This is a genomic window from Streptococcus sp. SCPM-O-B-15277 (M60) (assembly GCF_058200335.1).
Genome location: NZ_JBYQGR010000006.1, coordinates 1 through 57,671, shown reverse-complemented (window position 1 = coordinate 57,671; position 57,671 = coordinate 1). Strand labels below are relative to the sequence as shown.

Genomic DNA, 57,671 nt, shown 5'->3' with positions numbered 1-57,671 from the left:
TATATGGGGATGGGACGCGGATCCGCAGTTGGAAGTTTAGTAGCCTACGCCCTAGATATCACTGGAATTGATCCTGTAGCTAAGAATCTTATCTTTGAACGCTTCTTGAATCGTGAACGCTACACCATGCCAGATATCGATATTGATATTCCAGATATCTATCGTCCAGAGTTTATTCGCTATGTTCGTGATCGTTATGGTAGTATCCATGCTGCGCAGATTGTCACTTACTCGACCTTTGGAGCCAAGCAAGCCATCCGAGATGTCTTCAAACGTTATGGCGTGCCTGAGTATGAGTTGACAGCTATTACAAAAAAAATAGGTTCTAAAGATACTCTAACGACAGCCTATGAAGGGAATCTAGGTTTTAGACAACTCATTCAAAGTAAGATTGAGTACCAAAAGGCCTTCTCTATTGCTAAAAAGATAGAAGGCTATCCACGACAAACTTCTATCCATGCTGCTGGAGTCGTTATTAGTGACAAAAATCTAACAGATTACATTCCTCTCAAGTATGGGGAAGATATGCTCATTACCCAGTATGATGCTCATGGCGTTGAAGGAAATGGCCTGCTCAAGATGGATTTCTTGGGTCTACGCAACTTAACCTTTGCTCAAAAAATGCAAGAGCTCTTATTTGAAACTCAAGGGATTTCACTAAAAATTGAGGATATTGATCTTGAGGATAAGGCAACCTTAGCCCTCTTCGCAGCTGGTAAGACCAAGGGGATCTTTCAGTTTGAGCAGCCTGGAGCTATACGCTTATTGAAACGAGTGAAGCCACAAAATTTTGAAGAAGTAGTGGCGACGACCTCCTTGAACCGACCAGGTGCGAGCGATTATATCGATAACTTTGTAGCCAGAAAACACGGCAAAGAAAAAGTGACAGTTCTTGACCCAGTCTTAGAAGATATCTTAGCCCCAACTTATGGTATCATGCTTTATCAAGAACAGGTGATGCAGGTAGCTCAGCGTTATGCTGGCTTTAGCCTTGGGAAAGCCGATATTTTGCGTCGTGCCATGGGGAAAAAGAATGCTGCAGAGATGCATCGGATGGAGGAGAGTTTTATCCAAGGTGCACTCGAAAAAGGGTATGGAAAAGAACAGGCTCAAGAAGTCTTTGCTGTCATGGAGAAATTTGCTGGTTATGGTTTTAACCGTTCGCATGCTTATGCTTATGCAGCTTTAGCTTTTCAGCTTGCTTATTTCAAAACACATTACCCATCAATTTTCTACCAAGTGATGTTGAACTATGCGAGTGGAGATTATATTTTCGATGCGCTTGAAATGGGCTTTGAATTAGCCCCGCTTTCTATCAATACGATTCCATTTCAAGATAAGTTAGCAGATAAGACAATTCATTTAGGTCTTAAGAGCATTAAGGGAATGCCTCGTGATTTTGCCTATTGGATTATAGAGAATCGTCCATTTTCTAGTGTTGAAGATTTTATCACCCGATTGCCCAAAAATTATCAAAAGGAGAGTTTATTAAATCCTCTGGTAGAAGTTGGTTTGTTTGATAACTTTGAGAAAAATCGTCAAAAAATCTTAACCAACCTACTAACTCTATTTATCTTTGTAGAAGAGTTAGGTAGCCTCTTTGCAGATTCTAGCTATAGTTGGACAGATACAGAGGATTTTTCAAATATTGAGAAATTTCAAAAAGAGCAGGAATGGTTAGGAGTTGGAATCAGCCAACACCCATTGATATCCCTAGCAAAGAATCCTTTGTATCCAATTGTGAGTCTATCTGAACTTTCCGAAGGTCAGACAGCTACAGTGCTCGTTGAGATACAATCCATTCGTGTGATCCGAACTAAAAAAGGTGAAAACATGGCCTTTTTGAAAGTCAGTGATAGTAAAACAAATCTGGAGGTTACTGTTTTTTCGAATCAGTATCGCCAATTTAAAAATCTCTTACACGAAGGTAGTTTCTATTATCTAAACGGAAAAGTTCAGGCTAGGGACGGACGTCTTCAATTAGTTTTGAATAATCTAAAAGAGGCAGTGAGTGAACGTTTTTGGATTCAAGTTGCCAATCATGATCACGACTCTGAAATTTATCATATTTTAGAACAATATAAGGGACAAATCCCTGTTGTCATTCGATATGAAAATGAACAAAAAAATGTTCTTTTGCCTGGTTATATGGTTACAAAAGATACGAGCTTACAAGAATCTTTAAAACAAATTGTCATGAAAACGATTTATCGTTAAAAATCAATGAAAATAAAAGAATTTTAACTTTAAATATGGTATAATCAGTTAGAATGTTAAAAGAAAAAGGAGCAAAACCAAATGAAACGTATTGCTGTTTTGACTAGTGGTGGGGACGCCCCCGGTATGAATGCTGCCATTCGTGCAGTTGTTCGTCAAGCAATCTCAGAAGGAATGGAAGTTTTTGGTATCTATGATGGATATGCTGGTATGGTTGCTGGTGAAATTTATCCACTTGATGCTGCTTCAGTAGGAGACATCATTTCACGTGGTGGTACTTTCCTTCACTCTGCTCGTTACCCTGAGTTTGCGAAACTCGAAGGTCAACTTAAAGGGATTGAGCAATTGAAAAAACACGGTATCGAAGGTGTCGTAGTTATTGGTGGTGATGGTTCTTATCATGGAGCTATGCGCTTGACTGAGCATGGATTCCCTGCTATTGGACTTCCTGGAACAATCGATAACGATATCGTAGGTACTGACTTTACAATCGGATTTGATACTGCAGTAACAACTGCTATGGATGCAATCGATAAGATTCGTGATACATCATCAAGTCACCGTCGTACTTTTGTTGTTGAAGTAATGGGACGTAACGCTGGTGATATTGCTCTTTGGGCAGGTATCGCAACAGGTGCTGACGAAATCATCATTCCTGAAGAAGGCTTCAAGATGGAAGACATCGTAGCAAGTATCAAAGCTGGATATGAACACGGTAAAAAACACAACATTATCGTTTTAGCAGAAGGTGTTATGTCAGCGGCTGAATTTGGTCAAAAACTAAAAGAAGCTGGAGATACAAGCGACCTTCGTGTAACCGAACTTGGTCATATCCAACGTGGTGGCTCACCAACTGCTCGTGACCGTGTATTGGCTTCACGCATGGGTGCACACGCTGTTAAACTCCTTAAGCAAGGAATCGGTGGTGTCGCTGTGGGTATCCGAAACGAAAAAATGGTTGAAAATCCAATTCTTGGTACAGCAGAAGAGGGAGCTTTGTTTAGCCTAACAGCTGACGGTAAGATTGTTGTCAACAATCCTCACAAGGCTGACTTAGAACTAGCCAAATTGAATAAGAGCTTGTCCTAATTTACTTTCATTAACTTAGTTAATCAGACCTAAAAGGTCTAAAAAATAAAGGAGTTTCATAATCATGAACAAACGTGTAAAAATCGTTGCAACTTTAGGTCCTGCGGTTGAAATCCGCGGTGGTAAAAAATTCGGTGAAGACGGATATTGGGGTGAAAAGCTTGATGTTGAAGCATCAGCAAAAAACATTGCTCAATTGATTGAAGCAGGAGCTAACACTTTCCGTTTCAACTTCTCACACGGTGACCACCAAGAACAAGGTGAACGTATGGCAACTGTAAAACTTGCTGAAAAACTTGCAGGTAAAAAAGTTGGTTTCCTTCTTGATACAAAGGGACCAGAAATTCGTACTGAATTGTTTGAAGGTGAAGCTAAAGAATATTCATACAAAACTGGTGAAACAATCCGTGTTGCAACTAAACAAGGTATCAAATCAACTCGTGATGTCATTGCATTGAACGTAGCTGGTGCACTTGATATTTTTGATGATGTTGAAGTTGGTCATCAAGTATTGGTTGATGATGGTAAGCTTGGTCTTCGCGTTGTTGAAAAAGATGCTGCTAACCGTGAATTTGTTGTTAAAGTTGAAAACGATGGTATCATTGCTAAACAAAAAGGTGTTAACATCCCTAACACTAAAATTCCTTTCCCAGCCCTTGCTGAACGCGATAACGATGATATTCGTTTTGGTCTTGAACAAGGTATCAACTTCATCGCGATCTCATTCGTACGTACTGCTAAAGACGTGAACGAAGTTCGTGCAATCTGTGAAGAAACTGGTAACGGTCACGTTCAATTGTTCGCTAAAATCGAAAACCAACAAGGTATCGATAACTTGGATGAAATCATTGAAGCTGCTGACGGTATCATGATCGCTCGTGGTGACATGGGTATCGAAGTACCATTCGAAATGGTTCCAGTTTACCAAAAAATGATCATCACAAAAGTGAATGCTGCTGGTAAAGTTGTTATCACTGCAACAAACATGCTTGAAACAATGACTGAAAAACCACGTGCAACTCGTTCAGAAGTATCAGACGTATTTAACGCTGTTATCGACGGAACTGACGCGACTATGCTTTCAGGTGAGTCAGCAAACGGTAAATACCCACTTGAGTCTGTCCGTACAATGGCAACAATCGACAAGAACGCTCAAACTCTTCTTAATGAATACGGACGTTTGAACTCAGATTCATTTGAACGTAACTCTAAAACAGAAGTTATGGCTTCAGCAGTTAAAGACGCTACAAACTCAATGGATATTAAATTGGTTGTAACGTTGACTAAGACTGGTCATACAGCACGTTTGATCTCTAAATACCGTCCAAATGCTGACATCTTGGCATTGACATTTGACGAATTGACAGAACGTGGTTTGATGTTGAACTGGGGTGTTATCCCAATGTTGACAGAAGCTCCATCATCAACTGATGACATGTTTGAAATTGCTGAACGTAAAGCAGTTGAAGCAGGCCTTGTACAATCTGGTGACGACATCGTTATCGTTGCAGGTGTGCCACTTGGAGAAGCAGTTCGTACTAACACAATGCGTATCCGCACAGTACGTTAATCTGACATTAAAAACCTATCATATCAAGCTTTCCAGCTTGTGTGATAGGTCTTTTTTTGTTTCATAAGGTCCAGAACCCCATTCGTTTAGGACAAGAAAAAACTCTCTGGAAAACCAGAGAGTGTGAGAGGCATCTCCATGAGAGAAACTGGTTCACACAATTTCTCAAGGTCCGCTCCTGCGTTATGACCTCCTTTGCGCAATTGTAGCTTTCGCTACATATCGACTCATCGCAGCCTTTATTTTACTATAGAGACCAATACTTTGTCAAGAAAAAAACAGCTCCTTAAATAGGAACTGATGAATGATGCTAATTGCCGGGATCGAACCGGCGACCTCATCCTTACCATGGATGCGCTCTGCCTACTGAGCTAAATCAGCTTACTTTGAAAGTATACTATAGATTGAAGCTTTTGTCAATATGCTAATTAGTAGCTTAACTCATTGGAAAAGCCCAAGTAAGAAACTTGAGCTTGTGGAGATTCGATTATTGTAATTGCTCTCTCTTTTTATCTGGATTCCAAACAAAACTTGCAACAAAGGTAAAGAGGATTGTCAGAATTCCGATTACAATTGCGAGGATCAAGGCCGGGATACGGATGAGCCACCACAGTGGGTTTGGTTTTTTATTGTTGTGCCACTCTTTTGTTTCCTCATCCAGGCGTTGAAACTCAGATTGGATGCGATCTGCAACCATCTCAATTCCCTCATCATTCATCTTTTTAATGTCTGAGATATCAATAGGATTTCCAAAATTCATATCAATTCGCTCGCGGCTGATGAGTCCTTTTAGAGTCATAGGTCCAGTATAAGTAACTGGCACAATACGAACCTTAGCCATTTTCGCAATCAGAGCAACACCACCCTTAACATCGTTGGAATGGCGACTACCACTTGGGAACATAATCAGTGAGCGATTGCTCTTTTTAAGGACATTGATTGGATATTTGATGGCAGAAGAACTTGGATTTTCACGATCGATAGGGAAGGCACCGCACATACGAATCCACCACCCAAAGATACGATTTGCAAAGAGTTCTTTTTTTGCCATAAAAACAAATTGTTTTGGTTTGGTTGCAAAAGCCATGTAGACGGGGTCCCACCAAGTACGATGAGGGGCAACAAGGATATAATTCTCATCCATACTTGGAATTTTATCAGTATTGTGAAAGTGAGCATTTCCATTGATTGACCATAGAATCAACATAACCAACCCACGTAGATAAGTATAAAACATGGTGTCTCCTTCAGTTTTCTTTCTTTTATTATACCTTATCATAGTAGGACAGGCAAATGTTTTTTGTAAAGGCTGAAAAGCTCTTTATTTGAAATTAGAATTATTCACAAAAAAATGATATGATAGAATTTATGGATAAAAATAAAATTATGGGCTTAAGCCAATCAGAAGTTAAAGATCGTCAGAAACAGGGACAGGTCAATGATTTCAAAGCTTCAGCTAGTACCAGTACCTGGCAGATAGTGAAGAGAAATGTCTTTACTTTATTTAATGCTTTAAATTTTGCCATTGCCCTAGCTCTCGCCTTTGTTCAAGCTTGGAGCAACCTAGTTTTCTTTGCAGTTATCTGTTTTAATGCTTTTTCAGGAATTGTGACTGAGCTACGTGCGAAACATATGGTTGACAAACTCAACCTCTTGAATATAGAAAAGATTACGACAATTCGTGATGGACAAGAGATAGCTTTGGATCCCGAAGAACTTGTTTTAGACGATGTGATTCGTTTATCAGCAGGAGATCAGATCCCAAGTGATGCCATTGTCTTAGAAGGTTTTGCCGAAGTCAACGAAGCCATGCTAACGGGTGAAAGTGACTTGGTTCAAAAGGAAGTTGAAGACTTAATGATGTCAGGTAGCTTTCTTGTCAGTGGTTCCGTCTTTGCCAAGGTCAAACATGTGGGGGCGGACAACTACGCAGCTAAGCTCATGCTTGAAGCCAAAACGGTGAAGCCAATCAACTCACGTATCATGAAATCGCTAGACCAACTAGCTGGCTTTACTGGGAAAATCATTATTCCTTTTGGAATTGCTCTCTTGCTTGAAGCCTTGGTCTTAAAAGGTTTGCCACTGAAATCTTCTGTAGTCAATTCATCTACAGCTCTTTTGGGGATGTTGCCTAAAGGAATTGCGCTCTTGACTATCACCTCTCTCTTAACCGCTGTTATCAAGCTTGGTTTGAAGAAGGTTTTAGTACAAGAAATGTATTCTGTTGAAACCTTGGCGCGCGTGGATATGCTCTGTCTGGATAAGACAGGGACCATCACTCAAGGGAAGATGCAGCTTGAGACTGTCCTTCCTCTTACTCAAACTTACGATAAGGATGCCATTGCCAAAATACTAACTAGTTATATGGCACACAGTGGGGATAAAAATCCAACAGCTCAAGCTATCCGAACGCGTTTTGTGGGAGAGGTAGCTTATCCGATGATTTCAAGTCTTCCATTTTCTAGTGATCGAAAATGGGGAGCAATGGAATTGGAAGGTCTTGGAACTGTTTTCCTAGGAGCACCTGAAATGTTGTTAGAGGTTGAAGTTCCTGAAGCTAGAGAAGCTCTTGAACGAGGATCTCGTGTTCTGGTTCTGGCCCTCAGTCAAGAAAAACTTGACCATCAAAAACCGCATAAGCCATCTGATATTCAAGCCTTGGCTCTACTTGAGATTCTAGATCCAATCCGAGAAGGGGCTGCTGAAACTTTAGACTATCTTCGTTCTCAAGAAGTGGGATTGAAAATTATCTCTGGTGATAATCCAGTCACTGTTTCAAGTATCGCTCAAAAAGCAGGTTTTGCAGACTATCACAGCTATGTAGATTGCTCGAAGATTACCGATGAAGAATTGATAGCCATGACTGAGGAAACAGCTATTTTCGGACGTGTTTCCCCTCATCAAAAGAAACTGATTATCCAAACTCTGAAAAAAGCAGGTCATACCACTGCAATGACAGGGGATGGTGTCAATGATATTCTAGCTCTCCGTGAGGCAGATTGTTCCATTGTGATGGCTGAAGGAGACCCAGCGACTCGTCAGATTGCAAATCTGGTCCTCTTGAATTCAGATTTCAATGATGTTCCTGAGATTCTCTTTGAAGGTCGTCGTGTGGTCAATAACATTGCCCACATTGCTCCGATTTTCTTGATCAAGACCATCTATTCCTTCTTGCTAGCAGTCATCTGTATTGCCAGTGCTTTGTTGGGTCGTACTGAATGGATTTTGATTTTCCCATTCATTCCTATTCAGATTACCATGATTGACCAGTTTGTGGAAGGATTCCCACCGTTTGTATTGACTTTTGAGAGAAATATCAAACCTGTAGAACATAACTTCCTCAGAAAATCCATGCTTCGTGCTTTACCAAGCGCCTTGATGGTAGTCTTTAGCGTTTTGTTTATTAAAATTTTTGGAACCATTCAAGGCTGGACAGCCATTGAAATTTCGACACTTTTGTATTATCTATTGGCATCAATTGGTTTCATGTCTGTAGTGAGAGCTTGCTTGCCATTTACCCTTTGGCGGGTTCTCTTGATTGTTTGGTCAGTTGGGGGCTTCCTTGGAACAGCTCTATTTCCAAGAATTCAAAAACTGCTTGAAATTTCAACCCTTACGGCACAAACGCTACCTGTCTATGTCGTCATGATGTTCATTTTTATTGTGATTTTCATCCTGACAAGTCGTTATCAAATGAGAAAATAAAGAAAGACTGCAATCGATGGTTGCAGTCTTTTTTAGGTGCAGGATTGCTAGATAAAATATGGTATAATAAAGGGAAATAGAGTTTTTGAAAGTGAGAGAATATGATTTCAAAGAGATTAGAAACGGTAGCTTCCTTTGTACCACAAGGAGCCGTTTTGCTAGATGTGGGGAGTGACCATGCTTATCTACCGATTGAATTAGTTGAAAAAGGTCACATCGAGCGTGCCATTGCAGGTGAAGTTGTAGTAGGTCCCTACCAATCTGCGGTAAAAAACGTTGAAAGTCACGGATTGTCTGATAAAATCCAGGTTCGCTTGGCTAATGGCTTGGCAGCTTTCGAAGAAAGTGATCAGGTCTCTGTTATCACTATTGCAGGAATGGGTGGTCGTTTGATCGCTTCTATTTTAGAAGAGGGATTTGACAAACTAGCTCATGTTGAGCGTTTGATTCTCCAACCCAATAATCGTGAGGACGACTTGCGTAGTTGGCTACAAGACCACGGTTTTCAAATTATCGCAGAAAGCATCCTAGAAGAAGCTGGCAAATTTTATGAGATTCTAGTAGTGGAAGCGGGACAAATGAACTTGTCAGCAAGAGACACCCGTTTTGGTCCTTTCTTATCCAAAGAAGTCAGTCCAGTATTTGTTCAGAAATGGCAAAAAGAAGCTTCTAAGCTCGAGTTTGCCCTAGGCCAAATTCCAGAAAAAAATCAGGAGGAACGTCAAGTTCTAGTAGATAAAATTCAAGCTATCAAGGAGGTGCTCCATGCAAGCAAGTGAAGTGATTAAACGTTATGAAATTTTTTGTCCCCAAAAATTTTCTATGGAGGGTGAAAATCGTGGTCTGCAGATTGGAACTTTGGACAAGGATATCCAAAAAGTTATGGTTGCCCTTGATATTCGTGAAGAAACAGTGGCTGAAGCTATTGAAAATGATGTTGATTTGATTATCGTTAAGCACGCGCCAATTTTCCGCCCAATCAAGGACTTGGTAGCCGATCGACCTCAAAATCAGATTTATATCGATCTCATCAAGCATGATATAGCAGTCTACGTTAGTCATACTAATATTGATATTGTTGAGAATGGTCTTAATGACTGGTTCTGCCAGATGCTAGGTATTGAGGATACAACTTATTTGCAGGAAACAGGTCCTGAACGAGGGATTGGACGCATTGGTAACATCCAATCTCAAACTTTTGAAGAATTTGCTAAGGTTGTCAAAGAAGTCTTTGCTCTCGATAGTTTACGAATGGTCTATTATCAAGATAGCGATTTAAGAAAGCAAATTTCAAGGGTTGCTATTTGTGGTGGTAGTGGGCAATCTTTCTATCCTGATGCCTTAGCTAAAGGTGCTGATGTCTATATTACTGGTGATATCTACTACCACACAGCTCAGGACATGCTATCAGACGGCTTGTTGGCTCTGGATCCTGGGCATTATATTGAGGTGCTCTTTATTGAAAAAATTGCAACGCTTCTGAACGAATGGAAGAAAGAGAACGCTTGGTCGCTAGAGGTTATCGCAAGTCAAGCATCCACAAATCCATTTCATCATATCTAGATAGAAGGTAAAGAAAATGAGAAAGGTTGCCATTGTAGGGGCAGGAATTGTAGGGGCGACAGCTGCCTACTATCTCTCCAAAGAATCTGATATGGAAGTAACTGTCTTTGACCATGGACATGGCCAGGCGACCAAGGCAGCAGCAGGAATTATCAGTCCCTGGTTTTCCAAACGTCGCAATAAAGCCTGGTACAAGATGGCGCGCTTGGGAGCAGATTTCTATGTGGATTTATTAGCTGACTTAGAGAGAATCGGTCAAAAAGTTGATTTTTATCAGCAATCCGGGGTCTTTCTCCTTAAAAAAGACGACTCCAAACTAGAGGAACTCTATCAACTGGCTCTGCAACGTAGAGATGAATCTCCCTTAATTGGAGAATTAGCCATCTTAGACCAAGCGACTGCAAGTAACTTATTTCCAGGTATAGAGGGATTTGAGAGATTGCTCTATGCTTCTGGTGGAGCTCGAGTGGATGGGCAACTGTTAGTCAGTCGCTTACTTGAAGCCAGTCAGGTTAAGGTTATAAAGAAAAAGGTTAGTTTAAGACCTCTAGTATTGGGTTATCAGATAGACAATCAAATTTTTGACAAAGTTATCTTGTCAACTGGTGCTTGGCTCGGTCATTTATTAGAGCCCTTAGGTTATGAAGTTGATGTTCGCCCACAAAAAGGACAACTCCGGGATTATCAGGTTGATTTAGACATGGCATCTTATCCCGTCGTTATGCCTGAGGGAGAATGGGATTTGATTCCTTTTGCTGGTGGGAAATTGTCCTTAGGTGCTACACATGAAAATGACATGGGATTTGACCTAGAAGTTGATGAAAGGTTGCTCCATCAAATGGCTGAAGAAGCAAGTCCATTTTATCCAAGTTTAAAAGATGCAATGATTAGTGGCGAACGCGTGGGAATTCGTGCCTACACTAGTGACTTCTCTCCGTTTTTTGGACAGGTGCCAGGATTGGAAGGTGTTTATGCAGCCAGCGGTCTAGGGTCATCAGGACTCACAACTGGTCCTATTATCGGTTATCATCTGGCTCAAATGCTTCAAGGGAGAAGTGGAGTATTGGATCCAGCGGATTATCCGACTGAAAGATATATTAAAAAGAAATAATCGTAAACTTTTTACCTAGTTTTTACGATAGGGTTAGGATAGCAAATGACTTTCCCTATCAAAAATGGTAAAATGAAAAAAATAATTCAAGAATAGAGGAAATAAGATGCAAGAAAAGATTTTGGTAACAGGTGGAGCAGGTTTTATCGGAACTCACACTGTCATTGAACTGGTCCAAGCTGGACATCAGGTTGTTGTGGTAGATAATTTGGTTAACAGTAGCCGTAAAAGCCTAGAAGTAGTGGAAAGAATCACAGGAGTAGAAATTCCTTTCTACGAAGCTGATATCCGAGATACGGATACACTTCGCGATATTTTCAAACATGAAGAACCAACAGGTGTGATCCATTTTGCTGGTTTGAAGGCAGTTGGTGAGTCCACTCGTATCCCTCTTGCCTACTATGATAACAATATTGCCGGTACAGTTAGCCTTTTAAAAGCAATGGAAGAAAATAACTGCAAAAATATTATCTTCAGCTCTTCAGCAACGGTGTATGGAGATCCACATACTGTTCCAATCCTAGAAGATTTCCCACTTTCAGCTACCAACCCTTATGGCCGTACCAAGCTTATGCTGGAAGAAATCTTGACAGATATCTATAAAGCAGATTCAGAGTGGAACGTTGTTTTGCTTCGTTACTTCAACCCAATTGGAGCGCATGAGAGTGGAGACCTAGGAGAAAATCCAAACGGCATTCCAAACAACCTTCTACCGTATGTAACACAAGTCGCAGTTGGTAAGTTAGAACAAGTACAAGTCTTCGGTGATGACTATGATACAGAAGATGGAACAGGTGTTCGTGACTATATCCACGTTGTTGACTTAGCCAAAGGACACGTTGCAGCCCTTAAGAAGCTTCAAAAAGGCTCAGGACTCAATGTTTATAACCTTGGTACTGGGAAAGGCTACTCTGTTCTTGAAATTATTCAAAATATGGAAAAAGCTGTTGGACGCCCGATTCCTTACCGTATCGTTGAACGTCGCCCTGGTGATATCGCAGCTTGTTACTCAGACCCAGCAAAAGCTAAGGAAGAGCTCGGATGGGAAGCAGGACTTGGTATTACAGAAATGTGTGAGGATGCATGGCGTTGGCAAAGTAAGCATCCAAATGGATTTGAAGACTAATCGTTTGATTAAACAAAAAAAGAGGAAGTAATTCCTCTTTTTTTATAACTTTATATGTGGTTGAAATAAAAAAATTGATTAGTGCTTAAGTGATAGAAAAATGTCTTAAAAGAACGGTTTATTTATTATTGAAATGCTGGAACAAATAAAAGTGAAATTGTATAAAAATAGCTAGCAAAAGACTATAATTTTCTAGAAAAATATGCTAAACTAGAGAGAGTAGAAAATAGAAATCTATGTTCCACTAAATGTTAAGATTCATCTATAATCAGAGCACGAGTAGGGCAATTTTTAACGGCTTCTAAAATGTCGTCCTTGCAAGTAATTTCTCGCTCTAATTGCTCAGATTCATCGTAAAAACGGACAATACCATTATCATGGTAGTCAAATAAATCTGAATAAGTTTGGCAGAGCCCACAAGCGATGCAGCGTTCAGGTATAAGTCTAATCTTCATATTTATATTGTAATAAGAAACTAAAAAAAACTCAAGGAGTAAGGTATGGAAAAGGAACCGTGGCAAGAAGATATTTATGAAAATCAAGAAGAGGAATCAAGATCAGAGCGTCGTCAACGAAACAAAAAAGGATCAGGTGTCGTTGCGAATCGTATTTTAACTGTTTTAGCTATTCTTTTCTTTGTCATTGTTGTTGGTATGGTAGTTGTCTTAGTCTACTTATCATCAGGTGGAAGCGACCGCACTTCAGCTCTGAAAGATTTTTATGATTCTTCAGCTCCAAAAGTAGAAGAAGTTACAACAGTGGCTACTACTACTCAGTCAACAGAGACAACTGAAGCAGAAACAAACCAACAAGAGCATACAGAGGCACATACTGACTCTGAAGGAACAATCACAGTTTTACCAGGAGAGGGTGAAGCAGCGATTGCAGCTCGTGCTGGAATCTCTATTGCTCAACTGGAAGCCTTGAATCCTGGTCATATGTCTTCAGGAACTTGGTTTGCAAATCCTGGTGATGTCCTTAAGACAAGATAGGAGTGACAATGAAAACAATTCAGATTGCTATTGATGGACCAGCTTCAAGTGGTAAAAGTACAGTAGCAAAGATCATTGCTAAGGACTTTGGCTATACTTATCTGGATACGGGCGCTATGTATCGCGCTGCGACTTATATGGCCTTGAAAAACCAAATAAGTCCAGAAGAACCTTCTCAACTCCTTGAATTATTGGAGCAATATCCAATTAGCTTTGGACGTGCTGAAAATGGAGAGCAGCTTGTTTTCGTTGGAGATGTTGAGGTGACAAATCCAATCCGAGAAAATGAAGTAACAAACGCTGTTTCTGCCTTTGCCGCTATTCCAGCTGTTCGAGAGAAACTGGTTGCCCTCCAGCAAGAGATTGCTAAACAAGGTGGTATTGTTATGGATGGGCGCGATATTGGTACTGTGGTCTTGCCTCAGGCTGAATTGAAGATTTTTCTAGTAGCATCTGTAGATGAGCGTGCAGAGCGTCGTTACAAGGAAAATCTTTCAAAGGGAATTGAAACCGATTTGGAAACTTTGAAAGAAGAGATTGCTGCGCGTGATTATAAAGATAGTCATCGTGAAACTTCGCCCCTTAAACAAGCTGAAGATGCAATCTATTTGGATACAACAGGTCTTTCTATTCTAGAAGTTGTTGAAAAAATCAAATCAGAAGCTCAAAAACGTTTATAAGAAACTTTAAAACGATTAACCAATTTTTGGTTAATCGTTTTTTATCATGATTTGTCAAATAGTCTGTTTTAAGGTATAATAGTTGCTGTTAAAGAAAATTTGACATTCAAATAATCATAAATTTTTTAAGGAGATAACATGAATCATTTACCAAATTGCCCAAAATGTAATTCAGAATATGTATATGAAGATGGCGCACTTCTAGTTTGTCCAGAATGTGCTTACGAGTGGAATCCTGCTGAGCAAGCAGAAGCAGAAGAAGGCATTGTTGCCATCGATGCTAATGGAAACAAACTAGCTGATGGAGATACAGTGACTTTGATCAAGGACCTTAAGGTCAAAGGTGCTCCTAAAGACCTCAAACAAGGAACTCGTGTGAAAAACATCCGTATTGTTGAAGGTGACCACAACATTGACTGTAAGATTGATGGTTTTGGCGCTATGAAACTTAAATCAGAATTTGTGAAGAAGATTTAATCATGATTAAAAATGAAAAAGTAATATTTTATAGTCGTATCTTTTTATTCATAGTAGCCTTTACCGGTGTATACTTGGAGATCACCAAGCGTGGTGGTTTAGGGATGTTACTCTACTATACAGTCCTTTCTAACCTTTTGGTTGTACTCTTTATAGGATATCTTTTGATAAAGATGCGTAGTGGCGGTGATAGTTGGCAGAGTTCTGGTATTCTACGTCTCAAAGGTGGCGTCACTATGAGTATTATGATTACTTGTGTCATCTATCATTTCATGCTAGCTCCTTTGACGACAGATTTTTACCGTTTGGAAAATTTCCTTTGCCATTATATTGTCCCTCTCTGGTTTTTAGCAGATACAATTATTTTTGACAAGAGTCGCCAATATAAGTTGGTTGATCCCATGCTTTGGACTAGCCTTCCTTTGCTTTATATGATTTTTGCCCTCTTAAACGGTTTTGTTCTAAAGATGGATGTCCCTAATGCTAAGGATAGTCCCTTCCCTTATTTCTTTTTGAATGCTACCAAACATGGTTGGGGCTTTGTCTTTAAATGGGCAGCCACTATCTTTGTTGCCTACATGGTTTCAGGATATCTCTTTTATCTTGTGAAAAGCATTAAAAAATCAAAGAAATAAAATAGTACCCTATAGGGGTACTATTTTTGTTTGTGACAATTGTACCCGGACAAATGAACTTTTTTAATCTTGTGATGTAGTCATTTCTATTTTACAATAAAAGTGTAGCTACCAATAAAACAATTGAGGAAGAAGAAATGACTGAAAATCGTTATGAACTAAATAAGAATTTGGCACAGATGCTCAAGGGCGGCGTTATCATGGATGTTCAAAATCCTGAGCAAGCAAGAATTGCAGAGGCTGCAGGTGCAGCAGCGGTAATGGCTTTGGAGCGAATCCCGGCTGATATTCGTGCAGCGGGTGGTGTATCTCGCATGAGTGATCCAAAGATGATTAAGGAAATCCAAGAAGCTGTTAGCATCCCTGTTATGGCGAAGGTTCGAATTGGTCATTTTGTTGAAGCACAGATCTTAGAAGCCATCGAGATTGACTATATCGATGAGAGCGAAGTTCTATCTCCAGCTGACGATCGTTTCCATGTGGACAAGAAAGAATTTCAAGTTCCTTTTGTTTGTGGTGCTAAAGACCTAGGAGAAGCCTTGCGCCGTATCGCTGAAGGAGCTTCTATGATCCGTACAAAAGGGGAACCAGGAACAGGAGACATCGTTCAGGCGGTTCGTCATATGCGTATGATGAATCAAGAAATCCGTCGCATTCAAAACCTCCGGGAGGACGAGTTATATGTTGCTGCAAAAGAACTCCAAGTTCCGGTAGAATTAGTTCAATATGTCCACGAACATGGGAAATTGCCAGTTGTTAACTTTGCAGCTGGAGGTGTTGCAACACCAGCGGATGCTGCTCTTATGATGCAGCTTGGTGCAGAAGGCGTCTTTGTTGGCTCAGGGATTTTCAAATCAGGTGATCCTGTTAAACGTGCCGCAGCAATTGTTAAGGCAGTTACAAACTATCAGAATCCTCAAATTCTGGCTCAAATCTCGGAAGACTTGGGAGAAGCCATGGTTGGTATCAATGAGAATGAAATCCAAATTCTCATGGCTGAGCGAGGAAAATAGATGAAAATTGGAATCTTGGCCTTGCAAGGTGCCTTTGCAGAACACGAGAAAATGCTTGATCAACTAGGAGTTGAAAGTATTGAACTGCGAAACCTAGAAGATTTTCAGCAACATAGAAGTGAGCTATCAGGATTGATCTTGCCAGGAGGTGAGTCAACGGCCATGGGGAAACTGTTGCGAGATCAGCAGATGCTCATTCCTCTAAGAGAGGCTATTCTCAATGGTTTACCAGTCTTTGGAACTTGTGCGGGTTTAATTTTGCTAGCAAAACAAATCACTTCTCAAGAGGAAAGCCATCTAGCGACCATGGACATAGTAGTAGAGCGCAATGCCTATGGACGTCAGTTAGGAAGCTTTTATACAGAAGCTGACTGCAAGGGCGTTGGTAAAATTCCAATGACCTTTATCCGTGGCCCGATTATCAGTAGTGTTGGTGACAGTGTTGATGTTCTAGCGATTGTGAACAATCAAATCGTTGCGGCACAAGAAAAGAATATGCTGGTAACCTCCTTTCATCCTGAATTGACAAATGATCTTCGCCTGCATCAGTACTTTATGAATATGTGTAAATAAAAAAAGAGGTTGGGATTTTTCCCAACTTCTTTTTTACATGTAATAAACAATAGCAATATATTGGAGAGCAGAGGCTGCTAGGATAAAGAGATGCCAAATCATATGGAAGTATGGTTTCTTTTTAGCGTAGAATCCAGCGCCAACTGTATAGCAAAGGCCACCTGATACCATAAGACTCCAAAACATTGGACTTGTCTGACTGATGATTGCTGGTAAGATAGCCAATACAAGCCATCCCATGATGAGGTATAGGATGAGACTGAATTTTTCATTGACCTTCTTGGCAAAGATTTTATAAAGAATACCGAAAATAGTTGTCCCCCATTGGATAGCAATAATGAGATAACCAAACCAATTATTCATCAGGGTTAAAACCACCGGGGTATAAGAACCTGCAATCGCAACATAAATCATAGAATGGTCGATGATACGAAGCACGTACTTATGAGTTGAACCATAAGCCATAGAATGATAAATTGTTGATGATAAGAACATGAGAAAGAGGCTGATCACGAAGATGGAAACACCGATAGACGATAATAAACCATGTGCCTCATAGCTGTAAGTGGAAGAGATAGGAAGTAAAATCAGCATGATAAAGGCTCCAACAGCATGGGTGACACTGTTGGCAATTTCTTCTCCAAAACTAAGTCGTTTACTAAGTTTGAAACTAGTATTCATTTGTTTCCTCCTCTTCGGTTTCTGTATAGACTAGTGCAAGTGTTTGATGATAGAGTTTGACCGTTTGGCAGCTTGCCTGGATAATGGGATTAGCTGGATCAATATCTTCATTCATATAGTCCACAAAAGCATTGTAAAGTTCTTCTGAATTAGTGTCTGTGTGTAGGGTATTAAGGGTTTGAGCAATTTCTTGGATAGAAAAAACAGACTTGAGAGTGGTAATAGCAATCAATCGTGCGATTTGTTTGCGTTGGTATTTTTTCTTTTCTGGTTTACTGATATAACCGTGTTTGACATAGTTGTTCACCATGGATGCTGTCAAACCTTTCTCCTTGTCAGGAGAAGCAGGAGGACAGATTTGATTGACATAGAGCAGAACCTGGTCCAGATAGAGATTGATACTTGGAATTTCTTCCCATTTTGGATAGGAAAAAGTGGTATTCATTTTCAACTCCTTTTTATCTAGTTTTAATAACTAGATTATAAAATATTAGAAATAATAAGTCAAGTTTCAAGTGCTTGTAGAAAGAAATAATTTATGCTATGATGAGAGAAAATAGTATGAAAAGAGGATAAATGATGGAGATTCGCTTAGCCTTTCCAAACGAAGTTGATGCAATTATGCAAGTGATTGAGGGAGCCAAGAAATATTTGGCAGAAGCTGGTAGCACTCAGTGGCAAAACGGCTACCCAGATGCAGATACAATTATTGAAGATATTATCTCTGGACAGGCTTACGTAGCGCTGGAAGAAGGAGAACTCTTAGCCTATGCAGCAGTGACTAAAAGCCCGGAAAAAGCTTATGAAGCAATTTATGATGGCAACTGGGAGGGAAATGAAGCAGAATACTTAGTATTTCACCGTATTGCTGTCGCTAGTGATGTGCAAGGGCAAGGTGTTGCCCAGACCTTCTTGGAAGGCTTGATTGAAGGCTTTGATTACTTGGATTTTCGTTCGGATACGCACGCTAAAAACAAAGCTATGCAGCATATCTTTGAAAAACTTGGCTTTAAACAGGTTGGTAAAGTTCCAGTAGACGGGGAACGCTTGGCCTATCAAAAATTAAAATCAAATGCCTAAGAAGTATGCAAAGATGCTGTACAAGTCACCGATTGGTCCCCTATCTCTGGTAGCAGATGACCGCTATCTGTTTGGGATATGGATAGAAGAAGAGAGCGATTTTGAGAAGGGATTATCTGAAAATGATGTAACTCTTGTTGAAAGTCATCCCATTTTAAATCAAATTACTTCCTATTTAGAGACTTATTTTAAGAGGAAAAATCAAGACTTATCTGAGATGCCTTTAGCTCCTGTCGGTAGTGACTTTGAAAAAAGAGTCTGGAACTACTTGCGTGGCATTCCTTTTGGACAGACTGTTACCTATGGACAAATAGCTAAGGACTTGCAAGTAGCTTCTGCCCAAGCAATCGGAGGAGCAGTAGGGCGCAATCCCTGGTCTATTCTTGTCCCCTGTCACCGTGTGCTAGGTGCTGGAGGACGTCTGACAGGCTATGCTTGGGGACTTGATAAGAAGGCTTGGCTCTTAAATCATGAAGGTGCAAGTTATCAAGAAAATAAAAAATAGAAAGAGAAAATATGTTAGAATTTATCGAATATCCAAAATGTACAACTTGTAAAAAAGCTAAGAAAGAATTAGATCAACTTGGACTAGAATATAAAGACGTTCATATCGTTGAAGAGACTCCGAGTGAAAAGGTCATTTTAAATTGGCTCGAAACTTCGGGATTTGAATTGAAGCAATTTTTCAATACTAGTGGCATCAAATATCGTGAACTCGGATTGAAAGATAAGGTTGGAACATTGTCAAACAAAGAAGCAGCCAAACTCTTAGCTAGTGATGGTATGCTGTTAAAACGTCCGATACTAGTTGAAAATGGTCTTGTAAAACAAATTGGCTATCGTAAAACATACAATAACTTGGATTTGAATTAGTTTTTGTCTATCTCCTTGATAGATAAAATATATAACCTCCCACTTTTAAAGTATGATAAACTAGAAGGTAGATAATGTACGATATGCCCGTAGCAAATATTTTATATTAGGGCAGAAGTATGATAGAATGAATCATTATCTTGAGAGGATGTTTCTATGAATGTTACAACAATTTTAGCATCTGATTGGTATCAAAATTTGATGCAATATATCCCGGATGGCAAACTGTTTAGTTGGCGTTCGGTTTTTGATGGGATTCCAAGAATTCTACAGCAATTACCTACAACATTGATGTTAACAGTATTTGGTGCCTTTTTTGGTATCATACTAGCCCTAGTCTTTGCGATTGTGAAAATCAATCGAGTTCGATTTATATACCCAGTACAAGCATTTTTTGTTAGTTTCTTAAAAGGAACCCCAATTTTAGTTCAACTGATGTTGACCTATTACGGGATTCCATTGGCTCTGAAAGCATTGAATCAACAATGGGGAACTTCTCTAAACATTAATGCTATCCCAGCAGCAACATTCGCGATTGTGGCCTTTGCTTTTAACGAAGCAGCCTATGCTAGCGAAACTCTCCGGGCGGCTATCCTTTCTGTCAATCCAGGTGAGATTGAAGCCGCTCGTAGTCTTGGTATGACACGTGCACAAGTTTATCGTCGAGTCATTATTCCAAATGCAGCGGTAGTAGCGACTCCAACCTTGATTAACTCCTTGATTGGCTTGACCAAGGGAACTTCTCTAGCCTTTAGTGCAGGTGTTGTAGAAGTCTTTGCCCAAGCTCAGATTTTGGGTGGTGCAGACTATCGTTACTTTGAACGTTTTATCTCAGTTGCCCTTGTCTACTGGGTGGTAAATATCCTTATTGAAAATCTTGGCCGTTTCATTGAAAGAAAAATGGCTATTACAGCACCAGATAATGTTGAGACAGATATGAAAGGAGAGCTTCGCTAATGATTAAAATTTCAAATTTAAGCAAATCCTTTTCAGGTCAAACCGTTTTAGACCATCTGAACTTAGATATTCAAAAAGGAGAAGTTGTTGCCTTAATTGGTTCTTCAGGGGCTGGGAAATCAACCTTTCTACGTAGCCTAAACTATCTAGAAACTCCTGATAGCGGAAGTATTCAGATTGATGATTTCAAAGTTGATTTTTCTCAAATTACTCAAGAAGAAATTCTAACTCTCCGTCGTAAATTATCGATGGTTTTCCAACAGTTTAATTTATTTGAGCGTAGAACAGCGTTAGACAATGTTAAAGAAGGCTTGGTGGTAGTTAAAAAACTATCGGACGAAGAAGCGACTAAGATTGCAAAAGAAGAGTTGGCTAAGGTTGGGCTTTCTGATCGTGAACAGCATTATCCACGTCACTTGTCAGGTGGACAAAAACAACGGGTCGCAATAGCGCGTGCCTTAGCTATGAAACCAGATGTATTGCTCTTGGATGAACCGACTTCAGCACTTGATCCAGAATTGGTTGGTGAGGTAGAAAGATCGATTGCCAATGCTGCAAAGTCAGGTCAAACCATGATTTTAGTTAGTCATGATATGTCTTTTGTTGCTCAAGTTGCTGATAAGGTGTTATTCTTGGATAAAGGAAAGATTATTGAATCTGGAACACCGGATGAGATTATCAACCATCCGAAAGAAGAACGAACAAAAGAATTCTTTGCTAGTTACAAACGGACCTATATTTGATATAATAGAAGATAAGAAAAACTCAGTTGGCTAAGCTAACTGGGTTTGCTCTTTAAAAATAATAGAAATGAGAGAGAGCATGCTAGTTCAGCTATTTGCTTTGTATTTAGAGAGTTTAGTTTTGACCATTTTATTAGTCTTGCTTGTCTTAGGGATTTGGATTGGTTTTAGAGCCCTGTCAGGTGTCGATAAAACTGCCAAGGAGCGTCAGGCCCACCTCTATGATATGATTATGATTGGAGTTTTAATAATTCCAGTATTGTCTTTTGCAACCATGAGCATCTTGTTGGTTCTCAAGGCCTAATAGTTGTCAAATAAGGTTTTATCCGTTAGAATAAAAATAGTTACAACAAGAAAGAAGGAAATAGAATGTACGATACGATTATTATCGGGGCAGGTCCTGCTGGGATGACTGCAGCCTTGTATGCGGCTCGCAGCAATCTCAAAGTTGCTTTGATTGAAGGTGGCCTTCCAGGAGGTCAGATGAACAATACTTCTGACATTGAAAACTATCCAGGTTATGCGAATATTAGTGGACCTGAGTTAGCAGAAAAGATGTTTGAACCTCTTGAAAATTTAGGGGTTGAGCATCTCTATGGCTTTGTCGAAACTATTGAGGATCACGGTGATGTTAAGAAAGTAATCACAGATGATGAAGAATTTGAAACACGTACAGTCATCGTAGCGACTGGTTCTAAGCACCGTCTTTTGGGAGTTCCAGGTGAAGAAGAACTGAATAGTCGCGGGGTTTCTTACTGTGCGGTTTGTGATGGTGCCTTTTTCCGTGACCAAGATTTGTTGGTTGTAGGTGGAGGAGATTCGGCTGTTGAAGAAGCAATCTTCTTAACTCAGTTTGCCAAATCTGTAACCATCGTTCACCGTCGTGATGAACTTCGCGCCCAAAAGGTTTTGCAAGACCGCGCTTTTGCCAATGAAAAAATAAACTTCATTTGGGATTCGGTTGTTAAAGAAATCAAGGGTGAAAACCGAGTGGAGTCTGTTGTCATTGAAAATGTTAAAACAAATCAAGTGACTGAACATGCCTTTGGAGGTGTCTTCATCTATGTTGGTTTAGATCCAGTTAGCGATTTTACAAAAGATTTACAAATCCAAGATGAGTCAGGTTGGATTGTGACAGATGACCACATGAAGACAAGTGTTGCAGGTGTCTTTGCAGTTGGAGATGTTCGTCAGAAAGACCTTCGCCAAGTTACAACAGCAGTTGGAGATGGTGCGATTGCAGGTCAAGAAGCCTATAAATATATTACTGAACACAGTTAAAAAAGAGAGTGGGACAGAAATCGGTAATTCGGTAGAATTCGATTTCGTCGTCCCACCTCCGCACAGTTGAGTAGGGCTGTAAAAGCTGTTGAAATCAGCGTAGTAGAGCCCACTCAACCACTGCGTCTTGCTCGACAATCCAAAGACAATTGAGAGGCTAGGACTTTTGTCCCAGCCTCTTTTTTATAATCGATTGCGGAAGACTTCGTACATAAGAATAGCAGCAGCAACGCTTGCATTGAGACTCTGTACATGTCCATTCATTGGAATGGTGATCATCTCGTCCACTTGTTTTTTGATGTTGCTAGAGATTCCCTTACCTTCATTCCCGATAATGAGGGCAATCTTTCCTTTGGTATTCCATTTGTGGCAAGGAGTTCCATTCATATCCGTTCCAAAAGTCCAGAAGCCTTCTTCTTTAAGTTTATCTAAGGTTTGGCTGAGATTGGTTACGCGGGCGATAGGAACGTGCTCAATAGCACCAGTGGCTGTCTTTGCAACTACGGGTGTCACACCAACAGCTCGATGTTTTGGAATGATGACACCTGAAACATTGGTTGCATCTGCCGTTCTTAGGATAGAGCCTAAGTTGTGAGGGTCTGTTAGTCCATCTAGAATCAATAGTAGTGGATTTTCTTCTTGACGAGTCTTAGCAAGAATCTGCTCAAGTTCAGTATAGGCAAATTCAGAAACACGTAAGACGAATCCCTGGTGAACAGCTCCTTCAGTCATTTCAGAAAGAGCCTTTTTTGAAGTCCAAGAGATGGATACTTTCTTTTCAGTCGCCAGTTCCTTGACTTTTTCTACATTCTTACCTCGTAAATCATCCTGGAGATAGAGTTTGTTTCCAGTATTTGCTAACAGTGCTTCGGTAACGGCGTGAACGCCATAGACAATATCATTTGTTTTCATGGCTCTATTATAACATAAAACCCCGTCTTTCAACGGGATTTTCTTTATTCCAGAATTAGTAAACCTTCTTTGACTGCAAAAGGATCCTTTTCATTGATACGATCATAAAACATAACACCATTTAAGTGGTCAATTTCATGTTGGACAACGATGGAGTTGTAGCCTTTTAGCTTGATACGATGTTTTTCGCCATCCTTGTCAAAGTAGTCAACAGTCACTCGAGCGTGACGGATAACATAACCTGGAACAGCTCGGTCGACTGATAGACATCCTTCCCCCTCACCTAGAGCAGCATCTTGGACTGAATGTGAGACAATCTTAGGATTGTACATAACAGCTTGTAAGTCATAGGCTTCTTGAGGTGTTTCACCTTCCTCGGTGATATTAGGAACCAAAACAGCGATGATGCGTTTAGAGATATCTAATTGTGGTGCTGCAAGTCCGACTCCTCCACGTAGCCCTAACTTTTCAGCCATAACTGGGTCTTGTGAATGTTTCAAAAATTGCATCATTTTCTCTCCTAGAATGATATCTTGATCACTCAATGGGAAAGTGACTTCCTCGGCAACTGCACGTAGGGTTGGATTGCCCTCGCGGATAATATCTTTCATATCGATTAAATGTGAAGCTTTTGTAATACGTTCTATAGCAGACATTTTCTCTCCTTCCTTCCATTACAGTTCCATGATAACACAAAATAGTTGAGAAAGAAAGTCACAGAAGCTGTTATAAAATATTAGAATAAAAGAAAATACCTGTTTGTCTGTGGTATAATAAGATAAGGAGACTTGCATTAAAAAGCAAGGAGAAGAATGATGGAAAAACGCAGTAGTAGAAATCAAAAAGGTCCTGTCTTAGGACTTGTCAGAAAATTAATTCGATTTTTTAGAAACTATCGCCAATGGAGTAATAAAACCTTTATTGCTGTTTTGTTGATTGTAGTTGCTATCTCGATGGTATTGACCTTATTAGCTGAAGGACTAAAGGGTATTCCTTTAGTAAATAGTAGTGCAACTACAGTGAGTCAGAGTGCTAATTCTAAGGAGAAGAATACTGTAACAGAACAGGAAACAAGTGCTCGTATCATGGCAAATGGTGATTTGCTCTACCATGATATTATTTACATCTCAGCAAAAAAGTCAGATGGCACCTACGATTTCCATGAAAATTTTGAATACGTAAAGCCTTGGCTGAAGCAAGCTGATTTAGTTCTTGGTGATTTTGAAGGAACCGTAAATAAAGACCACTATCTTGCAGGTTATCCTTTGTTTAATGCACCTGGTGAAGTTATGGATGCTATAAAAGATGCAGGCTATCAAGTGCTAGACTTGGCTCATAATCATATCTTGGATTCTCAGATTGAGGGAGTCGTTTCAACCGCAGATGCTATTGAAAAGGCAGGAATGACACCAGTCGGGGTCTATACCCATGAATCACGAGATAAGGCGCCTTTAGTTATCAAGGAAGTCAACGGTATTAAAGTTGCTATTTTAGCCTATTCCTATGGTTTTAATGGCATTGAACAAAGCATTTCTCAAGAGGATTATAATCGCTATCTTTCAGACTTAGACGAAGAGAAAATGAAGGCTGAAATTGAACGAGCAGAGAAGGAGGCGGATATTACAATTATCATGCCTCAGATGGGAGTTGAGTATCAAATTGAGCCGACTGAGGAGCAAAAGAAACTTTACCATAAAATGATTGATTGGGGAGCAGATATTATCTTTGGTGGTCACCCTCACGTTGTTGAACCAGCTGAAACGGTTGAAAAAGACGGTGACAAAAAGCTTATCATTTACTCTATGGGGAATTTTATCTCAAATCAACGGATTGAAACTATGCAGGATGTTGAAAATGCCAAGTGGACGGAACGTGGAGTCCTCATGGATGTGACCATTAAGAAGAAATCCGGTAAAACGACTATCGAGACAGCCCAAGCTCATCCAAGTTGGGTGAGTCGGACTCCAAAGGGAGGTTATTCGTCAGAAGGCTACCCGCTCTATCTTTACCAAACCTTTATCTTGGAAGATTTTATTGAGGGTGGGAAATACCGTAGTCAGTTAGACGAGGCGACCAAGGAACGGATTGATACAGCCTATAAAGAAATGAATGAACATGTAGGTTTGAAGTGGTAGTGATTCGAACCTCAAGGAGACACAATGGAAATTAAGATAATAGCAACGGATATGGATGGTACTCTGTTAGACCCAAAAGGACAACTGGATCTATCACGGCTTGAAAAAATCTTGGATCGTCTAGATCAACGTGGCGTTCGTTTTGTCATTGCAACGGGAAATGAAGTTCATCGCATGAGACAATTACTGGGACATCTAGCAGAAAGAGTCGTTCTTGTAGTTGCTAACGGTGCTCGTATATTTGAAAATGATGAATTGCTTCAAGCACAAACTTGGGATGATGCCATGGTTGATAGGGCTTTGAACTATTTTAAAGGTAGAGAATGTCAGGATCAGTTTGTCGTAACTGGTATGAATGGTGGCTTTGTAAAGGAAGGTACTGTCTTTACAGAACTGGATAAATTTATGACTCCAGAGATGATTGAAAAGCTCTACCAACGCATGCATTTTGTTGATGAATTTGACTCCAGCCTTTTCGGTGGTGTCCTCAAGATGAGTATGGTTGTTGGTGAAGAACGATCAGATACAGTTTTGCAGGAAATTAATGACTTGTTTGATGGGCATGTGCGAGCTGTTTCCAGCGGTTATGGTTGTATTGATATCTTACAAGATGGGATTCATAAGGCGTGGGGCCTAGAAGAATTGCTCAAACGTTGGAATTTAAAACCTGAACAAATCATGGCCTTTGGTGATAGTGAAAATGACATTGAAATGTTAGAGTTGGCAGGTATTTCATATGCCATGGAAAATGCAGAAGATGCTGTTAAAGAAGTAGCTACAAAAATAGCCCCAGCCAACAGTCAGGCGGGTGTTTACCAAGTTTTAGAAAACTGGCTAGAAAGAGGAGAATAACTTGGCAGTACAACTATTAGAAAACTGGCTCTTAAAAGAGCAAGAGAAAATCCAAACCAAGTATCGTGAACTCAATCAGATTTCTGTAATTGAACCCAATATCATTTTTATCGGTGATTCTATTGTTGAGTATTATCCCTTGCAGGAATTGCTAGGGACAGCCAAGATCATTGTGAATAGAGGGATTCGAGGCTATCAGACTGGACTTTTGCTAGATAACCTAGATGCTCATCTCTATGGTGATGCGGTGGATCAGATTGTGCTTTTGATTGGGACAAATGACATCGGAAAAGATGTCCCGATGAGTCAAGCATTAGCGAATCTTGAAAGAGTGATTCAAAGTATTTCTCGCGACTATCCGCTGTCACAGATTAAGCTAGTGTCCATTTTGCCAGTCCATGAAGGTGAAGAGTACAAACAGACTGTTTATATTCGTACCAATGAAAAAATTAAAGAATGGAATCAAGCCTATCAAGAACTGGCATCAGCCTATATGCAGGTAGAATATGTATCTGTTTTTGAGAAACTACTAGATCAGGAAGGTCAACTCAAATCAGACTATACAACAGATGGTCTTCATCTTAGCGTCTCTGGCTATCAGACTTTATCAAAAGCCTTGAAAGATTACATTTTCTAAGCTTTTGCCTACTTTTTGCTTTTTAAAGCTAGATAAGGTATAATATCTTTATAGTCTTTGGGGTCGTTACGGATTCGACAGGCATTATGAGGCATATTTTTCAACTCGTGTGGCGACGTAAACGCTCAGTTAAATATAACTGCAAAAAATAACACATCTTACGCTCTAGCTGCCTAAAAACCAGCAGGCGTGACCCGATTCGGATTGCTCGTGTCTGATGATGGGTCTTATTATTAGCGAGATACGATCAAGCTTTGTCTAGCAGTTTGATAAGAGATTGATAGGCTCGCAGTTCCTGGGCTTGAGTTATGTGTCGAGGGACTGTTAAAACAATACATAACCTATGGTTGTAGACAAATATGTTGGCAGGTGTTTGGACGTGGGTTCGACTCCCACCGGCTCCATTAATAATTTACTTATTTTGTAAATATTTTTAAAGCGTTGTTAATTCAACGTTTTTTATTTTATTCTTTTATATTTCTTGGTAATCCTTTTTTAAAAAAGGATTCAACAAAGGATACAACATTCCACCGTATCCTAAATATAAAACAGGTACTGAATTTCTTCAGTTTTTTAAAAAATTTGTGATATAATTAAGGTACCTTAAGAAAATTTATGAAAATTATCAGTAGTTTTTCGCAGCCATTTTCAGTATCTTATGGGTTTATATTATCTTTCAGTAATGATAAGCGACGAAAGGGTCGGTTTAGAAAGAGGTAAAGAGAAATGTCTTCTCATAAAAAGGTTTCACTTTCTGAGATTAATCAGTCTATAGAGACTCCAAATAATAATCATTTCTGGCAAAATTTAAAGGCCTTTTTAGGTCCGGGTGCTCTTGTAGCAGTTGGTTATATGGATCCAGGGAACTGGATAACCAGTGTTGTCGGTGGTGCTTCCTATAAGTATAGTCTCTTGTTTGTCATCTTGATTTCATCTCTCATTGCCATGCAACTTCAGCAGATGGCAGGAAAGCTTGGGATTGTAACCCAGATGGACTTGGCTCAGGCAACAGCTCATCATTCACCTAAATGGCTTCGTTATAGCTTATGGGTGATTTTAGAATTAGCCTTGATGGCGACAGACCTGGCAGAAGTACTAGGTTCAGCCATTGCTCTTAATCTTCTCTTTAAGATTCCGATTATGATAGCCATCCTTTTGACGGTTCTAGATGTCTTTCTCTTATTGCTACTGATGAAATTTGGCTTTAAGAAGATCGAAGCTATCGTTACAACACTGATTTTAACAATCTTAGCAATCTTTACTTATCTGGTAGCTTTGTCACATCCAAGCTTCCAAGGAATCGCTGAGGGTTATTTACCAAATTCAACCTTATTTGAGAGTCCATTGCCAGGACATGAAAGTCAATTAACATTAGCGCTGGGAATAGTAGGTGCGACAGTGATGCCCCATAACCTCTATTTGCATTCTTCCTTGTCTCAAACTCGGAAAATCAATCACAAGGACAGAAATGATGTTCGAAAAGCGGTGCGCTTTATGACTTGGGACTCAAATCTCCAATTATCCTTGGCCTTTGTGGTTAACTCCCTTCTATTGATTTTAGGAGCGGCCCTCTTCTTCGGCCATGCATCCGAGATTTCTGCCTTCTCTCAAATGTATAATGCCTTGCAGGATTCAACCATTGCAGGAGCCATCGCTAGCTCGACCTTATCAACCTTGTTTGCCTTGGCCCTATTAGCCAGTGGTCAGAATTCGACTATCACAGGTACCTTGACAGGACAAATCGTTATGGAAGGTTTCTTACATTTGCGATTGCCTCAGTGGTTCATTCGTTTGGCGACTCGTCTCTTTGCCTTACTGCCTGTCATCATAGTAGCAGTTTTGTTTGGTCATCAGGAAAAAACATTGGATCAGTTGTTGGTTTATTCACAGGTCTTTCTTTCTATTGCTCTTCCATTTTCAATCTTTCCTCTGATTTATCTAACCTCAAAAAAATCACTGATGGGAGAATTTACCAACGCCAAATGGAATACTATCCTTGGTTATATCGTTTCCATTATCTTGACCATCCTCAATGTGAAATTGTTATTTGATATTTTCTAAGAAATTCACCCGAGTTATAAAACAAACATATAAAAAAAGATACCCAAGATTTCTTGGGTATCTTTTTTAGAAAATAAACGGAAGACATGGGATTCGAACCCACGCACGCTTTAACACGCCTACCGCGTTTCCAACACGGCCTCTTAAGCCTCTTGAGTAATCTTCCATTGCTTACTCACCTAGTCTACCATAAAGCCTTCTTTCTTGCAAATTTATTTGAAGTTGAGGGGGCGGTGACAGAAAATGAAAGAAAATGATAAAAAATGCTTGACTTTGATATTTTTTATGATAGAATGAATAATGTAATCGTTAACAGGAGGTGGGTTCGTGCTAAAAAGCGAGAGAAAAAAGTTGATTTTAGAAGAGTTAAGTAAGCATAAAATCGTCTCTCTAGAGAAATTGGTAGGCTTGTTAGATACTTCAGAATCAACAGTTAGACGTGATTTGGATGAATTGGAGTCTGAAAATAAACTTCGTCGAGTGCATGGAGGAGCAGAGTTGCCTCACTCCTTGCAAGAAGAAGAAACCATTCAAGAAAAATCTGTCAAAAACCTTCAAGAGAAGAAGTTGATTGCTCAAAAAGCAGCTTCCCTCATCAAAGAAAAAGATGTTATCTTTGTGGATGCAGGAAGTACGACAGCCTTTCTCATTAAAGAATTGGAGCGAAAAGACATTACAGTGGTAACCAATTCCATTCACCATGCGGTTCAATTAGTGGATAAGCAAATCCCAACGGTGATTATCGGTGGTGGAGTCAAGATGACAACGGATGCCAGTATTGGGGGTGTAGCTCTCAACCAGATTAACCAATTACACTTTGACCGTGCCTTTATTGGTATGAACGGGGTAGATGAAGGTTACTTTACAACTCCAGATATGGAGGAGGGAGCTGTTAAGCGTGCTATCTTAGAAAATGCTAAACAGACTTATGTTCTAGCAGATTCATCTAAGATAGGTCAGTCTTGTTTTGCTAAGGTTGCCCCTATAAAACGCGCTATTGTCATTACAAGCAAGGGTCATGAGCTCTTGTCAGCTATCAAAGAGAAAACGGAGGTAATAGAAGTATGATTTATACAGTCACACTCAATCCATCTATAGACTACATTGTCCGTTTGGACAAAGTGGAAGTTGGTAGTGTCAATCGTATGGATAGTGATGATAAGTTTGCTGGTGGTAAGGGAATTAATGTCAGTCGCGTCTTGAAACGTCTAGACATTCCAAATACAGCGACTGGATTTATCGGAGGCTTTACAGGTAAATTTATCACAGATACTTTAGCTGAGGAGCAAATTGAAACCCGATTTGTTCAAGTAGCAGAAGATACGCGTATCAACGTTAAAATCAAGGCAGACCAAGAAACCGAAATCAATGGGACTGGTCCTACTGTTGAAGCAGATCAACTGGAGGAGTTGAAAGCTATCCTTTCAAGTCTAACAGCAGAGGATACAGTTGTATTTGCGGGATCGAGTGCTAAAAACTTAGGCAATGTTATCTATAAGGATTTGATTGCTTTGACGCGTCAGACGGGCGCTCAAGTAGTCTGTGACTTTGAAGGTCAGACCTTGATCGATAGTTTGGATTATCAACCACTTTTGGTCAAACCAAATAATCATGAACTGGGATCTATCTTTGGAGTGAAACTCGAAAGTTTAGATGAGATTGAAAAATACGCTCGAGAGTTGCTGGCTAAAGGTGCTCAAAACGTGATCATCTCTATGGCTGGCGATGGAGCCCTTCTGGTAACATCAGAGGGAGCATACTTTGCTAAACCAATCAAGGGAACCGTGAAAAACTCAGTGGGAGCTGGTGACTCAATGGTTGCTGGATTTACTGGTGAGTTTGTTAAATCACAAGACGCAGTGGAAGCCTTCAAATGGGGAGTGGCTTGTGGAACAGCAACAACCTTCTCAGATGATTTGGCGACTGCAACATTTATTAAAGAGACTTATGAAAAAGTTGAGGTAGAAAAAAGATGAAAATTCAGGATTTACTGAGAAAAGATGTGATGTTGCTTGATTTGCAAGCAACTGAAAAAACAGCAGCTATCGAAGAAATGATTCATAGCTTGGTAGAGCACGGATATGTGACAGATTTCGAAACCTTTAAAGAAGGAATCTTGGCGCGTGAAGCTTTGACTTCTACAGGTTTGGGTGATGGTATCGCAATGCCTCATAGCAAGAACGCTGCAGTTAAAGAAGCAACAGTTCTCTTTGCTAAGTCAAACAAGGGTGTTGACTACGAAAGTTTAGACGGACAACCAACTGATCTCTTCTTTATGATTGCTGCTCCAGAAGGTGCCAATGATACTCACTTGGCTGCCTTGGCAGAATTATCTCAATACTTAATGAAAGACGGTTTTGCTGACAAACTTCGTCAAGTAACATCAGCTGACCAAGTTATTGAACTCTTTGATCAAGCCTCAGAGAAAACTGAGGAACCAGTTCAGGCTTCTGCAAATGATTCTGATGACTTTATCGTTGCTGTAACTGCTTGTACAACAGGAATTGCCCACACTTATATGGCTCAAGAAGCTCTTCAAAAAGTGGCTGCTGAAATGGGTGTTGGGATCAAGGTTGAAACCAACGGTGCTAGTGGTGTTGGCAACCAATTAACAGCAGAAGATATCCGTAAGGCTAAAGCTGTAATTATCGCTGCAGATAAAGCAGTTGAAATGGATCGTTTCGATGGCAAACCATTGGTAAATCGTCCAGTAGCAGACGGTATCCGTAAAACTGAAGAATTGATCAACCTTGCTCTTTCTGGAAATGCTGAAGTTTACCATGCTGCTAATGGAGCAAAAGCAACAACAGCATCTAATGAAAAACAAAGTATCGGTAGTGCCTTCTACAAACACTTGATGAGTGGTGTATCCCAAATGTTGCCATTCGTTATCGGTGGAGGTATCATGATTGCCCTTGCCTTCTTGATCGATGGTGCTTTGGGTGTTCCAAATGAGAGCCTTGGAAATCTTGGTTCTTACCATGAACTAGCTTCTATGTTCATGAAAATTGGTGGTTCTGCCTTCGGTTTGATGCTCCCAGTATTTGCTGGATATGTTGCCTACTCTATCGCTGAAAAACCAGGTTTGGTAGCAGGTTTCGTAGCAGGAGCTATTGCTAAAGAAGGTTATGCCTTTGGTAAAATCCCTTACGCACAAGGTGGTGAAGCAACTTCAGCACTTGCAGGAGTATCATCAGGTTTCCTTGGAGCCCTTGTTGGTGGATTTATCGCAGGTGCCTTGGTGATCTTGGTTAAGAAATACGTGAAGGTTCCTCGCTCCCTTGAAGGTGCTAAATCAATCCTACTCTTGCCACTTCTTGGAACAATCTTGACAGGATTTGTCATGCTGGCTGTAAATATCCCAATGGCCGCAATCAACACTGGTATGAACAACTTCCTTGGTGGTCTTGAAGGTGGTTCAGCTGTCCTTCTTGGAGTCGTTCTTGGAGGAATGATGGCTGTCGATATGGGTGGACCTGTCAATAAAGCAGCTTACGTCTTTGGTACTGGTACTCTTGCAGCAACAGTGGCAACAGGTGGTTCAGTAGCCATGGCAGCAGTTATGGCTGGAGGAATGGTTCCACCACTTGCAATCTTTGTGGCAACACTTCTCTTTAAAAATAAATTTACGAAAGAAGAACGTAACTCTGGTTTGACGAACATCGTCATGGGATTGTCATTCATCACTGAAGGTGCGATTCCATTTGGTGCAGCTGACCCAGCTCGTGCTATCCCAAGCTTTATCCTCGGTTCAGCAGTAGCAGGTGGACTTGTTGGTCTTGCGAATATCAAACTCATGGCACCACACGGAGGAATCTTTGTTATCGCCCTTACTTCAAACGCACTTCTTTACCTTGTCTCTGTCTTGGTAGGAGCACTTGTCAGTGGTGTCGTTTACGGTTACCTTCGTAAACCATCAGAAAAATAATCACAAACACATTCAAATGACTGAACACGAAAGTGGGCAGTCATTTTTCAACCCCTCGAAAAGTTCATGAAATATGTTATAATAGAAGAATGGCAAACAAGAATACAACTAAAACAAGACGCAGACCGTCGAAAGCAGAATTGGAAAGAAAACAAGCGATTCAACGAATGTTGATTTCCTTAGCTTTGGCTATCTGTTTAATTTTTGCTGCCCTTAAATGGGGAGCTGTAGGAATCACCGTTTACAACCTAATCCGCTTACTTGTGGGGAGTTTAGCTTATCTAGCTATTTTCTTTCTCTTGATCTATCTCTTCTTTTTCAAATGGATTCATAAACAAGAAGGATTGCTAGCAGGTTTCTTTTTCATTTTTACAGGCTTACTACTAATCTTTCAATCCTATCTTGTCTGGAAATTTAGCATGGCAAACGCCGTTTTTCAAGGAACGGTTGGACAAATTTTTAAAGATTTAACCAGCTTTCAAGTGACCAACTTTGCTGGTGGAGGTGTGATTGGGAGTGGACTCTACATTCCGATAGCCTTTTTGTTTTCAAACATTGGCACCTACTTTATCGGAGCGATTCTAATCTTAATCGGAGCTCTTTTAATAAGTCCATGGTCTATCTATGATATCGCTGATTTTCTGTCAGCTCGATTTGCTATCTGGATGGAACGCCACGAACAGAAAAAACAAGAGCGTTTTATCAAGCGTGAAGAAGAAAAGGCACGAAGAGAAGCTGAAGAGCAAGCAAGACTTGAGAAAGAAAGAGAAGAGCAGGCATTGCTTGATCTGCCTCCTGTAGATATGGAAACAGGAGAAATTTTATCAGACGAACCAATACAAGAATTTCCTCCACTACCAGAGGAAGAATGGGTAGAGCCTGAGATTATTCTCCCTCAAGCCGATTTTGAATATCCTGAGGAAGATCACTATCCGATGGAAGAAGATTTCCCAGAAGATGATGACGAAGATGTTGAAGTAGACTTTTCTGCTAAAAAGGCCTTGGAGTATAAGCTCCCAAGCTTGCAACTCTTTGCACCTGATAAACCAAAAGATCAGTCTAAAGAAAAGAAAATTGTTCGAGAGAATATCAAAATTTTGGAAGAAACCTTTGCAAGTTTTGGTATCAAGGTAACGGTTGAACGTGCTGAAATTGGCCCATCTGTTACTAAGTATGAGGTTAAACCAGCAGTTGGTGTTCGTGTCAATCGTATTTCCAATCTAGCAGACGACTTAGCTCTGGCCTTGGCTGCTAAGGATGTCCGTATTGAAGCACCGATTCCTGGAAAATCCTTGGTTGGGATTGAAGTTCCAAACTCAGAAATCGCAACTGTTTCCTTCCGAGAACTATGGGAACAGTCTCAGACTAAACCTGAAAACCTGCTAGAAATCCCTCTTGGGAAAGCAGTCAATGGTACAGCTCGTTGCTTTGATTTGGCTAAAATGCCTCACTTGCTAGTGGCCGGTTCTACAGGTTCTGGTAAATCTGTTGCAGTTAATGGTATTATCGCAAGTATTTTGATGAAGGCTCGCCCAGACCAAGTCAAGTTTATGATGGTAGATCCTAAGATGGTCGAGTTATCAGTTTACAATGATATCCCTCATCTCTTGATTCCAGTTGTAACCAATCCTCGCAAGGCAAGTAAGGCCCTTCAAAAAGTCGTAGATGAAATGGAAAACCGCTACGAACTCTTTGCCAAAGTCGGAGTTCGGAATATTGCTGGTTTCAATGCTAAAGTTGAGGAATTCAATGCTCAGTCTGAATACAAGCAAGTACCGCTACCTTTAATCGTCGTGATTGTGGACGAGTTGGCAGATTTGATGATGGTTGCCAGCAAGGAAGTAGAAGACGCCATTATCCGACTCGGACAAAAGGCGCGTGCAGCTGGTATTCACATGATTCTTGCAACCCAGCGTCCTTCAGTAGATGTTATCTCTGGTTTGATTAAGGCAAATGTTCCGTCACGTGTAGCATTCGCTGTTTCTTCAGGAACAGATTCACGTACGATTTTGGATGAGAATGGTGCTGAGAAATTGCTTGGTCGAGGGGATATGCTCTTTAAACCAATTGACGAAAACCATCCTGTTCGCTTGCAAGGTTCCTTTATCTCAGATGATGATGTGGAACGCATCGTAAACTTCATTAAGGCGCAAGCTGATGCGGATTATGATGAAAGCTTTGACCCAGGAGAAGTGTCTGAAACAGAAGGTGACTTTAGTTCTGGAGATGATGGTGGAGATCCGCTTTTCGAAGAAGCCAAGGCTCTTGTCATCGAAACTCAAAAAGCCAGCGCATCCATGATTCAACGCCGTCTTTCGGTTGGTTTTAACCGAGCAACTCGATTGATGGAAGAATTAGAAATGGCTGGGATTATCGGCCCAGCTGAAGGAACAAAACCTCGTAAAGTCTTACAACAATAAATTGTTTGAAAATAGAATAAAAATTCAAGAAATCACCTTTAGGAAATTTGGGGAATTTACTCTAATTTTTCTAAGGTGGTTTCTTTCTTTATACCTATGATTATAAGTATTTTTGTTCTAAAAAGACTTTCAGGTTGGTCCAATCTTTAGATTTTACTTTTACTAATTTTAACTAATAAAGTATTGATTTTTAAACTGGTTTTTGATATATTAAACTGGTATAAGAAATATTTAAATGTTTAAAAAATAAGCGAAAAGAATAAAGGGGGTTATTTTTTTAAGGGTAAATGCAAACGCTTACTTTTTAAGCAGAAAGGAATAAAAAACAAATGAATAAAAGGTTATTTGAAAAACGTTGTAAATATAGTATTCGGAAATTTTCATTAGGTGTTGCCTCTGTTGTCATTGGTGCGACATTTTTTGGAACAAGTACCGTTTTAGCAGATACAGCCCAAACTGGATCTACCGCAAATATGCCAGCTGATTTAGCAGCAGCTCTTGCCAATGCAAAAGATGATAATGGGCATGATTTTGAAGCACCGAAAGCTGGAGAAAATCAAGGTTCTCCTGAAGTTACTGAAGGACCAAAAACTGAGGAAGAATTACTAGAGAAAGAAAAAGAAGGTGCAGCAACTTCAGCAACTGAAAATGAACTTCCAAAAGATCTGCGTGAAAAACTCGATAAAGCCGAAGACAGCGGCCATACTGCTTCAAAAGAAGACCTGGAAAAAGAAGATAAAAGTTTAGTTCCAGAAGAAGTTGCCAAAACAAAAAATGGGGAATTGAACTACGGTGCTACAGTTGAAATTAAGAGCGAAGCTGGGACTGGTAGTGGTATTGTTATTGGAGAAAATCTTGTCTTATCAGTATCTCATAACTTTATCAAGGATGTTCCGGATGGGAACAATCGTAAAGTAGCTGATAATATTGATAGTGATAAAGATGTTTATACAGTTTCTTATGAAGGTGCACCAGACGTTAAATTTAGTAAAAATGATGTAAAACACTGGGATCGTGAAGGCTTCCTGAAAGGTTATAAAAATGACTTAGCCATTGTCAAACTTCGCAGTCCTCTTGCAAATGCTCCAGTTGAAGTTGCGGATAAACCGTCAACTATCAAGAAAGGAGATAAGGTTCATGTATTTGGATATCCAAAAGGAGTGCTCGATCCAATCCTCAATACTACTGTCGAAGATATTAATGACCATGGAGAAGGCGTTCGTGGAATTAGCTACCAAGGAAGTGAACCTGGTGCAAGTGGCGGTGGAATCTTTGATGAAAATGGAAAATTAATTGGGATTCATCAAAACGGTGTATCTGGTAAACGTAGTGGTGGTATTCTTTTCTCACCTGCACAGTTAGAGTGGATTCAAAACTATATTAAGGGTATTGAAACAACTAAACCAGCTGGTCTAGATGCTCTTGATAAACAAGTTGAAGATAAAGAAGAAAAACCAAAAGAGGATAAACCTCAGGAAGAAAAACCAGCTGACAATAAACCAGCAGAAAACAAACCAGCAGAAAACAAACCAGCAGAAAACAAACCAGCAGAAAACAAACCAGCTGAAGCAGCAACGGGAGAAACTAGCGACGCTACTGCCGAAGTGAAAAAAGAGTGGAATTCAGTAAGCCGTGTGAAAGGGAATGTTGAAGTCGTTGAAGAAGGCGGAGTACGCTACAACAAATTAACTTCAACAACAGCTAACGACAATGGAGCAAACGAAGCTTTATTTGAAAAAGCTGGATTACAGGCGGATGCGGAAGGAAATGTAAGCGTTGACTTAACGTTCAAGGCAAACACTCCTCCAGCTGAAACTCGCTTTGGGGTATATCTAAAATATAAAGATAATGACAACAACATCTTTGTAGGGTATGACAAGGGCGGTTGGTTCTGGCAATACAAAGGACCAAATGTAAACACATGGTATAGCAAGACTCGTGTAGAAGCACCAAATGTAGGGGAAGAAAACCATCTATCTATCGTGTACAAGAAAGACGGTCAATTAAACGCTACAAATAATGGACAAAATTTATTTAGCACAGAAGTCGTTCCAGAAGCTGTCAAGAACGCTTTAGCTGATGTGAATAAAGTTTACCTCAAAGCTGGGACTTACGGTACAGAATTATCTTCTGTATCGATCAAAGCGGATAACCAAGATAACATCAAACCTGAAGAAGAAACTCCGGCTGTGGATGATGGATTACGTCGCAATGACCAAGATGTTCACTATGAAACTTTACAATCAGAACAATTAAAAGCGATTATCGACACAGCGTTTCCACGTGTTAAAGAATATGAATTAGATGGAAAAACGTTAACAGGTCAAGTTCAAAAATTAGATAAAATGTCAATCAACGGTGTATTAGTCACTCCAGAAGTTCAATACCGTAAGATTGATGACACTACTGCAGAATATGTAATGAAAGTAAGAAACGATGATGAATTCATCAACGCTGAAATCACTGTGAAATTACAATTAGTCGGCAACGAAATGCACTTCGATGTGACAAAAGTAGTGAACAAAAACAATGTCGAAATGGGTAAACCAGTCGACAATGTTCGCAAATTAATCCAAACCATTGAATTCCCAGGAAACACATTAGTGTCTGTAGGTTCAAATAAACAAGGTGCGAAATTCGATGGTGCTCAAATGTCAACAAACACACATAACCGTGGAGACTATCATTTAGACTTGAAAGAAGGCAAGATGAATGAATATACTTACGGTTTCATGTATGGATTTGTTTCTTCTAACGAATTAGCAGCGTCTGTTTGGAGTAACTCTCAATTTACTTACAGAGGAAATGACTTTGCACGTTTAACAACAGCGTTAGAACGTGTAGAAGGCGTGAACTACTTAGGTATTCAAAGCTCACCTTACTGGTACCAACGTGCTTATAAGAACTTGGTATTCCCAGAATACACATTAGAATTACCAAGTTCTAAAGTAGTCATCACAAAAGACTTAAACAAAGATAATGTTGTGGACTGGCAAGATGGTGCGATTGCCTATCGTAATATCATGAACAATCCTAAAGGAGCAGAATCTGTTCCAGATTTAGTAGCGTATCGTATTGCGATGAACTTCGCATCTCAAGCGCAAAACCCATTCTTAATGACATTAGATGGTATTAAGAAGATTAACTTACACACAGATGGTTTAGGCCAATCAATCCTACTTAAAGGGTATGGTAGTGAAGGTCACGACTCAGGTCACTTAAACTATGCAGATATCGGTAAGAGAATCGGTGGCGTTGAAGACTTCAAGAAATTATTAGCGAGAGCAAAAGAATACGGAGCTAAAATCGGTATTCACGTAAACGCTTCTGAAACATATCCTGAATCTAAATACTTCAGTGAAGCCATTTTACGTAGAAACTCTGACGGAACATATATGTACGGTTGGAACTGGTTAGACCAAGGTATCAACATCGATGCAGAATATGACTTGGCTCATGGACGTTTGGATCGTTGGAAAGAATTAAGAGAAAAACTAGGTGCTGACTTAGACTTCATCTATGTGGATGTTTGGGGTAACGGACAATCAGGAGATAACACTGCTTGGCCAACTCACATACTTGCTAAAGAATTAAACTCTCAAGGATGGCGTATGGCTATCGAGTGGGGCTTCGGTGCGGAATATGACTCAACATTCCAACACTGGGCGGCTGACTTAACTTACGGTGGATATTCACTGAAAGGTATTAACTCAAACATCACTCGATTCATCCGTAACCACCAAAAAGACTCATGGGTTGGTGATTATCCAAGCTACGGTGGTGCCGCTAACTATCCATTACTTGGTGGATATAACATGAAAGACTTCGAAGGATGGCAAGGTCGAAGCGACTACGAAGGATATATTCGTAACCTCTTCGAAAACAACATCATGACGAAGTTCTTCCAACACTACAAAGTCTCTAAATGGGTGAACGGTGACCCAGTTGCGATGAGCGACAACGGTCAAAACTACAAGTGGACTCCAGAAATGGAAGTTGATTTAACAAATGACAATGGAGACGAAGTGAAGATTGTTCGTCAATCGAACGACCCTAATAGCCCAGACTACCGTAAACGTGTAACTACACTAAACGGTCGTGTTATTGAAAATGGCGGAAGCTACTTAGTACCATGGAACTGGGATGAAAATGGTAAAGCTTTAACAGGCGACAAAGAAAAGATGTACTTCTTCACAAATACTGCTGGAACAACTGAATGGACACTTCCAGATGATTGGACTGGAGATAAAGTATACCTTTACCGTCTAACAGACCAAGGTAAGAAAGATTTAGTCGAATTAACAGTCGGCGCAGACCGTAAGATTCAAATTACGGGAGATGCGTACCAACCATATGTACTTTACAAAGCTCCTCAAGGCAAGAAGACAATGGTATGGAGTGAAGGACTACACATCTATGACCAAGGTTTCAACAGCGGAACATTAGATCATTGGGAAAAAACTGGTGACAGCGAACATGCTGAAATCGTGAAATCTCAAGGGGCAAACGAAATGTTACGTATTCAAGGTAACACTGAACGTGTGACATTGAAACAACGCTTAACAGACTTGAAACCTAATACAAGATATGCCGTTTATGTAGGCGTGGATAACCGAAGCGATGCACGTGCAGATATCACAGTCCGTGTCGGAGATAAAGTGATTTCTAACTACACAAATAAATCAATCGCGAAGAACTATGTACAAGCACATGCGCATAACACACTTAAGAAGAATGCGACAGTAGATAATACAAGTTACTTCCAAAACATGTATGTATACTTCACAACAGGCGAAGATGTTTCTAATGTGACCTTAGAACTTGGACGTGATGCGGATGCAGCAGCAACTTACTTCGATGAAATTCGTGTATTTGAAAATCAATCTGTAATGTACAACGAAAAACACGATACAGGAAATGGTAAATTCAAACAAGACTTTGAAGAAGTGCCTCAAGGTATCTTCCCATTCGTAGTTGGCGATGTTGAAGGCGTACAAGATAACCGTACTCACTTATCTGAGAAACACGAACCATATACTCAACGTGGATGGAATGGTAAGAAAGTCAACGATGTTATCGAAGGCAATTGGTCATTGAAGACGAACGGTTTAACAGGAAATGACAAACTCGTTTACCAAACAATTCCACAAAACTTCCGCTTCGAAGAAGGTAAGACTTATAAAGTAACCTTCGATTATGAAGCAGGTTCAAATGGAGCATACTCATTCGTTATCGGTAATGGCGAAAATTCTCGTCGTAGTAAATTAACGAAATACGACTTAGAAAACACTTGGGAAAATTCATCAACTCCTAAGAAAGTAAGCTTCTATGTTACTGGTGAAAAAGGTGGAAACACTTGGATTGGTATTTACTCAAATGCGCGTGGTGCCGATACTAAAGGAGATACAGATAACAACGAAATCAACTTCAAAGGTTATAAAGACTTTATGTTAGATAACCTTGAAATTGAAGAAATTAAGTTAACTGGTAAGATGATCATCGATGAAGCATACGAAAAGAATACTCCAATCGTAAATGGCAACTACAAACAAGATTCATTAAATGCTTATAAAGACGCTGTAGCAGCTTTATTAGAAGCAGACGATGATATTAGTGTGGATGATGCTAAAGCTCTTGTAGAACGCGTTAACGAGGCTAAAGAAAAACTTGCGGTGAAACGTAGCGCTCCAGATTGGGACGATATTCATGATCTTGATGCTCCTTATGAAGAAGCAGATAATGTATGGTATGCATTTGATGGAAATACAAATACTTTATGGCATACACCTTATGGAGTGAATAGCTTAGGAAAACCATTAACAGTAGAGTTCAATAATCCGATGGAATCAACTCGCTTTGAATATGTTCCTCGTCCTTCAGGTCCAAACGGACGTGTGATGAGCGGTAGCCTTACAGTGATTGATGAAAAAGGACAAGAACATAACTTTAACTTTACTGGATGGGCAAATGATGCGAAGACAAAAGTGATTAACTTTGATGCTCCAATCAAGGTGAAGAAAGCTATCTTTACTGGTAACGAAACATACGGTGACCCTGGACATATTTCAGCAGCGGAATTACGCTTCGTCCTTCCAATTGAAAATGATAAACCATTAGATGAAGCTGCATACAATGCTGAAGTAGAACGTGTTCGTAAGATTGATCGTCAAGATGCGAAAGAATACTTGGCAGCTGTTGAAGCGTACAAGAATGGTCTTGCAGAACATAACTTATTAACTCCAAACGGACTTAATAAATTGGTAGAAGGCTTGAAAGAAATTAAAGAAACTGAAGAACCAACTCCAAATCCAGAGCCAACTCCAGATCCGAAACCAACTCCAAATCCAGAGCCAACTCCAAATCCAGAGCCAACTCCAAATCCAGAGCCAACTCCAAATCCAGAGCCAACTCCAGATCCAAAACCAACCCCAGATCCAGAACCAACTCCGGATCCAAAACCAACTCCAGATCCAGAACCAACTCCAGATCCGAAACCAACTCCAGATCCAAAACCAACTCCAGATCCGAAACCAACTCCAGATCCAGAGCCAACTCCAGATCCAGAACCAACTCCAGATCCGAAACCAACTCCAGATCCAGAGCCAACTCCAGATCCAGAACCAACTCCAGATCCGAAACCAACTCCAGATCCAGAGCCAACTCCAGATCCAAAACCAACTCCAGAACCTGAAGTACTATCAAGTAAGGGCGATCAAGAACCACCAGTAGTTGAAATTCCTGAATTTACAGGTGGCGTTAATGCTGCAGAAGCGGCTGTTCATGAAATCCCAGAGTTCAAGGGTGGCGTTAATTGGGTTGAAGCGGACAAGAATGAGCTCCCAGAATTCAAGGGTGGCGTTAACGCAGTTGAAGCAGATAAGAATGAGCTCCCAGAGTTCAAGGGTGGAGCTAATTGGGTTGAAGCGGCTAAGAATGATGTTCCTGAGTATAAAGAAACATTAGCTGCAGGAGACAATCAGACAAGTCCAGTTGCAGAAAAACTTGATAAGAAACCAGCTCTTACACCAACACCTGCTATGCAAGCAGCACAAAAAGAAGCAGATCAGTCTAAACTTCCTGAAACTGGTGAAGGCACAACTGAACACCTCTTCCTAGCTGGTCTTGCAGTAGCAATGTCTGCTCTATTTCTTCAAAAAAGAAAAGAAGATTAAAATATAATAGAGTTTTATACTATGAAAACTCAAACTCCTAGCTTATTGTAATGGAGAAAAACAAACACCTAGAGAGGACCTCTTGGTCCTCCCTTTTTAAAAGGGAAATGATAACGCTTACCCAATTTAAGCGTGGGAAAGGAAATAAAGAAAATGGGAAAACATTTTTTTGAGAGACGGTGTCATTACAGTATACGTAAATTTGCAATTGGCGCTGCTTCTGTCATGATTGGTGCTAGCATTTTTGGTGCTGGTATGGTTCAAGCAGCCGAAACAGAAGGACCTGCAGAGACAGAAGGAACAGTAACACAGGTTCAGCCCCTGGATAAGTTACCAGCGGATATAGCAGCAGCTATTGAAAAAGCTGAATCAGCAAAACCAACTGATCCTACTGAAACGAATCCGACTGATGCGGAAGCTCAGCCTGAAAATACTGGAGAAGTATCTCCAAAACCAGCTGAAACTCCAGTTCCTAAGGAAGAAGCAACACCAAAACCAGCTGAGACTCCAAAAGAAGAAGCAACACCAAAACCAGCTGAGACTCCAAAAGAAGAAGCAACACCAAAACCAGCTGAGACTCCAAAAGAAGAAGCAACACCAAAACCAGCTGAGACTCCAAAAGAAGAAGCAGCACCAGTAGCTAAACCAGCAGAAAAACCAGTTACTAAAGATTTGGTTGAAACTCCAGATGTCAATCATTTGGAAAAGGCTACTGCGACAGCATCAAACCATGAAGCGAACACACCATTTACAGCTGAGAAGGCAATTGACGGAAATCCAGATACTCGTTGGGCAACTGACCGTGATGTTGTGAAACCAACAATCGAATTTAAGCTTGAAAAGACAACCTTAATCAAGCATGTGGAAATCGATTGGGACCGTCGTGTTCGTGGTGAACAAAATGATCCAAACATCAAATCTTGGAATCTCTATTATGCAGGTCAAGACGAAGTCAATGGATCAGGTCCTGGAGAATGGAAGTTGGCTCATCAACGAACAGGAACTCCGGTTCTAGATGAAAAAGTTGACTTAAAAGAAGCCGTTCAAGCTAAGTACCTCAAACTGGAAATTACAGATTATCAAGCCGGTACTATGCAATGGAAAAATGTGGGTATCCAAGAAATTCGTGCCTACTCAAATATTCCGGATGCTAGCAAACCAACAGATATTCGTCAAGTTACAGAAATTACTGTTGCTGAAGATGGAAAATCACTTGTATTGCCTAAATTGCCTGGTCAAGTTAGTTTGATTGGAAGCAACAAGCAAGGAGTTGTTGACCTAAATAATAAAATCTATACACCATTGACAGACCAACATGTCAAAGTGATGATCCAACAAACCAATGATAACCATACCTTCAGAAAAGAATTTGAAGTTGTCATTAAAGGCTTACATGCTGATGAAGGTGTTGGAAATAAGCCTGCAGTTGCACCAGCAGTCCAACAATGGTATGGTACTGAAGGTAAAACTTCTATCACTTCAGAAACGGTCATTTCAGTTGGAGATTCTGGATTTGACAAAGAGGCTAAATTCTATCAAACAGACCTTGAAAATCGTGGTTTAGAAGTTGCAACTGGTGGTCAAGAAGCACAAAATCGCATTGAGTTTAAAAAGGTTGAAGACAAGGGCTATGGCAAAGAAGGCTATGGTATCACCATTAAAGATGGCGTTATCACAGTAGAAGCTGCAACAAATGCAGGTGCCTTCTATGCAACCCGTACTCTCCTTCAGATGGGAGAAAAAGACTTACAGAACGGTGAAATCCGCGACTTCCCAAGCTTTAGCCACCGTGGCTTTATGCTAGATACAGGTCGTAAGTTTATTCCTTATGATACGCTTGTAGATATCATGCTTAACATGGCTTACTACAAGATGAACGATCTTCAATTGCACTTGAATGACAACTATATCTTCCTAGATAAACATGTGGAAGGTAAACATCTCAGTCAAAAAGAAGAACTGGATTATGTTCTAAAAAATGCCAAGACAGGTTTCCGTGTGGAAACTGATGTTGTCGGAGAAAATGGTGAAAAATTAACATCAAAAGAACATTACACCAAGGAAGAAATGCAACAGATCATCAAGTTGGCTAAAGCTTTGCATATCAACCTTGTTCCTGAGATTGACACACCAGGTCACGCTTTGTCCTTTGTTAAAGTTCGTCCAGACCTTATGTATAAAGGTAGTCTGAGCGATTATAGAGGTAAGCACAATGTAGAACGTGTTGCTATGTTGGACTTGGATAATAAGTACGAAGAAACTCTTGCTTTTGTTAAATCAGTCTATGATAAATTGCTCGATGGAGAAAATGCACCACTTCATGGTGTCTCAACAGTTCATATCGGAACTGATGAGTACTACGGCAGTAGAGAAAGCTATCGTCGCTACGTCAACGATATGATTCAGTACATCAAAGGAAAAGGTTATACACCTCGTATTTGGGGCTCACTTAGTGCTAAGCCTGGTACAACGCCAGTTGATTGGAATGGAGTAGAAGTTGATATCTGGAGTATTGGTTGGCAACGTCCAGCGGCTGCAATTGCTCAGGGTGCCAAGATTATCAATATCACAGATATTCCAACCTATAGTGTCCCAAGCGGAAGCAACAGTCAAGGTGGTTATGGCGATTATGCTAACTACGAAACTCAATACAATCGCTGGACACCAAATGACTTCTCAACAGGTGGAGGACCACGCTTAGAAGCATCTAATCCAAATATCATCGGTGGTGGTCATGCAGTTTGGAATGACAATATTGACCTCCATGAAACTGGTTTAACTTCATATGATATTTTTAAACGCTTCTTCAAGAGTATGCAATCAACTGCAGAACGCACTTGGGGTTCAGATCGTGCAGCTAAGACCTATGCAGAACGTATCCAGCCTACTAGTATTTATGCACCACGTTCAAATCCAGAAAAGACAATAGAAGATAGCGACCTCTTTACAATTAAACCCGAAACTATCAAGGAATATCTTGCTAAGAATGTGAAGAAAACAGAAGCAGGATTGAATTTTGAAAAAGATTCTAGCATCGAAGGCTTAGTAGGTGATGTTGGTCCTAGTCACGTTTTGAAATTGGATGTAACTGTTACAGGCGAAGGCGAACAAGTCTTCTCAACTAGTGGAGACAACCAACTTTATCTTGCGGACAAGGATGGCTACCTCGCTTATAAATTTGAACAATTCCATATTCAATTTAATAAGAAACTTGAAAAGAACAAACGTTATCAAATCTCAGTTGTAACCAAACCTCAAGTGACAGAAGTTTATGTAGATGGCGAAAAGGTTGAACGTATTGCAAATCCAGCTCATCCTCGCTTGGCCCACAATACCTTGGTACTTCCACTTGAAACAATCGGTGGCTTCCAAGGAATCTTGCATAGTGCTGAGTTGTCCAATGAAGCATTTGTAAATCCACGTTTGATCCCAACGGATCACTTTAGTGTTTCTGCAACTAGTCAGGAAACACCAGGAACAGAAACTGAAGGACCAGTAGAAAAAGCTTTCGATAATGATCCGAATACTTTCTGGCATTCAAAATGGACTGGAGACCGTGCTCCATATACAGTTGCAATGAATTTGAATGCTCCTGAAAAAGTCAATGGTTTGACTTATCTTCCACGTCCAGGTGGAGGCAACGGAGTCGTGACTTCTTATGAAATCTATGCTCAAAAAGATGGTCAAATGGTAAAAGTTGCTTCAGGAACTTGGGAAAATAATGCCAAAGAAAAAACTGTTAATTTTGCGACAGTTGAAACTAACAAGGTAGAATTTAAAGTTCTATCAGGTTTCGCAGGATTTGGTAGTGCTGCAGAAATCCAACTACTTAAGCCACTTTCTGATAGTGAAACAGAAGAACCAGTTGTTCCAGAAAAACCAGTGACTCCAGAGAAACCAGTGACCCCAGAAGAACCAAAAGTTGGAGAAGTGGGCGATGGTACAACTGAACTCCCTGATAGTTTTGTAGCTAAGAAGCCAGCTAGTGATGATGCGATTGCTGCTGCAGCACAAAGTCAAGATTATCTCAAGAAAGAATACAAGGTATTCCCAACACCACAAAAAGTCACTTATGGTGAAGGTGTCACCAAGCTTCAAAAACAAGTTAATCTTGTAATGGGCAATCAGTTAGATATTTATACTCGTAACCGCTTGAAGAGTGTCTTGCAAGATCATCAAATCTCTTACACAAGCAGTTCAGCAGCAGTAGCAGGTGCTACAAATATCTATCTTGGTGTTCATGGTCGAAATTCACAGGCTGAAAAAGAAATCTCTGGTATTTCTCAAGGACTCTTTGATAAGATTGATGCCTATGCTTTGTCAATCAAGAACAATACAATCTCAATCGTTGGTAAAGATACAGATGCTGTCTTCTATGGTTTGACTACTCTTAAACACATGCTTAATGAAAGTGAAGCTCCAGTTTTACGTAATGTAACAGTTGAAGACTTTGCTGAAATTAAGAACCGTGGCTTTATCGAAGGATACTATGGTAACCCTTGGACAAATGCTGACCGTGCTGAACTCATGCGCTATGGTGGTGACTTGAAGTTGACTCAATACTTCTTTGCACCAAAAGATGATCCATACCACAACAAGAAATGGCGTGAACTTTATCCAGAAGAAAAATTAGCTGAAATCCGTGAATTGGCGCGTGTCGGAAACCAAAACAAGACTCGCTATGTTTGGACTATCCACCCATTCATGAACGATCGTATCCGTTTTGGTAATGATGCACAATATCAACAAGATTTAGATACGATTAAGGCTAAATTCACTCAATTGATGGATGTCGGTGTCCGTGAGTTCGGTATTCTAGCTGATGATGCTCCAAGCCCAGTTGGTGGCTACAATAGCTACAACCGCTTGATGAAGGACATGACTGATTGGTTGACTGAAAAACAAGCAACTTATGTTGGCCTTCGTAAGGAAATGATCTTCGTTCCAGGTCAGTATTGGGGTAATGGTCGTGAAGATGAATTGAGATCTCTAAATGAAAACCTTCCGACTTCAACTTCAATGACCCTTACTGGTGGTAAGATTTGGGGTGAAGTATCAGAAAACTTCCTTTCTAATCTTAAGAATAACCTTACTGCAGGTGGTAAGATCTACCGTCCAGTATCTCTATGGATTAACTGGCCATGTACAGACAACTCTAAACAACACTTAATCTTGGGTGGCGGTGAGAAATTCCTTCATCCAAATGTGGACCCAAGTCTCCTTTCAGGTATCATGTTGAATCCAATGCAACAATCTGAGCCTTCTAAGATTGCCCTCTTCTCTGCAGCTCAGTATGCATGGAAACAATGGAAGTCTGAAGAAGAAGCTAAGAAAGTCAACGATATCGCCTTCAACTTTGTTGAAACTGGTAAGTTTACAGATAGTGAAACATCTGTTGCCTTCCGTGAACTTGGTAAACACATGATCAACCAAAATATGGATGGTCGTGTTGTGAAGTTGGAAGAATCTGTTGAGCTTGCTCCGAAATTAGAAGCCTTCATGTCTAAGCTAAAAGCTGGTCAAGATGTAGGCGCTGAGCGTAATGATTTGCGTGCAGAATTTGCTAAACTGAAAGCTGCAGCTCAGCTTTATAAAGCATCTGGTGATGAAAAGATGCGTTCTCAAATCCACTACTGGTTGGATAATACGATTGACCAAATGGATGCTTTGAGTGCTTTCCTAGATGGAACAGAAGCGATTGAAAACAATGATTCTGCTAGACTTTGGGATAGCTACTACAAGGGATTGAAACTTTACGAACAATCACAAACTTATACTTTCCATTATGTAGACCATGATGAGAGAGCTGAGTTGGGTGTCCAACATATCCGTCCATTCTTGCTTGGCCTTCGTGAAGTATTGGCAACTGAAGTTCAAAAAGCCTTGCACCCTGACCAAGTGATTAGCACCTTTATCACAAATCGTACTGGTGTAGAAGGTGGACTTGCTGAAGTTACTGATGGAGATTTAGGAACACATGCCCTTATCAAATCACCAAACAGTATCCAAACTGGTGACTATATCGGTTTGAAATTTAATAAGGCTGTTCCAATCCAAAACTTGACATTTGCAATGGGAACTCAAGCAAATCCACGCGATACCTTTAACAATGCTAAAGTTGAGTATCTCAATGAAAATGATCAATGGGTAACACTTTCAGAACCAAGCTACACTGGTAATGAGCCTCTTCTTAAATTTGAAAATCTCAATATCAATGCCAAAGCTGTTCGAATGATTGCCACTTCTGATCGTGGAAATACTTGGTTTGCAGTGCGAGAAATTGCTGTTAATCGTCCTGTAGAAGTAAGTCGTCCTAAACAGACAGCTACAGTGACTATCAGTCCAAATCTCATGTACAAGTACAACACGACAGTTGCTCAGATTACAGATGGTCGTGATAATACTGAAGCTATGCTTGCAAATGCTGATCGCACGGATACAACTCCTGTAGATGGTTGGGTACAACTAGACTTGGGCGAAGTCAAACCTGTAACTAAGGTTCGTCTCGTTCAAGGTTCAGGAGATAAGTTAGCAGAAGGTGTCCTTGAGTATTCTACAGATGGAACTTCATGGCAAGAATTGGATCGTTTGACAGGTGAACAAACCAAAGAAATTGAAACTCCAATTTCAGCACGTTACATCCGTGTTCGTAACACCAAGAATATCAATCTATGGTGGCGTATCGCTGACTTCTCAGTTGAGACACGTGCTGGTAATAGCGAGATGACAGACACCAATGTTGAAAGTTTGAAATCAACTCCAGTATATGACAGTCTCGGTCGTTATGACATGCAAATTCCAAGTGGCACTAAGCTTCCAGCTCATAGCTACTTGGGTATGAAGCTAGACCGCCTACACCAAGCTGAAAGCATTCAGGCTATTGGTATTGGAAATCCAGCCCTTGACTTGGAATACTCTCCAAATGCACAAGAATGGTATCCAGCTAGCCAAGTAACTGATAAGTCCTTGGTACGTTATGCTCGTTTGGTCAATAAGACCGACCAAGAACAAGCAGTGACAGCAACATCTCTATTGGTTAAGACAAAAGAAGTCCAACCAACTAAACTGGATTCTACATCTATGGGAATCGATGCCCATTATGGTGCAAATGATGTTCGCAAGATCAAGAATTTGGATCAGTTGTTTGATGGTGTTTACAATAATTTTGTAGAGTTCTCTGACTATGCACGTAAAGATGGTCACATTACCTTGAAACTTGGTAGTGAACGTGAAATCAAGAAGATTAGAGCCTACATCCAAGACGGTACGAAGAACTATCTTCGTGATGGTAAGATTCAAGTCAGCCAAGACGGTAAGACTTGGACAGACGTTGTGACAGTAGGTGATGGTGTCGCTAATGAAATGCGTGATGATTCATTGACAGATGGATGGACACATGATTCTAAGATGCCTGGAAATCGCTACATTGAGGGTGAACTTGCAAGCCCAGTTAAAGCTAATTATCTCCGTGTTCTCTTCACTGCTAATTACGATGCTCGTTTTGTTGGATTTACTGAGTTGGTTATCAATGATGGCGAATTTGTGAAACCAATTAACGACCCAACTGTTCAAGGAAATAGTGGAGAAAGTCGAGGAAATCTTTACACCAATCTTGTAGATGGCAAAGTCTTGACAAGCTATAAGGCTGAGAAAGACCAAGGTGAGCTGGTTTACCACTTGTCAGAACCAACAGATGCTAACCACATCCGACTTGTTTCTAGTCTACCTCAAGGCGTGGTAGCTCGTGTTCTTGCTCGCACTCTGAAAACAGACAGAGACGGTGCTTGGACAGATTTGGGAGCAATTACTTCAAGCTTCCAAACATTTGCAGTGAGAGATAAGGCTCCGTTACTTGATGTCAAACTCATTTGGGAAGGTGGCAAGCCAGAGTTCTATGAAATGACAACATATTATCAAGAGCTTTCAGAAGAACCTGAGCAACCAACTCCAGATCCAGAGCCAACTCCGAACCCAGAGCCAACTCCAAATCCAGAGCCAACTCCAAATCCAGAGCCAACTCCAAATCCAGAGCCAACTCCAGATCCAGAGCCAACTCCGAACCCAGAGCCAACTCCAAATCCAGAGCCAACTCCAAATCCAGAGCCAACTCCAGATCCAGAGCCAACTCCAAATCCAGAGCCAACTCCAGATCCAAAGCCAACTCCAGATCCAGAGCCAACCCCAAATCCAGAGCCAACTCCAGATCCAGAGCCAACTCCAAATCCAGAGCCAACTCCAGATCCAAAGCCAACCCCAGATCCAGAGCCAACTCCAGATCCGAAACCAACTCCAGATCCAGAACCAACTCCAGAACCTGAAGTCCTTTCAAGTAAGGGAGATCAAGAACCACCAGTAGTTGAAATTCCTGAATTTACAGGTGGCGTTAATGCTGCAGAAGCGGCTGTTCATGAAATCCCAGAATTCAAGGGTGGCGTTAATTGGGTTGAAGCGGACAAGAATGAGCTTCCAGAATTCAAGGGTGGCGTTAATTGGGTTGAAGCAGCTAAGAATGAGGTTCCAGAATATAAAGAGCCTGTTGCAAACCCAGCTACACCAATTGCGGATCACAAGCCAGCTCAAATTTCAACAAACCAAAAACAAGAACAACCACATGCACCAGCAACTGAAGCAAAAGCTCAGCTTCCAGCAACTGGTGAGCAAGATTCAGTAGGTTTAGCTTTCCTAGCTAGTCTTGGATTGGTTCTTTCTGCAACCTTTATCAAAAAGGGGAAAGAAGACTAAGTACGAATCTTCATTCGATGCAGAATAGCTTGTTTTAAAAAGAAAAACCAGGGACACTAGTTCCTGGTTTTTTGTGATTCGAAAGTATAGAAAACTGCAAATAAAATACCAACGAAGTAATCGTTGGTATTGAAAAATGCTTAAGATGCTCCGTTATTTGCGCTAACTCCTGCTTCAGTAGTTGGAGTGTTTGAAGAAGAATCAGATTGCTCATTTTTCTGAGAATTGTTATCTGATTTTGTATCCTCCTTCTTGCTAGGAGTTTGAACCTCTTCTTTTTGAGTTGTTTCTTGATTGTTAGTTTGATTTTGTGCAGGGGTATTGGATTCAGCGGGAGCTTCCTTTTGAACTTCCTTGATAATAGTTGTTTGCGGATTTGTATCTTTTTTATCTTTTTCCTTATCAAAGGCATTCATAATCGTGATGCTAGCCGTAATCAAACCTAGAATACTAGCAATCGTCGCGATTGTTTTTTGAAAAACAGTGAATCCTTTTTTGATGTGTTCAGTTTTAGGTTTTGATTTTCTACGATAGTTAGACATAATTTCTCTCCTTTACCATGATTCATTATACCCAAAATCTTTAAAAAAAACTTAAATGAACCTGAACGGCATTTCTTGTCGCCTGAACTGTTTCGTGTTACAATAGAAGGAGTGATTTTAGAAAGTGTGAGAAACAATGATTTACTTTGATAATTCGGCTACGACCAAGCCTTATCCTGAAGTACTTGAAACCTATATGCAGGTGTCTACAAAAATTATTGGTAACCCATCTAGCCTTCATCGTTTGGGTGATCAGTCTACCAGAATTTTAGAAGCTTCTCGTCAACAGATTGCAGAATTAATTGGCAAAAAAAGTGAGGAAATCTTCTTTACCTCTGGTGGTACTGAAGGGGATAACTGGGTTATCAAAGGTGTCGCTTTTGAAAAAGCTCAGTTTGGTAAACACATCATCGTGTCTGACATTGAACACCCAGCGGTTAAGGAATCAGCTCTTTGGCTCAAGACTCAAGGATTTGAAGTGGATTTTGCGCCTGTTGATGAAAAGGGATTTGTTGATGTAGCTGCTTTAGCAAATCTACTTCGTCCTGATACCACACTTATTTCTATCATGGCTGTTAACAATGAAATTGGCTCAATCCAGCCTATTGAAGCTATCTCAGAACTTTTAGCTGATAAGCCAACTATTTCTTTCCATGTGGATGCGGTTCAAGCTTTAGTCAAGATTCCGACAGAATCCTACCTAACTGATCGAGTGGACTTTGCGACTTTCTCTAGTCACAAGTTCCACGGAGTTCGTGGTGTTGGATTTGTCTATATCAAGTCAGGTAAGAAAATTACGCCACTATTAACTGGTGGTGGCCAAGAGCGTGACTATCGTTCAACTACTGAGAATGTCGCTGGTATTGCAGCGACAGCCAAGGCCCTACGTTTGGCTATGGAAAATCTAGATTTGTTTACGAGCAAAACAAGTCAGATGAAGGAAGTCATCCGTCAAGCCCTTCTTGAATATCCAGATATTTTTGTTTTCTCAGGTGAGGAAGACTTTGCGCCTCATATTTTGACTTTTGGGATTAAGGGTGTCCGTGGTGAAGTCATTGTTCACGCATTTGAAGACTATGATATTTTCATTTCCACAACCTCTGCTTGTTCGTCTAAGGCAGGAAAACCTGCTGGAACCTTGATTGCTATGGGGGTTGAAAAAGATAAGGCCCAGTCAGCAGTCCGCCTCAGCCTAGACCTAGAAAATGACATGAGTCAAGTAGAGCAATTTTTGACCAAGCTAAAATTAATTTACAATCAAACTAGAAAAGTAAGATAGGAGTATTCATGCAGTATTCAGAAATTATGATTCGCTACGGGGAACTGTCAACCAAAGGTAAAAACCGGATGCGTTTCATTAATAAACTACGTAATAATATCTCAGACGTTTTATCTATCTATCCTCAAGTCAAGGTAACTGCTGATCGCGACCGTGCCCATGCTTATTTGAATGGTGCAGATTATGAACCAGTAGCTGAGTCTCTCAAACAAGTTTTCGGGATTCAAAACTTTTCACCGGTGTATAAGGTTGAAAAATCTGTAGAGTTTCTTAAGTCTGCTGTCCAAGAGATTATGAAGGACATCTACAAGGAAGGCATGACCTTTAAAATTTCAAGCAAGCGCAGTGACCACAATTTTGAACTAGACAGTCGTGAACTCAACCAAACGCTTGGTGGAGCCGTATTTGAAGCCATTCCAAATGTGCAAGCTCAAATGAAAAATCCAGACATTAATCTTCAGGTGGAGATTCGTGAGGAAGCAGCCTACCTTTCTTATGAAACCATTCGTGGTGCTGGTGGTTTGCCAGTTGGAACTTCGGGTAAAGGAATGCTGATGTTATCAGGAGGAATTGACTCGCCTGTAGCAGGTTATCTTGCTTTGAAACGTGGTGTGGATATCGAGGCTGTCCACTTTGCTAGTCCACCCTATACTAGTCCAGGTGCCCTCAAGAAAGCTCAGGATTTGACTCGTAAATTGACTAAGTTTGGTGGCAATATCCAGTTTATCGAAGTACCTTTCACTGAAATCCAAGAAGAAATTAAAGCTAAAGCCCCAGAAGCCTATCTCATGACTTTGACTCGCCGCTTTATGATGCGGATTACCGACCGTATCCGTGAAGTGAGAAATGGTTTGGTCATCATCAATGGTGAAAGTCTTGGTCAGGTGGCAAGTCAAACACTTGAAAGTATGCAGGCTATCAATGCCGTGACCAACACGCCAATTATCCGTCCAGTTGTAACTATGGATAAGTTGGAAATCATTGATATTGCTCAGGAAATTGACACCTTTGAAATTTCTATCCAACCTTTTGAAGATTGTTGCACGATTTTTGCGCCTGATCGTCCGAAAACAAATCCAAAGATTAAGAATGCTGAACAGTATGAAACACGTATGGATGTTGAAGGATTAGTTGAGCGAGCAGTGGCAGGGATTATGATCACAGAAATCACACCGCAAGCCGAAAAAGATGCTGTCGATGAATTAATTGAAGATCTTCTTTAATGAATGAGAATACAACTAAAAGTTAGTTTATTGTCCTAAATTTGGACGGAAACTGACTTTTTTTCTATTTTTATGCTATAATAAGGTAAAATTTTGAATATAGAGAGTTTTCTGACAATGAATCAATCTTACTTTTACCTGAAAATGCGAGAGCATAAATTAGTAGTTCCCTACACAGGTAAGGAGCGACGGGTACGTGTACTTCTTCCTAAAAACTATGAGAAAGACACGGATCGAACTTACCCAGTTGTCTATTTCCACGATGGACAAAACGTCTTTTATAGTAAGGAATCTTACGTTGGACATTCTTGGAAGATTATTCCTGCCATCAAGCGAAATCCTGATATCAGTCGCATGATTGTGGTAGCTATTGACAATGATGGTCTAGGACGGATGAATGAGTACGCAGCCTGGAAATTCCAAGAGTCCAACATTCCTGGTCAACAATTTGGTGGTAAGGGAGTTGAGTATGCTGAGTTTGTCATGGAAGTGGTCAAACCCTTTATCGATGAAAACTATCGGACAAAATCAGACCGGAAACACACTGCCATGATTGGATCTTCTCTAGGAGGCAATATTACCCAGTTTATCGGCTTGGAGTATCAAGACCAGATTGGGTGCTTGGGTGTCTTTTCATCTGCTAACTGGCTTCACCAAGAGGCCTTTGATCGCTATATCGAGCGTAAAAAACTCTTGCCTGACCAGCGTGTCTTTATCTACGTTGGGACAGAAGAAGCAGACGACACAGATAAGACCCTCATGGCTGGCAATATTAAGCAGGCCTATATTGATTCTTCTCTTCGTTATTATCATGATTTGATAGCAGGAGGAGTTGAGTTGGAAAATCTCTCTCTCAAGGTTCAGGCTGGAGCTATTCACCATGAAGTACCATGGTCAGAGAATCTTCCAGCTTGTCTATGTTTTTTTGCAGAAAATTGGTAAATAGTATAAAGGAGACAGGATATGAATATTGAACATCTAAGCCACTGGAGTGGAAATCTAAATCGTGAAATGTACGTCAATCGTTATGGACACGCAGGTATCCCAGTTGTTGTCTTTGCTTCCTCAGGAGGAAGCCACAATGAATACTATGATTTTGGCATGATTGATGCTTGTGCATCCTTTATTGAAGAAGGCCGCGTGCAGTTCTTTACCCTTTCAAGTGTCGACAGCGAGAGCTGGCTTGCGACTTGGAAAAACGGTCATGACCAAGCTGAAATGCACCGTGCCTATGAACGATATGTCATTGAAGAAGCCATTCCTTTTATCAAGCATAATACAGGATGGTTTGATGGTATGATGGCGACAGGTTGCTCCATGGGAGCTTACCATGCCCTCAACTTCTTCCTCCAACATCCAGATGTCTTTACCAAGGTCATCGCCCTCAGTGGTGTCTACGATGCCCGTTTCTTTGTTGGTGATTACTACAATGATGATGCCATCTATCAAAATTCACCAGTAGATTATATCTGGAATCAAAATGACGGCTGGTTTATTGACCGTTACCGTCAAGCTGAGATTGTTATCTGTACAGGTCTAGGTGCTTGGGAACATGATGGGCTCCCTTCTTACTACAAGCTAAAAGAAGCCTTCGATCAAAAACAAATTCCTGCCTGGTTTGCAGAATGGGGACACGACGTTGCCCACGATTGGGAGTGGTGGCGTAAACAAATGCCTTATTTCCTCGGTCATATGAGTCTATAAAAGGAGTTGCTTATGAATTATCTTGTAATTTCACCCTATTACCCACAAAATTTCCAACAATTTAGTATTGAACTAGCCAATAAAGGAATTACAGTTCTAGGGATTGGGCAAGAACCCTATGAACAACTAGATGAACCATTGCGCAATAGCTTAACGGAGTACTTCCGAGTTGATAATCTTGAAAACATCGATGAGGTTAAACGCGCCGTCGCCTTTCTTTTTTATAAGCATGGTCCAATTGATCGTATCGAGTCTCACAATGAATACTGGCTAGAGTTGGACGCTGCTCTTCGTGAACAATTCAATGTTTTTGGTGCCAAACCAGAAGACCTCAAGAAGACCAAGTTCAAGTCTGAGATGAAAAAACTCTTCAAAAAAGCTGGGGTTCCAGTTGTGCCAGGTGCTGTCATTGAAACTGAAGCAGATGTTGATAATGCTGTGAAAGAGATCGGTCTTCCCATGATTGCTAAACCTGACAATGGAGTTGGAGCAGCCGCAACCTTCAAACTTGAAACAGCAGATGATGTCAATCACTTTAAGGCTGAATGGGACCATTCAACCGTTTATTTCTTTGAAAAATTTGTCACCTCTAGTGAGATTTGTACATTCGATGGTTTGATCGATAGAGATGGAAATATTGTCTTTTCTACGACCTTTGACTACGCACATACACCCCTTGATCTCATGATTTACAAGATGGATAATTCTTATTACGTTCTCAAAGATATGGATCCAAAATTGCGTAAATATGGTGAGGCAATTGTCAAAGAATTTGGTATGAAAGAACGTTTCTTCCATATCGAGTTCTTCCGTGAGGGTGATGACTATATCGCTATTGAGTACAATAACCGTCCAGCGGGTGGTTTCACTATTGATGTCTATAACTATGCGCATTCTTTAGATTTGTACAAGGGCTATGCTGCTATCGTAGCAGGTGAAGCATTCCCAGAGTCTCCATTTGAAACCCAGTATTGCTTGGCAACATCTCGTCGCGCCAATGCCAACTATGTTTATTCAGAAGAAGACTTACTTGCTAAATACGGTCAGCAGTTTAAGGTCAAGAAGGTCATGCCAGTAGCCTTTGCTGAATTGCAAGGAGACTATCTCTATATGCTAACGACACCAAGTCGTGAGGAAATGGAGCAGATGATTCAGGACTTTGGGCAACGTCAAGAATAATCAAAATCAGGAGGCTGGGACAAAAGTCCTAGCCTCTCAATTGTCTTTGGATTGTCGAGCAAGACGCAGTGGTTGAGTGGACTCTACTACGCTGATTTCATTAGCTTTTACAGCTCTACTCAACTGTGCGGACGTGGGACGACGAAATCGAATTCTAACGAATGACCGATTTCTGTCCCACTCTCTTTTTTGAAAAGTTGAAATAAAAGCGTTTTCCTATGGAATTCTTTTAGAAATTCTGTTGCTAAAAGCCTTAAAAATTGATAGAATAGGGATTGTCTAAAAAATATTAAGGAGAATCTATCAATGGATTTCGCATGGGCAGTCAAATATGCCACTGAATTTTTGGGAACAGCCATCTTGATTATCTTGGGAAATGGTGCGGTTGCCAACGTTGAACTTAAAGGTACGAAAGGTCACCAAAGTGGCTGGCTCGTTATCGCTGTTGGTTACGGTATGGGGGTTATGATTCCAGCTTTGATGTTTGGTAACGTTTCTGGTAATCACATCAACCCAGCC

The 57,671-nt window shown here is 40.4% G+C and carries 44 protein-coding genes, 2 tRNA genes and 1 other RNA gene (1 of these 47 running past the window's edge); 38 read left to right on the top strand and 9 right to left on the bottom strand.

Annotated elements, in window-relative coordinates:
* The 3 genes from AC3E9F_RS07865 to pyk form a co-directional block, all read left to right on the top strand.
* Positions 1-2,217 carry the 3' portion of a DNA polymerase III subunit alpha gene (locus AC3E9F_RS07865; protein ID WP_263393375.1) on the top strand. Its footprint begins 885 nt before the window's first position, so the window shows 2,217 of its 3,102 coding nt (coding positions 886-3,102); its start codon lies off the left edge, out of view; the stop codon is at positions 2,215-2,217.
* Positions 2,218-2,298: 81 nt separating this feature from the next.
* Positions 2,299-3,306 carry a 6-phosphofructokinase gene (gene pfkA, locus AC3E9F_RS07860; protein WP_263393376.1) on the top strand — a complete coding sequence of 336 codons (1,008 nt, stop codon included), beginning with the start codon at positions 2,299-2,301 and terminating at the stop codon, positions 3,304-3,306.
* Positions 3,307-3,370: 64 nt separating this feature from the next.
* Positions 3,371-4,876 (top strand): pyruvate kinase, encoded by a 1,506-nt coding sequence (pyk, locus tag AC3E9F_RS07855; protein WP_263393377.1) that lies wholly within the window; start codon positions 3,371-3,373, stop codon positions 4,874-4,876.
* A gap of 308 nt (positions 4,877-5,184) precedes the next feature.
* On the opposite strand, the gene AC3E9F_RS07850 is transcribed toward pyk, so the two are convergent.
* Both AC3E9F_RS07850 and AC3E9F_RS07845 read right to left on the bottom strand, forming a co-directional pair.
* Positions 5,185-5,257: transfer RNA gene (locus AC3E9F_RS07850), tRNA-Thr, on the bottom strand.
* Between the two features lie 106 nt (positions 5,258-5,363).
* Positions 5,364-6,113, bottom strand: a complete 750-nt coding sequence (locus AC3E9F_RS07845) for a lysophospholipid acyltransferase family protein (protein WP_317852495.1) — start codon at positions 6,111-6,113, stop codon at positions 5,364-5,366.
* Positions 6,114-6,244: 131 nt separating this feature from the next.
* Between AC3E9F_RS07845 and AC3E9F_RS07840 the strand changes: the two genes are divergently transcribed.
* The 5 genes from AC3E9F_RS07840 to galE all read left to right on the top strand — a co-directional run bounded on the left by AC3E9F_RS07840 (position 6,245) and on the right by galE (position 12,381).
* The gene (locus tag AC3E9F_RS07840; protein ID WP_263393379.1) at positions 6,245-8,581 is read left to right on the top strand and encodes a cation-translocating P-type ATPase; all 2,337 of its coding nucleotides are present in this window, start codon (positions 6,245-6,247) and stop codon (positions 8,579-8,581) included.
* A gap of 101 nt (positions 8,582-8,682) precedes the next feature.
* Positions 8,683-9,360 carry a tRNA (adenine(22)-N(1))-methyltransferase gene (locus AC3E9F_RS07835; protein ID WP_263393380.1) on the top strand — a complete coding sequence of 226 codons (678 nt, stop codon included), beginning with the start codon at positions 8,683-8,685 and terminating at the stop codon, positions 9,358-9,360.
* Complete coding sequence (locus AC3E9F_RS07830; RefSeq protein WP_490672983.1) at positions 9,347-10,144, top strand: Nif3-like dinuclear metal center hexameric protein; 798 nt, start codon at positions 9,347-9,349, stop codon at positions 10,142-10,144. Before AC3E9F_RS07835 ends, AC3E9F_RS07830 begins: the two co-directional genes overlap by 14 nt.
* Before the next feature lie 16 nt (positions 10,145-10,160).
* Positions 10,161-11,255 carry an NAD(P)/FAD-dependent oxidoreductase gene (locus AC3E9F_RS07825; protein ID WP_263393382.1) on the top strand — a complete coding sequence of 365 codons (1,095 nt, stop codon included), beginning with the start codon at positions 10,161-10,163 and terminating at the stop codon, positions 11,253-11,255.
* Positions 11,256-11,361: 106 nt separating this feature from the next.
* Positions 11,362-12,381, top strand: coding sequence for a UDP-glucose 4-epimerase GalE (gene galE, locus AC3E9F_RS07820; RefSeq protein WP_214261673.1), 1,020 nt, complete (start codon positions 11,362-11,364; stop codon positions 12,379-12,381).
* A 251-nt stretch (positions 12,382-12,632) separates the two neighbouring features.
* Here the strand turns inward: galE and AC3E9F_RS07815 are convergent, their stop codons facing one another.
* Positions 12,633-12,836 (bottom strand): ferredoxin, encoded by a 204-nt coding sequence (locus AC3E9F_RS07815; RefSeq protein ID WP_263393383.1) that lies wholly within the window; start codon positions 12,834-12,836, stop codon positions 12,633-12,635.
* Positions 12,837-12,881: 45 nt separating this feature from the next.
* Between AC3E9F_RS07815 and AC3E9F_RS07810 the strand changes: the two genes are divergently transcribed.
* From AC3E9F_RS07810 to pdxT, 6 genes are all read left to right on the top strand, one after another.
* Positions 12,882-13,373 (top strand): SAG1386/EF1546 family surface-associated protein, encoded by a 492-nt coding sequence (locus AC3E9F_RS07810; RefSeq protein ID WP_214261675.1) that lies wholly within the window; start codon positions 12,882-12,884, stop codon positions 13,371-13,373.
* Between the two features lie 8 nt (positions 13,374-13,381).
* A complete protein-coding gene (gene cmk, locus AC3E9F_RS07805; protein WP_214261676.1) occupies positions 13,382-14,053 on the top strand; it encodes a (d)CMP kinase in 672 nt (223 codons plus the stop codon).
* A gap of 138 nt (positions 14,054-14,191) precedes the next feature.
* Positions 14,192-14,530, top strand: coding sequence for a zinc ribbon domain-containing protein YjdM (locus AC3E9F_RS07800; RefSeq protein ID WP_263393384.1), 339 nt, complete (start codon positions 14,192-14,194; stop codon positions 14,528-14,530).
* Positions 14,531-14,532: 2 nt separating this feature from the next.
* Positions 14,533-15,165 (top strand): Pr6Pr family membrane protein, encoded by a 633-nt coding sequence (locus AC3E9F_RS07795; protein WP_263393385.1) that lies wholly within the window; start codon positions 14,533-14,535, stop codon positions 15,163-15,165.
* A gap of 137 nt (positions 15,166-15,302) precedes the next feature.
* A complete protein-coding gene (pdxS, locus tag AC3E9F_RS07790; RefSeq protein WP_006153788.1) occupies positions 15,303-16,178 on the top strand; it encodes a pyridoxal 5'-phosphate synthase lyase subunit PdxS in 876 nt (291 codons plus the stop codon).
* Positions 16,179-16,751, top strand: a complete 573-nt coding sequence (gene pdxT / locus AC3E9F_RS07785; protein WP_490672982.1) for a pyridoxal 5'-phosphate synthase glutaminase subunit PdxT — start codon at positions 16,179-16,181, stop codon at positions 16,749-16,751.
* Between the two features lie 33 nt (positions 16,752-16,784).
* On the opposite strand, the gene trhA is transcribed toward pdxT, so the two are convergent.
* Both trhA and AC3E9F_RS07775 read right to left on the bottom strand, forming a co-directional pair.
* Entirely contained in the window at positions 16,785-17,432 is a 648-nt protein-coding gene (gene trhA / locus AC3E9F_RS07780; protein ID WP_247913004.1) for a PAQR family membrane homeostasis protein TrhA, read from the bottom strand.
* Positions 17,422-17,877: a DUF1836 domain-containing protein gene (locus AC3E9F_RS07775; protein WP_004253915.1), complete on the bottom strand. Its 456-nt coding sequence runs from the start codon at positions 17,875-17,877 to the stop codon at positions 17,422-17,424. The genes trhA and AC3E9F_RS07775 overlap by 11 nt, the downstream gene beginning before the upstream one ends.
* 134 nt (positions 17,878-18,011) lie before the next feature.
* Between AC3E9F_RS07775 and AC3E9F_RS07770 the strand changes: the two genes are divergently transcribed.
* The 7 genes from AC3E9F_RS07770 to trxB all read left to right on the top strand — a co-directional run bounded on the left by AC3E9F_RS07770 (position 18,012) and on the right by trxB (position 22,366).
* A complete protein-coding gene (locus AC3E9F_RS07770; protein ID WP_490672989.1) occupies positions 18,012-18,512 on the top strand; it encodes a GNAT family N-acetyltransferase in 501 nt (166 codons plus the stop codon).
* Positions 18,513-18,525: 13 nt separating this feature from the next.
* On the top strand, positions 18,526-19,017 hold the full coding sequence (locus AC3E9F_RS07765; RefSeq protein ID WP_263394523.1) for a methylated-DNA--[protein]-cysteine S-methyltransferase: 492 nt from the start codon (positions 18,526-18,528) through the stop codon (positions 19,015-19,017).
* An 11-nt stretch (positions 19,018-19,028) separates the two neighbouring features.
* Complete coding sequence (locus AC3E9F_RS07760) at positions 19,029-19,385, top strand: Spx/MgsR family RNA polymerase-binding regulatory protein (RefSeq protein ID WP_036757721.1); 357 nt, start codon at positions 19,029-19,031, stop codon at positions 19,383-19,385.
* Between the two features lie 156 nt (positions 19,386-19,541).
* Positions 19,542-20,342: an amino acid ABC transporter permease gene (locus tag AC3E9F_RS07755; RefSeq protein WP_263393389.1), complete on the top strand. Its 801-nt coding sequence runs from the start codon at positions 19,542-19,544 to the stop codon at positions 20,340-20,342.
* Positions 20,342-21,085 carry an amino acid ABC transporter ATP-binding protein gene (locus AC3E9F_RS07750; RefSeq protein ID WP_214261685.1) on the top strand — a complete coding sequence of 248 codons (744 nt, stop codon included), beginning with the start codon at positions 20,342-20,344 and terminating at the stop codon, positions 21,083-21,085. The genes AC3E9F_RS07755 and AC3E9F_RS07750 overlap by 1 nt, the downstream gene beginning before the upstream one ends.
* A 79-nt stretch (positions 21,086-21,164) precedes the next feature.
* The gene (locus tag AC3E9F_RS07745; RefSeq protein ID WP_263393390.1) at positions 21,165-21,389 is read left to right on the top strand and encodes a DUF4059 family protein; all 225 of its coding nucleotides are present in this window, start codon (positions 21,165-21,167) and stop codon (positions 21,387-21,389) included.
* A gap of 65 nt (positions 21,390-21,454) precedes the next feature.
* Positions 21,455-22,366: a thioredoxin-disulfide reductase gene (gene trxB, locus AC3E9F_RS07740; RefSeq protein WP_263393391.1), complete on the top strand. Its 912-nt coding sequence runs from the start codon at positions 21,455-21,457 to the stop codon at positions 22,364-22,366.
* Between the two features lie 183 nt (positions 22,367-22,549).
* Here the strand turns inward: trxB and rlmB are convergent, their stop codons facing one another.
* Together rlmB and def are read right to left on the bottom strand one after the other, a co-directional pair.
* Complete coding sequence (gene rlmB / locus AC3E9F_RS07735) at positions 22,550-23,278, bottom strand: 23S rRNA (guanosine(2251)-2'-O)-methyltransferase RlmB (protein WP_263393392.1); 729 nt, start codon at positions 23,276-23,278, stop codon at positions 22,550-22,552.
* Between the two features lie 44 nt (positions 23,279-23,322).
* Complete coding sequence (def, locus tag AC3E9F_RS07730; protein ID WP_070677533.1) at positions 23,323-23,934, bottom strand: peptide deformylase; 612 nt, start codon at positions 23,932-23,934, stop codon at positions 23,323-23,325.
* A gap of 159 nt (positions 23,935-24,093) precedes the next feature.
* Between def and AC3E9F_RS07725 the strand changes: the two genes are divergently transcribed.
* The 5 genes from AC3E9F_RS07725 (at position 24,094) to AC3E9F_RS07705 (ending at position 28,963) form a co-directional block, all read left to right on the top strand.
* Positions 24,094-25,413 carry a CapA family protein gene (locus AC3E9F_RS07725; protein ID WP_263393394.1) on the top strand — a complete coding sequence of 440 codons (1,320 nt, stop codon included), beginning with the start codon at positions 24,094-24,096 and terminating at the stop codon, positions 25,411-25,413.
* A gap of 24 nt (positions 25,414-25,437) precedes the next feature.
* Positions 25,438-26,265, top strand: a complete 828-nt coding sequence (locus tag AC3E9F_RS07720; protein WP_263393395.1) for an HAD family hydrolase — start codon at positions 25,438-25,440, stop codon at positions 26,263-26,265.
* Position 26,266: 1 nt separating this feature from the next.
* A complete protein-coding gene (locus tag AC3E9F_RS07715) occupies positions 26,267-26,902 on the top strand; it encodes an SGNH/GDSL hydrolase family protein (protein ID WP_263393396.1) in 636 nt (211 codons plus the stop codon).
* Positions 26,903-26,961: 59 nt separating this feature from the next.
* Positions 26,962-27,309: a transfer-messenger RNA gene (ssrA, locus tag AC3E9F_RS07710) on the top strand.
* A gap of 319 nt (positions 27,310-27,628) precedes the next feature.
* Complete coding sequence (locus AC3E9F_RS07705; RefSeq protein ID WP_263393397.1) at positions 27,629-28,963, top strand: Nramp family divalent metal transporter; 1,335 nt, start codon at positions 27,629-27,631, stop codon at positions 28,961-28,963.
* 78 nt (positions 28,964-29,041) lie between these two features.
* On the opposite strand, the gene AC3E9F_RS07700 is transcribed toward AC3E9F_RS07705, so the two are convergent.
* Positions 29,042-29,129, bottom strand: a tRNA-Ser gene (locus tag AC3E9F_RS07700).
* A 161-nt stretch (positions 29,130-29,290) separates the two neighbouring features.
* Here AC3E9F_RS07700 and AC3E9F_RS07695 point away from each other — a divergent pair.
* The 6 genes from AC3E9F_RS07695 (at position 29,291) to AC3E9F_RS07670 (ending at position 51,225) form a co-directional block, all read left to right on the top strand.
* Positions 29,291-30,031: a DeoR/GlpR family DNA-binding transcription regulator gene (locus AC3E9F_RS07695; protein WP_263393398.1), complete on the top strand. Its 741-nt coding sequence runs from the start codon at positions 29,291-29,293 to the stop codon at positions 30,029-30,031.
* Entirely contained in the window at positions 30,028-30,939 is a 912-nt protein-coding gene (gene pfkB, locus AC3E9F_RS07690) for a 1-phosphofructokinase (protein ID WP_490672981.1), read from the top strand. Before AC3E9F_RS07695 ends, pfkB begins: the two co-directional genes overlap by 4 nt.
* Positions 30,936-32,891 carry a PTS fructose transporter subunit IIABC gene (locus tag AC3E9F_RS07685; RefSeq protein WP_490672980.1) on the top strand — a complete coding sequence of 652 codons (1,956 nt, stop codon included), beginning with the start codon at positions 30,936-30,938 and terminating at the stop codon, positions 32,889-32,891. The genes pfkB and AC3E9F_RS07685 overlap by 4 nt, the downstream gene beginning before the upstream one ends.
* 140 nt (positions 32,892-33,031) lie before the next feature.
* Entirely contained in the window at positions 33,032-35,311 is a 2,280-nt protein-coding gene (locus AC3E9F_RS07680) for a DNA translocase FtsK (RefSeq protein WP_317852496.1), read from the top strand.
* A gap of 329 nt (positions 35,312-35,640) precedes the next feature.
* The gene (locus AC3E9F_RS07675; RefSeq protein WP_490672979.1) at positions 35,641-42,483 is read left to right on the top strand and encodes a SpGH101 family endo-alpha-N-acetylgalactosaminidase; all 6,843 of its coding nucleotides are present in this window, start codon (positions 35,641-35,643) and stop codon (positions 42,481-42,483) included.
* Between the two features lie 153 nt (positions 42,484-42,636).
* A complete protein-coding gene (locus tag AC3E9F_RS07670; protein WP_490672978.1) occupies positions 42,637-51,225 on the top strand; it encodes an SIALI-17 repeat-containing surface protein in 8,589 nt (2,862 codons plus the stop codon).
* 140 nt (positions 51,226-51,365) lie between these two features.
* Here AC3E9F_RS07670 and AC3E9F_RS07665 read toward each other — a convergent pair whose 3' ends face one another.
* Positions 51,366-51,767 (bottom strand): DUF6556 family protein, encoded by a 402-nt coding sequence (locus AC3E9F_RS07665; RefSeq protein WP_490672977.1) that lies wholly within the window; start codon positions 51,765-51,767, stop codon positions 51,366-51,368.
* A 136-nt stretch (positions 51,768-51,903) separates the two neighbouring features.
* On the opposite strand from AC3E9F_RS07665, the gene AC3E9F_RS07660 reads away from it, so the two are divergent.
* The 6 genes from AC3E9F_RS07660 to AC3E9F_RS07635 all read left to right on the top strand — a co-directional run.
* A complete protein-coding gene (locus AC3E9F_RS07660) occupies positions 51,904-53,046 on the top strand; it encodes a cysteine desulfurase family protein (protein ID WP_263393405.1) in 1,143 nt (380 codons plus the stop codon).
* An 8-nt stretch (positions 53,047-53,054) separates the two neighbouring features.
* Positions 53,055-54,269: a tRNA uracil 4-sulfurtransferase ThiI gene (thiI, locus tag AC3E9F_RS07655; protein ID WP_263393406.1), complete on the top strand. Its 1,215-nt coding sequence runs from the start codon at positions 53,055-53,057 to the stop codon at positions 54,267-54,269.
* A gap of 117 nt (positions 54,270-54,386) precedes the next feature.
* Positions 54,387-55,211, top strand: a complete 825-nt coding sequence (locus tag AC3E9F_RS07650) for an alpha/beta hydrolase (protein WP_263393407.1) — start codon at positions 54,387-54,389, stop codon at positions 55,209-55,211.
* 21 nt (positions 55,212-55,232) lie between these two features.
* Positions 55,233-55,973, top strand: a complete 741-nt coding sequence (locus AC3E9F_RS07645; RefSeq protein WP_263393408.1) for an esterase family protein — start codon at positions 55,233-55,235, stop codon at positions 55,971-55,973.
* Between the two features lie 12 nt (positions 55,974-55,985).
* The gene (locus AC3E9F_RS07640; protein WP_263393409.1) at positions 55,986-57,152 is read left to right on the top strand and encodes an ATP-grasp domain-containing protein; all 1,167 of its coding nucleotides are present in this window, start codon (positions 55,986-55,988) and stop codon (positions 57,150-57,152) included.
* A 306-nt stretch (positions 57,153-57,458) separates the two neighbouring features.
* On the top strand, positions 57,459-57,671 hold a 213-nt coding region (locus tag AC3E9F_RS07635; RefSeq protein ID WP_490672976.1), incomplete at its 3' end, for an aquaporin.

Coding starts and splice junctions, on each gene's coding strand:
- pfkA (WP_263393376.1), top strand. CDS start 2,299: ATGAAACGTATTGCTGTTTTGACTAGTGGTGGGGACGCCCCCGGTATG.
- pyk (WP_263393377.1), top strand. CDS start 3,371: ATGAACAAACGTGTAAAAATCGTTGCAACTTTAGGTCCTGCGGTTGAA.
- AC3E9F_RS07845 (WP_317852495.1), bottom strand. CDS start 6,113: ATGTTTTATACTTATCTACGTGGGTTGGTTATGTTGATTCTATGGTCA.
- AC3E9F_RS07840 (WP_263393379.1), top strand. CDS start 6,245: ATGGATAAAAATAAAATTATGGGCTTAAGCCAATCAGAAGTTAAAGAT.
- AC3E9F_RS07835 (WP_263393380.1), top strand. CDS start 8,683: ATGATTTCAAAGAGATTAGAAACGGTAGCTTCCTTTGTACCACAAGGA.
- AC3E9F_RS07830 (WP_490672983.1), top strand. CDS start 9,347: ATGCAAGCAAGTGAAGTGATTAAACGTTATGAAATTTTTTGTCCCCAA.
- AC3E9F_RS07825 (WP_263393382.1), top strand. CDS start 10,161: ATGAGAAAGGTTGCCATTGTAGGGGCAGGAATTGTAGGGGCGACAGCT.
- galE (WP_214261673.1), top strand. CDS start 11,362: ATGCAAGAAAAGATTTTGGTAACAGGTGGAGCAGGTTTTATCGGAACT.
- AC3E9F_RS07815 (WP_263393383.1), bottom strand. CDS start 12,836: ATGAAGATTAGACTTATACCTGAACGCTGCATCGCTTGTGGGCTCTGC.
- AC3E9F_RS07810 (WP_214261675.1), top strand. CDS start 12,882: ATGGAAAAGGAACCGTGGCAAGAAGATATTTATGAAAATCAAGAAGAG.
- cmk (WP_214261676.1), top strand. CDS start 13,382: ATGAAAACAATTCAGATTGCTATTGATGGACCAGCTTCAAGTGGTAAA.
- AC3E9F_RS07800 (WP_263393384.1), top strand. CDS start 14,192: ATGAATCATTTACCAAATTGCCCAAAATGTAATTCAGAATATGTATAT.
- AC3E9F_RS07795 (WP_263393385.1), top strand. CDS start 14,533: ATGATTAAAAATGAAAAAGTAATATTTTATAGTCGTATCTTTTTATTC.
- pdxS (WP_006153788.1), top strand. CDS start 15,303: ATGACTGAAAATCGTTATGAACTAAATAAGAATTTGGCACAGATGCTC.
- pdxT (WP_490672982.1), top strand. CDS start 16,179: ATGAAAATTGGAATCTTGGCCTTGCAAGGTGCCTTTGCAGAACACGAG.
- trhA (WP_247913004.1), bottom strand. CDS start 17,432: ATGAATACTAGTTTCAAACTTAGTAAACGACTTAGTTTTGGAGAAGAA.
- AC3E9F_RS07775 (WP_004253915.1), bottom strand. CDS start 17,877: ATGAATACCACTTTTTCCTATCCAAAATGGGAAGAAATTCCAAGTATC.
- AC3E9F_RS07770 (WP_490672989.1), top strand. CDS start 18,012: ATGGAGATTCGCTTAGCCTTTCCAAACGAAGTTGATGCAATTATGCAA.
- AC3E9F_RS07765 (WP_263394523.1), top strand. CDS start 18,526: ATGCTGTACAAGTCACCGATTGGTCCCCTATCTCTGGTAGCAGATGAC.
- AC3E9F_RS07760 (WP_036757721.1), top strand. CDS start 19,029: ATGTTAGAATTTATCGAATATCCAAAATGTACAACTTGTAAAAAAGCT.
- AC3E9F_RS07755 (WP_263393389.1), top strand. CDS start 19,542: ATGAATGTTACAACAATTTTAGCATCTGATTGGTATCAAAATTTGATG.
- AC3E9F_RS07750 (WP_214261685.1), top strand. CDS start 20,342: ATGATTAAAATTTCAAATTTAAGCAAATCCTTTTCAGGTCAAACCGTT.
- AC3E9F_RS07745 (WP_263393390.1), top strand. CDS start 21,165: ATGCTAGTTCAGCTATTTGCTTTGTATTTAGAGAGTTTAGTTTTGACC.
- trxB (WP_263393391.1), top strand. CDS start 21,455: ATGTACGATACGATTATTATCGGGGCAGGTCCTGCTGGGATGACTGCA.
- rlmB (WP_263393392.1), bottom strand. CDS start 23,278: ATGAAAACAAATGATATTGTCTATGGCGTTCACGCCGTTACCGAAGCA.
- def (WP_070677533.1), bottom strand. CDS start 23,934: ATGTCTGCTATAGAACGTATTACAAAAGCTTCACATTTAATCGATATG.
- AC3E9F_RS07725 (WP_263393394.1), top strand. CDS start 24,094: ATGGAAAAACGCAGTAGTAGAAATCAAAAAGGTCCTGTCTTAGGACTT.
- AC3E9F_RS07720 (WP_263393395.1), top strand. CDS start 25,438: ATGGAAATTAAGATAATAGCAACGGATATGGATGGTACTCTGTTAGAC.
- AC3E9F_RS07705 (WP_263393397.1), top strand. CDS start 27,629: ATGTCTTCTCATAAAAAGGTTTCACTTTCTGAGATTAATCAGTCTATA.
- pfkB (WP_490672981.1), top strand. CDS start 30,028: ATGATTTATACAGTCACACTCAATCCATCTATAGACTACATTGTCCGT.
- AC3E9F_RS07685 (WP_490672980.1), top strand. CDS start 30,936: ATGAAAATTCAGGATTTACTGAGAAAAGATGTGATGTTGCTTGATTTG.
- AC3E9F_RS07675 (WP_490672979.1), top strand. CDS start 35,641: ATGAATAAAAGGTTATTTGAAAAACGTTGTAAATATAGTATTCGGAAA.
- AC3E9F_RS07670 (WP_490672978.1), top strand. CDS start 42,637: ATGGGAAAACATTTTTTTGAGAGACGGTGTCATTACAGTATACGTAAA.
- AC3E9F_RS07665 (WP_490672977.1), bottom strand. CDS start 51,767: ATGTCTAACTATCGTAGAAAATCAAAACCTAAAACTGAACACATCAAA.
- AC3E9F_RS07660 (WP_263393405.1), top strand. CDS start 51,904: ATGATTTACTTTGATAATTCGGCTACGACCAAGCCTTATCCTGAAGTA.
- thiI (WP_263393406.1), top strand. CDS start 53,055: ATGCAGTATTCAGAAATTATGATTCGCTACGGGGAACTGTCAACCAAA.
- AC3E9F_RS07650 (WP_263393407.1), top strand. CDS start 54,387: ATGAATCAATCTTACTTTTACCTGAAAATGCGAGAGCATAAATTAGTA.
- AC3E9F_RS07645 (WP_263393408.1), top strand. CDS start 55,233: ATGAATATTGAACATCTAAGCCACTGGAGTGGAAATCTAAATCGTGAA.
- AC3E9F_RS07640 (WP_263393409.1), top strand. CDS start 55,986: ATGAATTATCTTGTAATTTCACCCTATTACCCACAAAATTTCCAACAA.